Here is a 55,382-nt window from a genome sequence, read left to right as displayed (position 1 = left end):
ACGGCGCCGGCCGTCGCCGTCTTGTACTTCTGGCCGACCTTCCCCAGCCCTTCGGCCGCGCTGCCCAACGGGCCTCGCAGGCCGATGCCGAGAACCGCGAGCTGGGCCAGTTCCGGCGACAGGTCCGTCAGTCCGGCGGTCAGATCGGCGACCATGCCGACCACGCCCAGCCCGGCGCCGGCGAGCGGAGCCAGCGACTCGGTGAGAGAGACGGCCAGGTGGGAGGCCGAGCCGAGCGTGTCGCCGAGCACGTCCATTGCGGGGCCGGCCTCGGCCTCGACGAAGCGGAAGAACTGGGTCGCACGGTCACTGTTCAGGGCGGACTCGATCTTGTTCTCGAACTCGACCAGTGCCCCGGACGCGGCTTTCGTGAGCGGGGCCAGGCGCGGCATAACCCCAGCGGTCACCGCGAGCGCGTTGTTGTAGACGCGCAGCACGTCCGGCTCGACAGCCGTCGCCAGGCCCTTGTACTGGTCGACCAGCATCCGCGTGGACACCGAGGCGACCTTCTGACGGCCCGAGAGGCTGTCCCAGGTCTCGGCCATCTTCTCCTGCGACTCGACGACCTTCTTGATCGTCGGGAAGGCGAGCGCACCGAACGCGCTCACACCGGCGCCTGCGGCCACGAACGCTGGCGCGATCGCGGCCCCGCCCGCGGCTAGTGTCACCAGTTCGTTCCGCATCAGCGACGCCGATTTGGTGGCCTTCGCGCCGTCTGCGGCCTGGGCGCGGTGAGCGCGCGCGGCCTTCTCGCTCGCCTCGGCCGACGCGAGGGCGGCGGCGGCCTGGGCGAGCTCGGCGCGCTCCAGCTCCTTGACCGCTCTGGCCGCGAGCCTCGCCGCCTCGGACTCGGCGAGCATGCCCTTGGCGGCTTTCTCCGCCGCCTCGGCCGCTACCCGTCCGGCGACCGCGGCCTTCTCGCCCGCCTCCTTGGCCGCGAGGCCCATCCGGCGGGCGGACAGGGCGGCCTTCGAGGCGTCGCGGTCGAAGCGCTTGGCCTGCTCGACCGCCTTAGTTGTACCGCGGACGAAAGGGTCGGCATCGGCGATGTACTTCGCGACCGCGGGAGGCAACTCCGTCATCCCAACCCCACTTTCTCCGCGAACGCCTTGTGGGCCAGCTGCTCAAGCCGGCCGGAGGAGATGAGCCGAATGTGGGAGGGGGCGACGTACGGCCGGGGCGGCAGGTAGCTGGCGTGCCCTCGGCCGGTCCAGCCGCCGAGCTCATGGATACGGCTGTAGACGATGCTGGGCGCGGTGTGCGCCTCCCACCGGGCCGCCCCGGTCTGGCGGGGGCGGCGGGCCTTCACCGAGCGCCTGAGTGCGCCGGAGACGAGCGCGGGCGGAGACCCCGGCGGCGACGGAGTCGGCGTCCCCCGAGGGTGGCTGTAGGTCCGCAGGGCCCGCTTGATCTCCCGCTCGGAGGCCAGCGCCATCACATCCGCCGCCGCCCGCGCCCCCTCCGACGCCCGATGCCCGAACCCTTGCAGGGCGACGATCAGCGCGCCGGCGTCGACATCACCCACGGCCCCTCCTCATCTCGTCCAGCACGGCACCGATGGGCAGCAGCCACGGCTCGACCGTAGCGGGCAGGTCGTCGACCTGGGAGGGGGTCCAGCCGTACCGCTCGGCATACAGCGCGTAGCGGACGGTCTGGGTCAGCTCGTCGCCGAGGTCGACGGGCTGCCCTTCGAGCCACCAGCGGATTCGGGCGAGGATTTTGGGTCCTCCGCCTCGCCGTTGATCAGCGCGATGTACGGGCCCAGCTCGTCGAGCAGCGCCTGGTAGATCGGGATGGTCAGCCGGTCCAGGCTGCCCGCCTCCTCCTCCGTGCCGGGCAGATCACGCGGCAGGGGCAGGTCGAGCGACCAGGCGGTGATGACGCGGCGCAGCAGCACGTCACGGGCGGCGTCCCACCAGCCCATCGTCGCGATGCCGCCGGTCAGGAGCTGGTCCCGCCGCATGGCTTTCATGTCGCCCGCCCGCAGGTCGGACGGCTCCAGCAGGTCGGCCCACTGGCCGCCGGGCAGGTCTACACGCATCAGAATGTGCTCCTCGGGGATCGAGCCGGGGTCAGTAGGTGGTGACGGCGTTCTGCAAGAGCACCTTGGCCGGGGCGAGACCACCGGAGGCACCGACGTTCGTGCTGTTGGCGATGGCCTGGAACTCGACGTCGTAGGTGAAGATCGTGCCCTGGCTGATCTTCGTGGTGCGGTAGCCGACCTTCTGCAGATCGAACTGCACGCTGATCAGCGCGCCCAGAGTGAGCCCGTTGGACAGCACGAACTGCAGCTGCTGCTGAGTGTTCGCCAGCAGGTCCAGCAGTCTTTGTTCCGACTGAGCGATCTGGGTGAACTTCCCCGTCACGTCGAGCGGACCGCGGGCGATGACGAACGCTGCCTGCGTGCCGTCGGCCGTGTGGTACGGCGTCACCTCACGGCTGAGCGTGATGGAGAACTCGCTCACGTCCGTCACGAGGGTTCCGGCGGAGGCCGGGCCGCCGATGCCCACCGCGCCCCTCCATGAAGGAATTGGCGGCGCCGTCGACAGGGTGTTCGTCGGCGCCACCCCAGGAACAACAGACGGCCAGCCGACCGCCTTCGCTTCCCACGTGCACAGCTGCTCGGCGTTCCACGTCAGCGTCAGCTCCGACAGGCAGCTGTAGGGGTATTGGCGGGCGCCCGAGGTCGTCGGGACGCCGGTCACGTCCGTCAGGGTGTGCGTGACTGGCTGCCCGTCACCCGAGTTCAGCAGCGAGTAGGTGTGGCTGTACGGCGCGCTGGCTCCGGTGACCGCGTACCCGCCCAGGATGTTGTGCAGCAGGTAGCCCAGGGCGTCGCCGAACATCGGGCCGCCCAGGTCCCACGAACTCATCACGGGGCCGCTGTACTGGCCGTACTGCTTGGCCATCGACCCGCGCAGCGCCTGGTCATCCAGCTGCGTGACGTCGTCGGACGGGTCGAACTTGTCGACCGGGATCGTGAGCGCGGGGGCGACCGCCGTGCCCGGTGTGACCTCCTTGGCGATGCCGACCCATCGCCGTGCGCTGGGGAAGACTCCCATGATCGGTTACTCCTTGCCCTTGTCGCTGCTGGTGGTCTTCACGCGCTCCCACGGCCCGTCAGGACGCGGCGGAATGCCCTCGGCACCCTCGGCGCGGGCGATGTCGTAGACGCAGCCCGGCTCGGCGACCAGCGTCCGGCCGGTCACCTGGTCGATGTACGCGGGGTAGGTGGCGGGCATCTCGCCCGTGTATCGCCAGCTCACGGCGTCTCCTATGCCTGGATGTAGGTGTCGGCGTCGAAGGTGACGCTCGCGTAGGTGCGGATGTACTCCGGGGGCGGCGTGTACTCCGGCTGGCCGAGGAAGAACCGGATGCCCGACGTGGACTCTCCGGCCTGCGTGACGGTTCCGCCGAGCGTCCGATCTGCGTGGACGAGAGTGGCGATGGCCTCCAGCAGCTCGTCAAGGTCGGCCTGGGCGTCTTCGGCCTGCGGGACCTGAGCGAGGTGGTAGAGGTGCAGGGTCACCGCGTAGAACCTGTGTTTCCACCCGTCGGTGGCGCCGCCGACCGCGATCCGCCGCTCGGTGGAGTCGCCGAGGTGGACGACTGCGACCGCGCCCATGGACCGGCCGGGCGCCAGGCCCGCGGTGTACTCCTGATCACTGACTCGCTTAGCGAAGAAGCTCCGCACGGTAGCCAGGCCGTACGCCTGCAGCGGGCCGCCCTGATAGCACCGCTCCGCAGCGGTGTAGGTGCCGCCGAGCCATCGGGCGATGCCGCCGCGTACCCCCGCCCGGGTGACAGCGGTCACCGCACCCTCCGGTACCGCGCGAGCAGCCCCGTGGCCTCTGAGATCAGGTCGGCTGCCCGGGTCCGGCGCGATGGCCGCCGCGCGACCGGCCCGAACGGCGCATCGGCGTACTCCTCGCTGCCCGCGGTCGGCTCCCGCAGCAGCAGCGCCGTGGCCCGGCAGATGATCGCCTGGTGGACGTCGGCGGGCAGCGCGGACACGCCCGCGCCGGACCCGTGCGCCGCCCGTGTGACGCCCACCAGGCCGACCGTGGTGGACCCGGGCACGTAGCCGGTGGCGACCGTGACCGCCTCCTCGCTGCCTGGGTCCCAGATCCGCAGCACGTCGCCCGGGTAGATGCCGGTGGGGTCCGCCACCACGAGGGACGCCGCCGCGGCGGATACGTCGGCCGCGAGGGTCGTGCTGGTGTAGCCGGCCACGTAGCCGGCGCGCACGTAGGTCTCGTAGCTGCCGGGCCGGGGCCCGAACTCCAGCAGCCCGCCGAAGCCGCCGCCCCCGGCGAGAGCGGTCAGGATCTGCACCTGGTCCTCGACCCACACCCCGGACAGATCCGTCAGCGCAGTGAGATCGGGCGGCGTGCCGTAGGCGAGGGCCGTCACCGCGCGGACGGGGGCGTGGGAGGCATGGATGGACACCCGGCCGTCACGCCCGACGGTGACGCGCAGCTGCTCGGTGTGGGCGTGCGCACCGAGCGGCTGATCCACCTGTGAGTCCGCCCACGCGGACGCGCGCAGCAGCACGTTGGCCAGCTCGGCGTCCTGCGCGGACTCGGCGCCGCCGACCACGAGGTTCTCGGTGTCCAGCCACGTCGGTGACGCCCGGAACTCGTGATTCGTGACGTACGGCTGGGTGAGGAGCCTCACGCCGCGCCGTCGCCCTTACCGTCGCCGGGGTCCTCGGGCGTCTGCTCGCCGTCCGGGTCCGCTGGGGACTGCCCATCGCCCACGCCGCCGACGGCGTACGTCTCATCAGTGATCACCAGGTCTGCGGTACGCCACGCACCGTGCCCACAGGAGACGACGGTGGCCCCCTCCGGGGTGCCCGCGAGCCCCGCCGGGAAGCAGGCCAGACAGAGTTCGGGCGGCATCTCCTCGACGCCGGGCACGGGAGGCAGTGGCGGCGCCTTCCTCTTGGGGGGCATGATCACTCCTTTATGCAGGTCCCGCCGCAGCGGGAGCAGGTGGTGAAGAACGAGCCGAACCCGCAGGCCGCGCACCGGTAGCCGGCGCGGCGCGAGGTGGCCCCGGCCAGGGAGGGCACGGATCCGCCCAGCGCGACGAGGGCGCGGCCGTCGCGGTCGCTCATCTCGTAGATGCCGTCCTGCGCGCGGTAGCGGCGGCCGGACAGCCCGTCCACCTCGGCCACGGCCCGCGCGGGAGCGACGACTCGCATGAGACCTCCAGGGATGGGTGAGGCCCCGAGCACGGGGGCGACTCGGGGCCTCACGAACAGGGGGAAGGGGCTTACTGGAGGCCGAGCAGGGCACCCGACCAGGCCGGGGCGTAGTGGACCAGCGACCCGAACCAGTAGGTCGACTGGTCGTAGGTGAACTGCAGGATGGGCCACTCCACGCTCATGTAGTCCTGCACGGAGATCACCTTGGAGGTGGCGCCGACCTCGGACTCGGGCACTGGCAACGTCCGGGAGCGGATCATGGACGCGCCCTTGGGCATGTACGGGTGCACGCCGAGGTCCACCATCTTGCCGGTGACCTGGTTGGACAGGCCCGTGACCACGGAGCCGATGCGGGCCCCGCCGGTCGCGTCGCTTTCGGTCAGCGCGATCCGGTAGGAGTTGGTCTGCGCGTTGAGCTTGAGGAAGTCGCCGAGGGCCCTGCGCACATTGCCGTCCACCCAGACCTCGTCAGGGTCGGCCAGGAGCTTGTTGCCGCCCAGGGCGGCGGCCCCGCCGACGTTGCCCGGGGAGATGCCCGCGCCGTACAGGGCGGCGAAGGCATCCTGGAACGGCTTGTCGCCGAGGGAGTTCGCCGGGGTGGTGTAGTCGAACACCTTGCCGTTGACGCGGCGCACGTAGCCGGACTGTGCCGGGTCGGTCAGCACCGACAGGAAGCCGTCGTAGCCCTGCGCGTTGAACGTGCTGTCGGTGATGCCGACCACGGTCGCGCCGCCGGTCACGTACGACGACAGGGTGATGGTGGTGGTGCCGCTCGCGGTGATCGGGGAGAACTGGCCCTGGTAGGTCTCCGCACCGGCCGGGCCGATGTAGACGTTGTAGGCGACGGCGCCCGTGGGTTCGGTGCCGCCGGTGAAGGTGATGACGATGTTCTGGCCGAGCGTGACGGCCAGGCCGCCGGACACGGTGGCCGCGGCGGATTCCCCGCCACCCGCTGCACTGGTGATCTTTACGCCGTAGGTGGCGGCCGGGATCGTCGCCCCTGTGCCGGACGCGGCGGCGGTGCAGGTCGGGGCCGCGACGGTGCCGAGGTAGCCGTTGCCGACGGCGCCGCGCGCCCACAGCAGGGCCCGCTCCTCGGCGCCCATGTGCGCCCACAGCAGCGCCGTCTGCGAAAGGCTGCGGATGTCCTGGTAGCCCTGCCCGGCGAACTGGGCTTTCCAGGTGACCATGTCGCTGAGCGACATCTCGACGTAGGCGACGCTCTTGCTGTCCGACGCGTACGTGATCTTCGCGCCGCGCCGGTAGGAGGTCGGCCCGAACGCCGTGCTGACCGCCTCGCTGTTCATGAACGCCATCTGATCGGCCACCCCGCCGACCCCGGAGTTCGACCAGCCCGTGACCCGCCGGAACTGCCGCGCCGTACCCTGCCCGCGCTCACGCGGGGTCGAATTCCGCAGCGGCGTCATGCGCGGAATCAGGAGCTTGGCCGGCGCCTCCAGGTCGTAGGGCACCAGGCCGCCCGAGTTCGGGAAGGTCAGCGACCAGTCCTTGTTCAAGTCACCGACCACGCCCTTGAGCGCGTCCAGGTCACCCTGGACCGCGGCGAGCTGCTCGGCGCTCAGCCCCTTGGTGATGGCCTCGACCCTCTCGGTGATGGCCTGCCCCTGCGCGGCCTGGTCGATCACCAGGCCCTGGCCGGGCACGAACACCGCGGTCTTACCCTCGGCCTTCTTGTGCGACTCGGCGATCACCTGCTTGTAGGTCTCGAACCGCTGCGCCACCTCGGCGCCGGATCCGGCGTCGGAGAACATCTCCGACGGCTGAGGGGGTGCGTACCCCATGGTCATGCTCCTCTGCTGGTGGAAGGTCTACTTGCCGCGCTCGGCGTCGGCTGCCATCTGCAGGTAGCCCCTGCGTGCCTCGGGGTCCTGCACCTGGTCGGCCATCGCCCGGTAGTAGGCGCCCTTGTTCTGCTCGCCCTGCTGCGCGGTGGTGCTCGCGGTCGGCCGGATGACCGGCCCGCCCGGAATCGGCTGCGCCTTGACCTTCGCCAGCTCCGCTTCGAGCGCCTTCGCGCGCTCCTCCAGCGGACGTGTGGCCTCTGCAACGGCGGCCTTCACGAGATCGCTGATCTCGGACTTCTTCAGGTCGGGGTCGGCCGTCTTGCCGGCCTCCGGGCGGGCGGCGGAGTTGAGGGCTCCGCCGCCCTCACCCGATTCCCCAACCTCTCTGGCCTGCTCCCCAGCAGCCAGAGAGCCTTTGACGGCCGTCACCAGCTCGCCGACGACCTTCGCGAGGTCATTGAGGGTGACGGTCTGCTCGCGCTTCTCGACGTCGAGGACATGGCCCTCGGCGTCGACCGGGGCGAGCTGCCCGGATCCGGCGGCCTTCGACAGCATCAGCGTGGCCGTCGGGTTCGCCGGCCGATCGACCAGGCTGACCTCGACGATCTGACCGCCGACGATGCGGCCGTTCGGCGCCGTCGCGTCCTTGACGACCTTGGCGTCGCGGATGCCGATGGAGTAGCCCTTCAGGACGCCCTTCTCCACCTTCTGCGCGGTGCTGGCGTCCACGACCAGCGACTTCAGCCACCAGTCGTCGCCCTTCGCCTCCAGGTCCACCCCGACCCCCGCGGCGATGGCGCTGTGCTGCTCGCGCACGTTGCCCCACCGCATCCACTCGGGCATCGCGCTCTTGAGCCAGGTCGGGTCACACCGCTGCTGGTCAAGGTCGAGATCGGGTCCGGTCGCCTTGCCGAAGACCAGGAGATCGCCATCGGTGGTCTTCTCCATCTTGGTGATCTCCGCCGCGTAGGCGTGCGTGATGGTCATGGTGCTCCTCAGGTCAGCGCCAGGGGCGGGTCAAGGACAGGCTGCGGTGCGCACCGGCACCAGGGGTGCTGAGGCGGGTAGGGGATGCCGCTGGGGAAAAGCTGGCCGAGGCGCACCGCGCCTTCGTCCTCGTTGGCCTTGCAGACCGGGCAGACCCGCTCGTCGTAGGCGGTGTCCCACTCGATCCACTCGATCCCGGCGTCTCGGTAGCGCTCCAGGCTCGCGGCCGAGATGGCGCGGGCGATCTCGGTGGTCGCGATCATCTCGGCGCGGTCCGGCCGCAGCAGCATGCCGCGGATCCGGTCGGCGAGGTCACTGGCGGACCAGCCCTCGGCGACCGCGTCGGCGAGGCTCGCGGCCAGGTCGTTCATCCGTGTCGTGGCGATCGAGCGGATGGTGTCGATGCCGCTCTGGTCGAGCAGGTCCTGCAGCCCGCGGTGACCGGCGTAGAGGCGGGCGGCGGCCTCGTGGTCGCCGGGCTCCCAGACGCCCCAGTCCACGGGACTGCTGACCGCCTCGGCCCGCTGGAGCGCGGCCTGGGCGGCGACGCTGCCGACGTGCCACGCCTCGGTCCAGAGGCGGCGCAGGATGCGCCCCAGGGCCTTCACGATGCGCCCGAAGACGCTGAGCCCATCGAGCCAGTGGCGGGCGTCCCCTGAGTCGGCGGCCTTCTGCCCGCGCGCCTGGAGCCACTCGGCGGCGAGCTGCTCGGCGTCGACCGCTTCGCCGAGCGTCTGGGCGATCAGCGGGGCGTAGTGCTTGGCGAGGGCCTGGTCACGCTCCCAGCCCGCCCAGCGCGCTTTTGGGCCGGGGCCCGCCGCCTTCCACGTCACCCGGTCGTCGTCGGCCAGGTCCGGCGCCAGGGAGAGCACGGTCATGCGGTCGCTCTCGAACTCGAACGTGCGGCCCGGCTCGACCCGCTTCCGGGACCACCGGCGGAACTTCGCGACCTCTCCGCCAGCCTTGTCCGTGTCCTGCTTCTTATCCTCGCGTTCGTCCTGGTCAGGCTTCGGTTTCTGCCCGAACGGGCTGCCCGGTTGTCCAACCTCGCGGGCCATCCGTTCGGCCGCCTGCCGCCCTGCCTCCTGCGTCGCCAGAGAGCCCTCCAGGAAGACGAGCCCTGACGCGGTCATGATCGCGGGCTTGTCCGCCTCGGGGAGCGCGTAGCGGGGCAGGCCCTGGCGGTCGCGGTCCTCGTTCAGCGTCATGCGGGCGGACCGCACTCGCGCCTCGGAGATCTTGTCGGCGACCTCCTCATCTTGATCTTCGAGGCCCAAGAATTTGAACTCCAGCTCGGGCGGCATACCGAGGTGACGGCGAGAGATGCCGGTCAGCAGCGCCTCCAGCCACCGCGCGGTCGGCAGCACGGACTGACGGTGCTGGACGGCCTCTTGGCCCTCGCTCCAGCCGCTCGACCCGAGTCCTTTTGCCTCGCTGAACCCCAGCTCAGGGAGGGTCACGCCGAAGTGCGACGCGACCAGCTTGATCAGGTGAAGGTCGTAGTCGGGCTTGTACCGCTCGCCCTGGTCTCCGCCGAACATCGGCTCGACCCCAGGCGGCAGCATCCGGAACCGCGCCCTGTTCGCGGAGACGTCGTCGTTGTAGGAGCGCTCATACTCGCGGAGCTGCGTCGCGCTCCATTGGGCGTTCTCCGGGACCTTCAGGAAACTTTCGGGCTGTACGCCTGGGGTGTACTCGTCGCGCATCCAGCCCAGCCGCTTGAGGTAGACGTCCATGTCCACCAGGGCCTGCTCGACCGGGCTGTAGCCGTACGGCGTCCATGTGCGGACGTTGTACCGCCGGTAGACGAGCTGGTCGGCGGGGAACCCCGGCACCTCGCCGTCCTCGCCCCCGTCCGCGTCCGCCATCCACTCCCCACGGGGGAAGCCCTTGATGATCTGCTGGTAGGCCGGGTACGGCGGGGCGGGCCGGCCGCCGCGCTCATCGAGGAGCGGCTTGATGGTGGACCCGTCGAGCAGCTCGACGGAGTAGAGCTCGCCGCCGTAGGTGAGCCGCGGGTAGATGGCTACCGCGTCCAGCACCAGGTGCTCCTCCAGCAAGCTGCCCAGCCAGTCGGCGAGCTCGAACCCATTGCCCGGGTCGGGGCAGCTCCAGAACTTCACCAGGCGGTCGATGTCGGCGGCCAGCTTCTCGCGGAGTGTCCGCTCGGCGTCGGCCCGGCTGGTGCCGTCGGCCTGCACACCCTCGATGGCGCCCTGGCTGATGGTGATGTCCCACCCGAGGTCGGTGATCCCGCGCTTGCGGACCTGGATGCACTGGCGGATCAGCGGGGCGTCAGCCGCAGACCGCAGGGTGGCCCACGGCACCAGGCGCTGCCCGCCGGTCGTCAGGTTCCAGCTGACGGGGTAGTCGTACAGGCGCGGCTCGGGCCTGCCGCTGTCCGGGCGGGGCGCGTTGATCGGCGCCGGGGTGAGCGGCATCCCAGGCCCGAACGGGGCCTGGAACCACTCCTCGGGGCGCGGCAGAGCCGGGGCCGGCCGTCCGGTGCCCTGCTGCTGGACCAGCGCAGCGACCTGCTCGGGCGTGAACGTCACCACACGTCCCTGCAACGCCTGCCCGGGAGCAGCCCTGGTGATCTGGGCGTTCTTGCGCCGACGACGACCCACTACGCCCTCCTCATCAGGTGTTCCATGTACTCCGTCGCCGCGTCAGTCGGCACGAAGAACGCCAGCAGCAGCGCGTCAGCGTTGTCAGGGGATCGGCCGAGGCGCGAGATGATGTCTTCCTTCGGCTCGACCTTGATCCGGCCCTTCGGGTCGAGCTCCCACTGTGGTTCGAGGAGCTGGGCGATTGTGGCGTCACCGTTGTCCATCGTGGACAGGTCCCACTCGCGGGCCTCGGACAGCTCGCGGCCGATGCACCACCAGATCTCGGCCCTGAGGTTGAGGAACCGAGCCTGGTCGCGGGGGGCTTCGCTGACGTTCACGCCGTAGATCCGCGCGCTGTGCAGGCCCCTGCTCGCCATGTTGCGCAGCTCGCCGGTGACGCCGAACCCGATGCCGATCGAGTCCACCTTGACCGAGGTGGCGCCGGTCTCCCGGATCGCCTGGAGTACGAGGGGCGCGATCCGCTCGGGCCGGTCGGTGTGCTCCCGCCACTCCCGCCCTGCGACGGGGCCGCGGCGCTCTCGGATGACGGTCTCGTCCCCGCCGCCGCCGACGTCGACCCCGAGCTCGACGGGCAGCAGCTCGGAGGCGGCGTATGGCTTCTCCAGGTCGATGCGGCACGCGGCCACGTCCGAGGTTCGGACGACCTGCCACTGTGAGTCCTCCGAGAATTCCCCGAGGACCTTCGACTTGTAGAGCGGGTTGTCCTCGCCCCACTCGGCGCGTTTCTCCTCGACCCACTCGCTCGATACCAGGGCCTTCGCGACCGCCTCGGGTACCGGCTCCCCGGTCAGGTTGGGGGACTCGAATGCGCTGATGCCGATCACGTGCCAGCCGCTGCCCGGCGTACACACCCGCTTGAAGTGGCTCGCCGGGTTGTCCGGGTTGCCGATCGCGAAGATGCGGCACTCGGGGCCGGTGGCGAGGGCATCGGCGGCGATCCACAGCTGCTCGGGGATTCCGCACGCCTCATCCAAGATCACTAACACGAATTCGTCGTGGATGCCCTGGAATGCGCTCTCGTCGTGGTCGGCGGGTTTGCGCCCGTAGGCCACGATCTCGTCGTCGATGTGCCACTCGGTCTGATTCACCCGGCCGGGCAGATCGGCGGCCTTGTGGATGCGGCGGATGTAGCGCCACAGGATCGCCCGTACCTGCGCGTACGTCGGCGCCGTGGTGACCACGAACGCCGTACCGGGCGCGTGCGTGTCCAGCCACCAGGACGCCACCAGCGAGGCGGTGTGGGACTTGCCGACGCCGTGCCCGGAGCGGACCGCGACCCGGCGGTGGTCGCGTACGGCTTCGAGGATCTCCTGCTGCTTGGACCAGACGATCTGGCGGAGTCGCCGGCGGACCCACCCGACCGGGTCGCGCTGGTATTTCGCCGCGCGGACCGCGACCCGCTTCCGGTCGACGGCCGACTTGAGGAGCCGGTGGGCTGCGCGGAGTCTGCGCGTGTCCCCGGCCCGTACGAGTTCGTCGATGCTGGCCTGGATGCGCCCGACGTCAGGTGTCGTCGTCGAGCTCTTCGGGGTCTTCGTCGTCGGGGTCGTCATCGTCGTCCTCGCCCATCAGCGCCTCGATCAGGCCCTTGAGGTCCTCGCCGAGGTTCTGGGCGTCGATCGAGACTCGCTGTGGGGAGTCGAGGCCGAGGAGGCGGGCCCGTCGTTCCTGGACCTTCAGCAGGCGGTCGACGGCGGCCAGGATCGGCCCGTCATCGATGAGGGGGTCACCGTTCCACAGGACGACGGCGCCCTTGTCGACGACGTAGTGCGTGGCCTCCAGGACGGCCAGGGCGGAGCGGTGCAGCTCATCCAGCCGTATCAGCTCGATCTGCCGGACTTCTTCGGCTGGCTCCTTGACGGTGGCGGTGAGGGCGCGCTGTACGGCGTCGTAGGCGCTGCTCTTGCTGGCCATGCCGAGGTCGGTGGCGATCTGCTCGTAGGTGAGGCCGCGGGCGCGGAGGCGGCAGGCGGCGGCGTCGCGGGCGGCGGTGGAGCGGGATCGGGTGTAGCGGCCGTTGCCGCCTCGTGTGGCCACTGCTGCCCCTTTCCTGGTGGTGCGGGTGCCGTGACCGGCTTCGCACGTCACGGTCACGGCACCCGGTCGAGGGCGGCCCGGCCGGTGTCCCTCAACGCCGGGCCGGGCCGCAGGGGCTCACGCACCCGGTGGGGGTGGGTGCGGAGCGGGCGCACCCCCGCCAGGTAGGTGCGCGACTGGGGGCGGACACGCAAAAGGCCCGCTCGGTGGCGGGCCTGTCTGCGATCAGGGCATGCGTGATCGCCTGAGGGCAGGATGCCTGTGGATAGCCCCGATCGTCAAGCTCACACGGCGGCGCGGTCGAGGCGGTCGGCCAGCCATTCCCATTCCGTCCACGGCCATGCCGGCCGACCGCGGATCCATGTGCCGACGTCCTTGCTCGGTGGCTCGCATGAGCCGCCGTCGCAGACCACGGCGATCAGCGTGGGGCACTCGGGGCACCACCGCCGGTCGGCGGCGCCGTGGCCGCAGGTCTGGCGGCTGAGCAGGTTGCGGACGACCCACGTCGCCTGGCCGCCCTCGGGGTGGTCGGCGGTGACTCCCCGGCACCATGGGCAGACGGCCGTGAGGCGCTGACCGTCGTAGATGAGGCCGAGGGCGCGCGCGGTCCGTTCGACCATGCCGCGGATGGTGCCGCGCCACGTGTCGGCCGCCTGCTCGGCGTCGGCCAGGTGCCGTGCGCTGAAGTCGAGGTACGGCCAGGCGCTGGCGAATCCGCTGCTGGGGGGCGGCAGGGTTGGGCAGTGGATCTCCAGTGCCACGTCGTCGGCCAGGGCTGCCGCGTCGGCGAGCATGTCGACCAGGAGGTCGAGCACGCCGGCCGGGACGGGGGCGGGGCTGGCTCCGATCGCGTCCGGGGTGCGCTCCAGCCTCTCCAGCCATGCCGCCTGGTCGCGTTCTTCCCGCTGGTCGGCGGTGAGCATGGGGGCGCGGTAGGGCCGCCGGGTGCCGGGGGTGGCGAGTCCGGCGAGGTCGTCCCAGTGGCCGGCTACCCATGCGAGGTCGGCGGCGAGGCGGGTGATCATGGGCGGTTCCTTGTGCTGTGGTCGGGGTCAGATGAGGGCGAGCTGCTCGGCGGTCGGGAGGGCGGGGGCCGTGCGGCACCGGCAGATGCAGCGGGTCTTACAGATGCGGTCGGCCAGCCACACGGACACGTAGCAGTGGCCCAGGCGGAGGGGCCGCTCGAACCCCCATGCAGCGCGGCACCGGCCGTGCTGGCCGTGCCGGCAGCGTCCGCAGGTCCCGGCCGGGACCTGGCAGGCGCACTCGGTGCTGCGGTTGGGGGATGCGGCCGGGTGGGTGAGGACGTGCTCCCGCACCCAGGCTGCGGCGTCGGGGGTCATCGGGGGTGCTCCTATCGGGGGCGGGGTGCGCGGCCGGTGAGGTCGTAGACCTGGCGGCGGGTGGGGTCGGACAGGACGGCGTACGCCTCGGTGACGGCCTTGAAGCGGTCACCGGCGCCCGGGTTGGTGTCGGGGTGAAGCTGGCGGGCGAGGCGGCGGTAGGCGGAGCGGATCTCCATCGCGTCCGCCGTACGGCTCACTCCGAGGACGGCGTAGAAGGTGTTTGCGCGGGGCTGAGCGCGCCGTGGAGGGGTTCGCGGGGGCGGTGTGGCCCCACGTGCCGGAGGGGTGCATGTGGCCGCGTGAGGCATCATCAGGCGCTCGCCGGGGATCAGCGGCCGATCGGCTGAGACTCGGCGGGAGCGGAGGGTGCCGCGGACGTCGCGCATCACCGCGGTGGTGCCCTGCTCGTTCGGGTCCGGGTCGACGGCGAACGCCTTGCCGGCCTCGCTGGTGGTCCACCGGACCGTCCGGTGACAGCGGCGGCAGGACGTCAGGTCCGCCTTGCTGAACATGGTGGTCACCTCCGTTCGGATGGTCAGGGGTTCGGCTGGTCAGAGGACTCGGACGCGGGTCTTGCCGCAGCGGGTGCAGCGCTGGGTGGTCACCAGGCCGATGGCCTCGATGACCTCCCACCGGTGACGGAGCAGGCACCTCACGACGGGTCCTCGGCGGCCAGGGCTCGCTGGACGCGCGCCTCCTGGATCACGGGCGGCGCGAGCTTCAGCGGAGGCTTCCAACCGGGGCCGGTGAGCAGCTCGGCGACGATGCGGCGTACGAGGTCCTCGCGGACGGCGTCCTGCACGTACGGCCGGAGCGCAGCCTCCAGGCCGCAGCGGAGGGTGGTCCAGGCGGCGGTGATGTCGGGGTCGGTCGAGGTGGGGCCAAGGCGGTCGCGTCGACACTGGTCGCACATACGCGGGTCAGCGTGCCGGTGCGGGCAGGGCGGGGTCATCGGCTCCTCCGGGTGGGAGTGAGGAAGTGGTCGGCGGCGGCCTGGTCGACGTCGCGCCGTTCGGAAGCGAGTTGGTCGCGGGCCATCTCACGGGCGACGAGGGCACGCATCCACTCGTGGCCGGCCATGGCCCAGGCGGCTCGGGCCCGCTCAGTCTCGGCGCCGGTGGGGGCGTAGCGGCGGCGGCTGTCGTAGGCGTTGCGGGCGGACTCGAAGGTCCGGCGGGCCGCGGCATAGTCGGCGGCGGCCTGGTCGTAGGCGTCCTGCAGGGGGCGCAGGCGGCGGGTGAGGTCCATCAGATGGTCCCGGTGGTGTCGAGGTCGTCGGGGGTGACGCCGAGCTCGTCGAGGACCCGCTCCCATGCGGCCTGGTCCTCGTCGGTCCACGGGGCGTCGGTGTCCGGTGTCGGCTGGACGGTCGGGGCGAGGTCGCCGAGGGCGGTGTCGCGGCCGAGGCGGCGCAGGGCGTCGCGGAACTCGGGGATGTGCTGGTGCTCGGCGAAGCGGGCTTCGGTGATGACCATCTGGGCGTAGTGCGTGATGGTGTCGCGGTGGAATCCGGCGGCGAGTGCGGCGGCTGCGAGCGGGATCAGGTGGTCACGCCGGACCCAGAGCGGGGCTTTGCCGTAGCGGGCGATGCCGGTGATGACCGAACGAGCCTGGAATAGATCTCCCGGTTGCGCCGAAGGCGCCTCGGCGGCTCGCGCGGTACGGACCGTTAGCTCGCCTACGGCGAGAACCGGAGTAGAGGGAGATTCTGTTTTAGAGGGATTGTCTTTAGAGGGATCTACGGTCCATCCGTCGATGGACCTTTCCCCCTCGAAGCTCCATCCGTTAGTGGACCTTTCTTCGTGAAGGTCCATCGGTTGATGGACCTTCACGTGATCACCAGTCGGGTTATCCACAGGCTGGTCAGAGCGGTTCTCTACGGGGAAGGTCCATCCGTCGATGGACCTTTCGGGGACCTGTAGGGTCGCCGACACCGAAAATTCCGGGAGACGAAAGCGCGTCGAATGTCCGTTATTCGCAAACGTCGGCTTACCCCGCTTATCGACTCCCGTCGGGATCCGAACCTCTAGCCCCCGCTTCGCGAGGCGGCCGAAGACGTTGCCGAGAGCCCCCGCACTGACGTCGAGCGCGCCCCGGATCCGCTCGTGCAGCGACTCGGTGTCGGTCCTGTGCCGCCACATTTCGCGTGTCTCCGGGTTCGCGCGCTCGGCGACGACGAAGAGCACGACGCGCTCAGCCTGGGAGAGGCCCTCGGCGGCCGGTGTTCTCAGCCACTCGACGACCTCTCCGACCAGCTTTCCGCTCACGCTCTGCCTTTCCTGGTGATGTGCCTGGTGCTGTTACTCGGCGTTGGCCGACGTAGGGACGGCCTTCTCCAGCCACTTGGTGGCCGCGCGCCGTACGGGTGGGCTGCTGGCGCCTCCCTTGAGGCGGTGCAGCTGGGGCAGCGACACGTCCATCTCCACCGCGACCCGCCACCACGGCATCCGCGGGGAGTACTCACGGCGGCGGGCGTCCAGCGCTTCGTACAGCTCCTGCGGCGTCGCCGTCATGACGTCACCTCGCGGGGGTGCGCCGCCTCGACCCGGTCAGCCCGGTCGCGGATAAAAAGGGCCTGCTCGGCGTGGACAGTCGCGCGACCGCACAGCATGATGCGCTCGCGGTCCAGATCGTCACGCTCCCGGCACCGGTCGGCGGTGTCCTGCTGCGGATCGCCCAGGACGGCGGCCACGGACGCGGCGATGAGCCGCTCTCTCACCTCGGCCGCCGCGCCCCTGAGCTCCCGCGCCTGCTGGGCGTGGGCGTCGGCGCGCTCTCGCTGCCCGGCCAGCCATACGGCCAGCCGGACAGGGTCAGCACAGGCGACGCAATGCTGGTGGGCGCGGCTCATGACAGCCGCTCCGCCGAGCAGCGGCCGATACAGGCCGTCACACCGGGCGCCCGGCAGGTCAGGCACGGCTCACACCGCATGCAGACGCCCCGGTGCATGCGCGGCCAGTGGCCCCGCCGGAGGCACGCGAGCAGGCGCCTCACGACCGCCTCGCGTGGGTGACTACGCCGGGCGTCGACGCCATGACGTCACACATGGCGGCGTGTGCCTGCGGGGTGGCCAGCCACGACACATCCGCGGCGCCGAGCTCGGCCGCGAGCGGATCGGTGACGTGGCTGCACATCTCCCACGAGCGCGACGTCACGGTGCCGTCGGCGGCCGTCTCGTGGATCTGCAGGACGGTCGGCAGGCACGTCATCGGGTCACCTCCGGGGTGCGCATGCGGGTCAGGAGGATCGCTCCGTGGCACAGGTCCGTCCCGCCCGGCGCGGGCACGGCGCACCAGCACGCCAGGTCCCGGCCGGCCAGCTCGGCACGGGCCTGCTGGACGAGGTCCGGGGTGTGGTCGAGGTGCAGGCCGTAGAGCCAGCTCGCCTCGTTGAGGTCGTGGACCCGGCCCAGACACCTGCGGCACCCCGTGCCGCCGACCGAGTGGGGGTTGGCGTAGGGACTCGCCTTGAGGCCCGGGGCAGCGCGGCCGATGTAGACCGCGCCCGCCGGCACCCGGCCGTGGAACAGGTCGCCGACGACCTTCACGCGCTGGCCGTTCATGAGGGCTGGATTTCGACGAAGAAGGCGTCCCCGGCGTCGGGTGCGATGCCGATCAACGGCGGCTCCTGGCCGTCGATGAGCTCCGCCGACACGACTCCGTCCATGCGGCGGATCGTGCCGAGCAGGGTCTGGGCGAACTGGTCGAGGTTCACGGGATCTCCCTCGGGCTGACGGTGATGAACGGGGTGGGGGCGGGGCCGGTGCGGACGATGACCGGCGGCCCGGACGGGGTGGCCGTGCAGCCCGCGAGCAGGAGCACGGCCACCAGGGCGCGGGTCACTGCGGCGTCACCAGGTCAGCGCTCGGCGAGGCGGGCCGGCGCCCGTCCCTCTCCCAGGCGATGCGGTGCTGGGCGGCCAGCACCTGGGCCGCGCTGGCGAACGCCGCGGACTCCTCCGGGGTGGCGAACACCAGGTCGACGCTGAACAGCTCGACGCCGCACGCGCGCAGCTCGGAGGTAGGGGCGCGGTCAGGGTGGTGGCGAACACCGAGGAACTCGGCGTGCGCGGCCGAGGCGTTGAACCGGGCCTCGGCCGGGATCTTCTCGGGGTCCTTGCTGTACGGGTTCATGGGATCCTCCTTGGGGTGGCCCCGCCGGATAGGTGCCGGCGGGGCTGCTCAGATGGCGAGGTAGAGCGCCAGGACGGCGACGATGGCCAGGGCCAGCAGCACGGCGACGACGGCGGCGATGCATCCGCCGTCGTCCTGGCGGTGCCGACCGCGCTCACGACGGCCGGTGTCTCGGCGGTGCGTCATCAGAACGGGGCCTCGGTCAGCTCGGCCCAGTCCGAGGTGCTGATCGTGCGCACCCACGGCGTGTAGCCGATGCCGTCGGACCAGGCCCGCTCGGCGTGGGCGCGGGTGACCCGCACCACCGAGGAGGGCTCCTCCTCGCGGTAGGTCACCGCGTACTCGTAGCGGTGGGACCGCCCGCGCCAGTCGGCCAGCTCCGCCTCGGCCGCGCGCAACCTGGCCAGCAGGCGCGGGACCGCGTTGAGCACCTCGGCCGTGGCGGCGGGCACGTAGGGGTCGTGCTGCGCGTCGGCGAGCGTGGCGGCCAGCTCGTCGAGGTCGAGCGGCTGCTCCTCCTCGGGCTCCGGCGGCTCGGGCTCGCGGTCGTCATCCAGGTCGCGCAGGTCGATATCCCGGCCGTTCTCATCCTCGACGATCATCGGACCGTTCCCTTCGTGGTGGTGGGGCGGGCGGAGGTGTCGTGGCCGACCACCAGGGCGACCGCGGCGACGTGCGCGCAAGAGCCGGGCTCGCCCCGGCGGCAGGTGCACGCCCAGCCGTGGCCGATCACGTGGCCGACCTGGTAGGTGGACTTGTGGCCGATCACGTCGGCCTTGATGAGGTACGGCCGTCGGGGGCCGGTCTCCGGGGACAGCGCGGTGAGCACGGTCACCGCACCGGAGCGCAGATAGCCGAGTGCGGCGGAGCGCAGGTCACGAGGCATCAGCCCTCATCCCCGGACAGTTCGGCGCCCGGCGCGGGCTCCAGGGCGGGCAGCAGGTCGCCGATGAGCTCCCACAGCTCCCCGGACTGCCACGCCGCCGCGACCAGGTCGACCGCACCGTCGGCCAGGGTCACCGCCACCGTGGGGTCGCCCTCGACGACCGTGATGCCGGGGATCTCCTCACCGCCCGCGGCGACCGCATCGCCGAGCTTCTTCGCGGCGGCCAGCACCGACGCCTGGTAGGCGGGACGAACCCGCACCGAGGAGATGAACTCGATCTCGCCGGGGTGGACCCGCTCCACCCACGCCTGGAACGCCTCCGCGTCGGAGACGACCGCGCGGGTGGTGCCCTTGCGCAGCTGGGCGTGACCGGCGACCTTCCCGCCGAGCGTGGCGCCGAGGCGGTCGCCGACGGTCCACGTCTCCCGGGCGACGGCCCGGTCGGCCTCATCGGCCGTGGCGAGGATCTCCCGCAGCACGCGGGCCACGATCATGCGTACGGCCTGGTCGTTGGTACTCACGCTGCTACCTCCGTCAGCTGGGCCTTGAGCTCCTGCACCCGGGCGCGCACCTGGTCGGCCTCGGCCTGGGTGATCTCGCTCTGCCGCAGCAGCGCCGTGATGGCCGTCCAGACCAGGCCGAGCGCGGCGACGGTCGCGGCCTCTTCGGCCTCGATCAGCAGCCGCTGCGCGGCCTGGGAGATCTGGCGGGCGGCCGGAACCGGAGGCGGGGCGGCGGCCGGGGGAGCCGGCGCCGACGAGGCCGACGAGACGGCCTGACCGGCAGGCTCACCGCCGTCCATCGGGCGCTCGATCTCGTCATTGCCGAGAGACACCTGCTCGGGCACGTCGGCCTGCACGTCGGCCGCCGCGACGTCCCCCTCAGGGAGAACGAGCGTGCCGATCACCAGGGCCTTCGTCTGCCCCTTGTTGTAGAGGGAGAGCCCGAACTGGTCACCCAAGTGGATGGCTGCCCGCTTCTTGGAGAGGCTGATCGCGGACTTGTAGGCGAGGTCGTGGCCGTCGCCGCGCGTCTGGTTCTGCGCGGTCGCCGTGCTGCCGTCCTCGTAGTGGCAGATCTCGCGGCCCTCGGGGTCGCGGACCGTCAGCCGGGCCATGGCCCGGTAGCAGACGTCCCACCGGCCGGTCGGCTCGCCGTTCTTCAATCGCTCGGTCTCGAAGACGAGCTCGATGTTGCGGACGTCGATGTCCCAGTTTCCGAAGCCGAAGATCCGGGTGAGATGGGCGAGGACGTCCTGCTGGGAGACGTGGGAGTGGCCCTTGCCGTCGCGCAGGACGCGGTTGGTGTGGATGGGCTGCAGGAGCTGGTCGACCTGGGCGCGGGTGAAACCGGGCCGGCAGGTGGCGGGGGCGCTCACTGGGCCACCGCCGGAACCTGCTCCACGTCGCTGGCGAGAAGCGGGTGGCAGCGCCACTCGACGTCCTCGACAACCTGAACCCGCGCAACCTTCGGCAGGGCGGCGACCGACGCCGGGCCGGGCTCTTCGATCACGACCTCGCGGGTGCCGGTCACGACCCGCTCGCACACGTCCTTCCGGAACGCGGTGAGCTTGAAGTACAGGCCGTGCAGGGTGCCGGTCAGGTCGAAGTACTCGCCGTGGTCCCCCTTCTCCATGGGGACTCCGAGGGCGCGGCGGGCGGCGGCCATGTTGGCGCGCGGGTCTTTGCTGATCAGGAAGTCGGAGAAGGTCAGACGGGCATAGTGGGGGCTGCTGCCCTGGTAGGGCAGCGGTAGTCCGGGGTGGGCCTCCAGGATGTCGGCCAGGGCGCGCAGGCCCTTGATGTACTCGGCTCGGTCAGTCATGGGTGTCCTTTCGTCGGGATCGGGTGGGGGTCAGGGGGTGGAAGCCGGCGAGCGGTTCGGCCGCGGCGCGCTCCTGGTCTGGCGCCGTACATAGGCGTGCAAGGACTCGCGCGGCACGCGGCTCTTGGACTTGCTGCTGCCAGGGGTGGCGACGTCGGTCGTGTCGAGCTCGCCGGCGGCGATGAGTCGGTAGACGTGGGTCTCGCCGCACCGGAGGGCGTCGGCGACCTCGCCGATCTTTAGGAGCAGGGGCTCCGTAGTAGATGGTGATGAATCATCACCATGCCAGGGTCGGAAGAGGGCGGCGGTGGGGACACCAAGGGCGCGGGCGAGGGCGTCGGCCGATCTGCGGCTCGTGGAGCTGCGATGACCACCACGCAGCCAGCCAATGGTTTGCCTGTTGACGCCGCTGGTAGCAGCCAAGTCGACAGCCGAAGTAAAGCGGGCGTCGATCAGGCGAATCAGCTCGGCGCGGTCCGTCAGCACCATCTGTGGGCGGCCGGGCATGCTGGTACCTCCCGGGGTCTCGTGGGAACTTCTCGGTGGTGATGCATCATCACCATACGGTGGCAGCGCACAGATGTCCACGGATTCGGCGCGCCTGGTCGCATCAATAGGGGCATTGATTTAGTGTCAGCATCTTGTTGCATGCGCTTGTAGCGTGTAGACACGGACAGGTTGCAACAAATCGGTGGTGGGTCATCACCGCATACGTGAGGGGACGCGGACTGTGGGTGAGCACCGGACTGGGACCGGCGCCCGGCTCAGCAGGTACGTCAAGGACTACATGGAGCGCGCTGGAGTCTCGAATCTCTCGTTGGCCAGGCGGTCCCGGGATCCTGAAACGGGCGAAGAACTCCTGCCGCAGTGGATCAAGCATCTAGTGGAGAACCGAGTTCCTCGGTCGCCAGAACCCTGGCGATACCGTGCTCTAGCTGCGGGAATGGGCGTTGACGTCGAGCTCATCAGGCGACTGGCCGCCGCGCAGTGGATCGGCGTCGAGTTGATCGACGTCGACAAGGGGGAGTGGGTCACAGTCGAGATCCCCCCCGGCCTGAGCGACTCCGATCGGCAGATCGTGATCGAGACCGCACGGAGTCTCGCGCATCGACTCGCGGGCGAGAGTGACGGTAACGAGTCACTGTAAAGTTACGCTTTGCTAACTGGGGTGATGTGTCATCACCCCCGGAGGCATACTCGGACGCCTGTGCGAATACGTACTAGATGCCTCGGATGGGCAACATGCACACAGTCCAGTACAGGCCGATGGCAGCAGTCGCAGCCGACCCTGTGATGATCCATGCAGTACCTGCTCAGGGCCTTATTTACGCCTACGTCGACCCTGCCCTGATCGACCCGATGCTCATCCCCACGCTGGAGAGCATCGGAGACGACACCACATCCCTGTACGACTGGCGTCCGGATGGCCCCGCAGCCGATCCGGTCGTCGAACTACGGATGCATCGTGTCCGCCAGGTGTCAGGATCTCGCCTGGCGGTCGCTGAGATTGAGCCCGGTGTGATCCATCTCAGCGTGGATCGGTCCCTCATTGCGCTCGATCTCGCCCAGCGGATCGCCGTGCACGCCACGCAGCTCATGCGTCTCATGCAGTAGCTTCACCCGATCCCATTCCCCAACCCCTGGAGGGCTGATGGCGCGCTATCGCAGGCTCCCGTCCGGTCTCTGGCAGGCCACCGTGGACCTGCCGGGCGGGAGGCGTATCACTGAGTCCGACAAGCTGAAATCCGTCGTCCAGTCTTGGGCGAAGGAGCAGGAGGCGAAAATCGCTCAGGGTCACAAGGTCAATCCGCGTGCCGGGCGGATCACGGCAGGGGAGTGGTACGCCACCTGGTGGCCAGCCCGCGTCGTCGAGGACGAGACCCGCCGCGGGGACGAAGCCCAGTTCCGGTTGCGGATCCTGCCCTACTGGAGGGAGTGGCGTCTGGGTGATATCGGCCGTATCAACGTCCAGGAGTGGGTGCGGCGGATGGAGAAGCAGGGTGTCGGCCGGTACGCGATCCGCCGATCGTACAACCTTCTGGCCAGCATGCTCGGCGACGCCGCCCTGGAGGGGGTCATCCAGGCATCGCCGTGCCAGAAGGTTGCCCTGCCCGCGACCGTGGCGAAGCTCCCGTCATGGTTCACCCCGGATCAGGTCGCCGCGATCGTCGCCGAGCTGCCCGAGGGGCATGGCGTGATGACCGACCTCATGTGCTACGCCGGGCCTCGGTGGGGCGAGGCCGCCGGCGTCTGCGGCGCCGAGCGCGACGACGAGACGGGCAACCCGATCGACTGGTTGCGCGGGAAGGTCTCGATCTGCGGAGTCGTCTCCCAGCGCGGGAAGTGGAAGGAGTACCCGAAGAACTCCTCTTCCCGGCGTGAGGTGCCGGTGCCCCGCTGGGTGCTGGAGCGGATGGCCCCGCTCATTGCCGAGCGAGGCCGGGACGCCTTCGTGTTCGTGACGCGGCGCCGGTCACCGAAGGCCGAGGAGCGGGCACTGCTGTCAGGGGCGAACTGGCGAGTCGTCTGGTATGAGGCGATCGACGCGGCGAACGAGAAGATCCGCGAGAACCGAGGGCTCCCTGCCGCCCAGCGGGTCGAGCCGGTGCCGAGGTATGACCCGCACGACTGTCGGCACACAGCGGCGAGCTGGCTCGTGCAGGCCGGGGTCGATCTCTACAGGGTCAAGGACCTCCTGGGCCATGCTTCGTACCAGACGACTCTTCGGTATGCGCACCTTGCTCCCGGCGCGCACGGAGAGATTGAGGCGGCGTGGTCGAAGATCAATGCGCATCAGATGCGCACGGCGCTTGATCGTGAGTCACTGTCCTCTATCTGAGCTGGGAAAACGGAAATTTGATGTGTTCCCGATGACCCACCACGTGGAGTGCGTGACCCTGCTGGTCAGGGACGCGGTCTAGCCTTTGGCCGCGGGATGCGCTGCCATCTCTAGCGGGCGATGTCGGCGAGGAGACGTGTCACGCCGGTGGTGGGGGTGGCGCCCCGGGTGGAGAGCCAGGCCAGTCCGTTACGGCTGGTGAAGGCGGCGAGTCTGCGGGCGTCGGCCATGTCGAGGTCGCGGGGGCCGGTCAGGACGGGGGTGAGGGCGACCCGGCGCCAGGAGGTGGAGCCGCCCAGGGATCGGGCGATCTGAGGGTGGGCGGTGCGGACGGCCGAGGCGACCGAACGCAGGCGGGGCCGTCCGGCGGCCCCGTCCTGGATCGGGACCAGGAGGTTGACCGTGGTGATCTCGGCGCCGCCCTCCCTGGTGGTGCGGAGCATCTCCTGGTCGCCGCGGGTCAGCCCGGCGCCGGTCACCGGCAGGGTGAAGCTCACCGTGAGGGGACGGCCCCCGGCGGCTGCCTCCCGCTGGAGGGCCGCGATCGCACTCGCGCGGCGCAGTACGGTCTCCCCGTCGGCCGGACCCCGGATCTCGAAGTCGATGTAGCCGGCGCCGAAGGTGTCGACCGCCTGCCGGTAGGCGTTGAGAAGACGGCCGGGGTCGGTGCAGGCGGCGGCCAGTTCGCGCCCGACGGGGCCGCCGAAGACCAGCCCGGCGTCGCCGCCCGCCGCGCGCAGGCGGCCCAGCCGGGCGGGGCCGGGGACGCCCCCTCGCCTCCCCGGCCCCGCCCAGCCGGGGGTACAGCCGCCCGGTCCGGCGGTGAGGTGTCCGAGGGTGAACCAGCGGACACGGCCCCGCCTGGCGGGCCTGGGCAGCGGAGGGAGCGGGGCACGGGCCGCGTTCACGAAGGTCACGAACCCCGACGGGCGGGCGATCCGTCCGGACGGCCTGTCGGCGGGCCGGCTGGCGGGCCGGGTGGCCGGTGAGGGGGGCGCCGTGGCGGCCGCGGGGGGCGCGGGGCGGGCCAGGTGCTCGTCCGGCTTGGCGGGCAGCAGCCAGATCGCGACGCCGGTCCCGGTGACGAGCGCGACCCACGCGAGAGCGATGACGGACCGGGGCGGGGTGCCGGGTTCGCGGGCGCGGCGGGCGATGGGACGGTCCGTCGTCGTCGGCATGGGGCCACCTCCTCGGCTGCACCGGGCGATCGCGGGGAGTGCTCGACCCGTCACGTGGCGCACCGGAGGTCCGAACGCTAGCAAGTGTCCCCGCCACGCCGTTGGCTTTCTACGGATGCCGTCCGTAGTGCCCGGATAATGACGTTCATCTCCGTCAAGTCATCAATAACCCATGGCCGGGTAGATCGGACATCAGGCAGACTGAGCCAGGTGTTGCTCACGATCTCCACGACCCTGCGGCCGGCCACGGATCTCGGATTCCTGCTGCACAAGCATCCGGACCGGATTCAGGAGTTCGCCCAGTCGTACGGCGTGGCCAGGGTCTTCTACCCGGAGGCGGGCGAGGAGCGCTGCACCGCGGCGCTGCTGCTCGACGTCGACCCGATCGGCCTGGCGCGCTCTCGCGGCCGGTCCACGCCCGACCACGCGCTGGGGCAGTACGTCAACGACCGGCCCTACGCCGCGTCGTCGCTGCTGGCGGTCGCGCTGGCGGAGGTGTTCCGCACGGCGCGCGCCGGGCACTGCCGCAGCCGTCCCGAGCTGGCCGCCGGGCCGATCCCACTGGAGATCACACTGCCCGTACTGCCGTGCGGGGGCGGCCCGGACCTGGCGCACCGGCTGTTCGAACCGCTCGGCTGGGCGGTCGGGGCGGATGCCGTACCGCTGGACGAGGGGTTTCCGGAATGGGGTGACTCGCGCTACGTCCGGCTGTCGCTGCGCGGTGAGGTCCGGCTGGCCGACGCGCTCAACCACCTGTACGTGCTGCTCCCGGTGCTCGACGACTCCAAGCACTACTGGGTCGCGTCCGACGAGGTGGACAAGCTGATCAGGGCGGGTGAGTCCTGGCTGGCGGGCCACCCGGAGAGGAGCCTGATCACCCGCCGCTACCTGGGCCGCAGCCGGGCACTCACCCGCGCCGCCTTCGCCCGCCTGGCCGAGCTGGGCGACGATGTGGAGGAGGACCTCGACCCCCCGGTCGAGGAGGACTCCCCGATGCCCGCCGCCGGCTCCGAGGCCGTCTCGGCGTCCCGGATCGCTTCCGGCCCCGAGTCCACCGCCGAGCCCGTCCCCGGCTCTGTTCCCGAACCGGCGCCCGTCCCCGAACCCGTCTCCGGGCTTGAGCCCGGCTCCGGCGCCGTTTCCGGCTCCGGGCAGGCGGGGGAGGTGCCCAGGCGGCCCCTGAACGTCCTGCGGCGCGAGGCGGTGCTCGGCGCGCTGGAGGAGCTGGGCGCGCGCACGGTCATCGACCTGGGGTGCGGGTCGGGGCAGCTGGTCGGGGAACTGCTGGGCAGGCCGGGGCTGACGAAGGTGGCGGGCGCGGACGTGTCGGCGCGGGCGCTGGCCCTCGCGGCCAGGCGGCTGAGGCTCGACCGGATGCCCGACCGGCGGCGGGAGCGGCTGGAGCTGTTCCAGGGCGCGCTGACCTACACCGACGAGCGGTTCGCCGGATATGACGCAGCCGTGCTCATGGAGGTGGTCGAGCACGTCGATCCGCCTCGGCTGGGCGCGCTGGAGCGGGTCGTCTTCGGCGCCGCCCGGCCGGGAAACGTGATCGTGACGACCCCCAACGCCGAGTACAACGTGCGTTACGAGTTTCTGGACGGCATGCGTCACCCCGACCACCGTTTCGAGTGGACCCGGGCCGAGTTCCGGGCGTGGGCGGCGAGGGTCTGCGACGAGTACGGCTACCGTGTCGCGTTTCGCCCGGTCGGCGACGACGACCCGCGGGTGGGGCCACCCACCCAGATGGCCCTGTTCGCCGTCGGGGACGGCGGGGACACCGGAGGCGGCGGGGAGGAGACCCGGGGCGCCGCAGGAGAGGGAGGCGGAAATGGTTGACATCGCGGTGCCGGAGATGTCGCTGGTCGTGCTCGTGGGGGTGTCGGGCAGCGGGAAGTCGACCTTCGCCCGCAGGCACTTCACACCGACCCAGGTGATCTCCTCCGACTTCTGCCGGGGCCTGATCGCCGACGACGAGAACGATCAGTCCGCCACCCCCGACGCCTTCGACGTGCTCAACTACATCGTCGCCACCCGCCTGCGACGGGGACTGCTGACCGTGGTGGACGCCACCAACGTCCAGTGGGAGGCGCGGAAGAGGCTGATCGACCTGGCCAGGTCACACGACGTGCTGGTCGACGCGATCGTCCTGGACGTGCCCGAGCGGGTGGCGATCGACCGCAACGCGGACAGACCCGACCGGGCCTTCGGGCCGCACGTGGTCCGGCGGCAGTGCAAGGAGCTGAGGCGGTCCATGGGAAAGATCTCCCGGGACGGCTTCCGGCGGGTCCACGTGCTGCGCGGGGTCGAGGAGATCGAGGCCGCCGTGGTCGCCCGGGAGCGGGCCTGGACCGACCGGCGCGAGCTTGCGGGGCCGTTCGACATCGTCGGCGACGTGCACGGCTGCCGCGCCGAACTGGAGACGCTGCTGCGCGGCCTGGGCTGGGAGGTCGATCCCGGCGGCGCCGGCGCGGCCCACCCCGAGGGCCGGACGGCGGTCTTCGTCGGTGACCTCGTGGACCGGGGGCCGGACTCGCCGGGCGTGCTCCGCCTGGTCATGGGGATGGTCGAGGCCGGGACGGCCCTGTGCGTCTCGGGTAACCACGAGCAGAGGCTGGCCCGCGCGCTCAACGGGCGCAAGGTCAAGGTCGCCCACGGGCTGCGGGAGTCCCTGGACCAGTTCGACGCCTGCCCCGAGGAGTTCCGCAAGGCCGCGCTGATCTTCATGGACGGCCTGATCAGTCACTACCAGCTCGACGGGGGCGGGCTTGTCGTGGCGCACGCCGGGCTGAAGGAGGCGTACCACGGCCGCGCCTCCGGCCGGGTGCGCTCCTTCGCGCTGTACGGCGACACCACCGGCGAGACCGACGAGTACGGTCTGCCGGTGCGTTACCCCTGGGCGGGGGAGTATCGCGGCCGGGCCATGGTCGTCTACGGTCACACCCCGGTCCCCGAGCCCGAGTGGATCAACAACACGATCTGCCTCGACACCGGGGTGGTGTTCGGCGGGCGGCTGACCGCGCTGCGCTATCCGGAGCGGGAGATCGTCTCGGTGCCCGCGGAGCGGGTCTGGTACGAGCCGGCCAGGCCGCTCACCGCCCCCGGCCACCGCGAACCCGGTGTGCTCTCCATCGAGGACGTCCGGGGCACCAGGCACATCGAGGTGCGGTACGGCGGTGGACGCATCAAGGTCCGGGAGGAGAACTCGGCCGCCGCGTTGGAGATCATGAGCCGGTTCGCGGTCGATCCGCGCTGGCTGGTCTACCTGCCGCCCACGATGGCGCCGCCGGAGACCTCCGGGCTCGACGGCTACCTGGAGCACCCGGCCGAGGCGTTCGCCGAGTTCGCGGCCGCCGGGGTCGGCCGGGTCGTGTGCGAGGAGAAGCACATGGGGTCGCGGGCGGTGGCCGTACTGGCAAGGGACCCGAGGGTCGCGGCGGCGCGGTTCGGGGTCACCGACGGGACCGCCGGGGTGGTCCACACCCGGACGGGCAGGCCCTTCTTCGACGACACCACCGAGCTGGTGGACCGGCTCAGGCGGGCGTGCGCGCCGCTCATGGACGAGCTGGGATCGGACTGGCTCGTCCTGGACTGCGAGTTGCTGCCCTGGTCGGCCAAGGCGGAGGGGCTGATTCGCAGCCAGTACGCGGCGGTGGGCGCCGCGGCCCGCACCGCGCTGCCCGAGGCCGTCGCCCTGCTGGAGGCGGCGGCCGGGCGCGGAGTGGATGTGGGCGATCTGTTGGGCCGCACCCGCCGCCGCCATGTCAACGCTGCCCGGTTCAGGGACGCCTATGCGCGTTACTGCTGGCCGGTCTCCGGCCTGGACGGGGTACGGCTGGCGCCGTTCCAGATCCTGGCCTGTGAGGGGCGGGCGACCGCCGTGCACGAGCCGCACTCCTGGCATCTGGAGATGCTCTCCCGGCTTGACGACCCGCTTGTCGCGCCCACCCGGCACGTGTTCGTGGACCTGGCCGTACCGGAGTCCAGGGACGCGGCGACGGCCTGGTGGTCGGCGCTCACCGCCGCCGGTGGGGAGGGCATGGTGGTCAAGCCGCTGGACCGGCCGGCCTGGACGGGGGAGGGCGGCGCCGATCCCACGGAGGCGGCGGAGGCGCGGGTGACGGAGGCGCGGCCGGGTGAGGCCGGCCGCGGGACCCGGGTGCAGCCGGGGATCAAGGTGCGCGGGCAGGAGTATCTGCGGATCATCTACGGCCCCGACTACACCGAGAGCCTGGAGATCCTGCGCCGCCGCTCGCTGGGCCGCAAGCGCTCGCTCGCCCTGCGCGAGCACGCCCTGGGGTTGGAGGCGTTGTCGAGGCTGACCGAGGGCGAGCCGCTCTGGCGGGTGCACGAGGCCGTCTTCGCGATTCTGGCGCTGGAGTCCGAGCCGGTGGACCCGCGTCTGTGATTCCCGGGTAAAGACCGGTGAAGAAGGAGGGCATATTACCGATTGCGACGATGGTCCCCTCCGTCCCGCTCCCTAGTGTGGAGATTCGAACCACCAGGGGGGACGTCGTGGAATTCCGGCATTTCGATCGTGCGGCGCTGCGAGAGGTCGTCTCCATGAGCGACGCGCTGGGGGTGCTGTCGTTCTACGTGACCGCCTCCCCACGGGAGGAGTCGTCGGTCCGGCCCGCATGGCGGATCCGCTTCGGCAACGAGTTGTCCGCCCTGCGGGAGCGGGTGGCGGCGGATCCGGACCGCGCGCGGCGGATGGCCGTGCTCAAGCGGCTGGAGGAGCTGGAACCCGACTTCCGGCAGCTGCTCGACCCGTCGGAGTCGGGGCTGGGCCGGGTGATGTTCGTCCCGGCCGGTGACGGCGAGGTCCGGGCCTTCTCCTTCCAGCTGCCGGTCGCCGACCAGATCGTGATGGAGTCGACGGCCTACGTGCGCCCGCTGGTCAACATGGTCGAGGCCGCGCCGCCCGCCGGGCTCGTCGTCCTGTCCCGCGACGGGCTACGCATGATCGACTATCGGTACGGCCTGGCCGAGGACATCGGCAGGACCCCCTTCGAGATCGTCTCGGAGGACTGGAAGCAGATGCGCGGTCCCGCGTCCTCGGAGCTGGCCCGGCAGGCCGCGACGCACCGGGACAAGTTCGAGCGGCGCGTCGGGGAGAACCTCGCCAGGCACCTGCGCGCCGCCGGGTCCCGGGTGACCGAGGAGGCCGGCGGCCGGGGCTGGCAGACGATCGTGCTGCTCGGGGACGTCCAGCTGACCGAGATGGCGGCGCCGGCGGTGAGCGGCGACGTCATCCAGGTCGACGCGGTGGTGGACTCGCTGCCTCCGTCGAAGCTCGCTGAGTACGTGGAGCCTCAGCTGCTGGCCGCCAGGACCCGGCACGGTGTGGGGCTGGTGAACCGGGTCAAGGACGCCGCGCTGTCCGGCGGGCAGGGCGCCCTGGGCCTGGGACCGGTGCTCGCCGCGCTGAACGAGAGCAGGGTGTCGCAGCTGTTGCTGGACGAGTCCCGCGAGTGGAGCGGCACCCGCGCGGCCGACGGGCGCCTCTACCCGCCGGAGGTGGTCGCGGAGGGGGAGTCGCCGCGGACGCTCGTGCGGGAGCCCACGATGGGGGAGCGGATGATCGAGCGGGCCCTGGACATCGACGCCGAGGTGATCGTCCTGGACGGTGAGGCCGCGGAGACGCTCGCCGAGTTCGACGGGGTCGCCGCGATTCTGCGCTGGTAAGGCCGGTGAGGGGGCTTTCGCCCGTGGTCCGCCGGCCGGGTCATCCGGCCAGGCCGCCGTCTCCCGTCCCTCCGGTTCTCCCGCCCGCGGTCTCTACGTCTCCGGCTCGCCGGTCCGGTCTCCGGCGTGGGCGTGCATGCACTGCCCGGTTCCCATGCACATCCGGCACTCCTCGGTCACCCGGACGAAGACGATCTCTCCGTTCTCCTGGACGCGGGGTTTCTCCGGAGCCCAGGTTCCGTCGCCGTCGCACCATCGGCACGGCAGCTCGCAGTGGTGCGCGCCTTCGGCTACGTACACTTCCCGCTCCCGCCGCATATGTGGCAATTCTCTGGGGACTTCACCCATATAACCGATCCGTCTTCCTGTTTTCTGGGTCGTTCATAGGTGATCTTGCCTGTTCCAGTGCACTGTCCGCAGTCCGGAACGGGCTTTCCCATGAGGTTCTCCTGAGGTTCTCCCGCGGGTGACGGAGCGGGTCGCCGGGTGCCGCTCCTCCCGAGAGCCAGGCCGCCGGGCCGTGGTCGCGACCCAACGGTAGCCGGGTGTCCCGCCGGCCACGACCGGTTCCGGCGCTCCACCTTCCCGAGGGTGGTGGCCGGATGACCACACCGAGTCCTCATTCGACCACCATGAGACACTCACCCTAGGGGAGAAACTGAGTTTCCGCAGTTCAGAGCAGAGGCGACACCATGATCGGGAACGGGGCGACCTCGTGGAAGCGGCCCTGTTACGCATGTGTGTTTCGGGGAAAGGACTGTCATGGCCGGTACCACCCCATCGGGCACCTCCAGTGAGAACCTGGGGCACGTCGTCTTCATCACGGCCGCGGCTGCGATCGGCGGTTTCCTCTTCGGCTATGACAGCGCCGTCATCAACGGCGCCGTCACCGGTATTCAGCGGCACTTCGGCGTCGGCCCGGTCCAGATCGGGTTCGTCGTCGCGATCGCGCTGCTGGGGTCGGCGATCGGTGCGTGGATCGCCGGGCGCATAGCCGACCGCTGGGGACGTACCAGGACGATGCAGGTGGCCGCGCTGCTCTTCGCGGTCAGCTCCATCGGCCAGGCCCTGCCGTTCGCGATCTGGGACCTGGCCTTCTGGCGCGTGCTGGCCGGCGTCGGAATCGGCATGGCCTCGGTGATCGGCCCCGCCTACATCGCCGAGGTCGCACCGCCCGCCTACCGGGGACGGCTGGGCTCCTTCCAGCAGCTCGCGATCGTGCTGGGCATCGCGGTCTCCCAGCTCGTCAACTACGCGATCGCGCAACTCGCCGGGGGCAACGTCAACAACAGACTGCTCGGCCTGGAGGCCTGGCAGTGGATGCTCGGCGCCTGTCTCGTACCGGCTCTGCTCTATCTGCTTTTCTCGACCATCATCCCCGAGTCGCCGAGGTTCCTCGTCGCGGTGGGGAGGACGGAGACGGCGCGCCTGGTGCTCAGGGAGGTCGAAGGCGAGGGCGTCGACCTGGACGAGCGGCTGAGGGAGATCGAGAACTCGCTGCGCAGCGAGCGCCGGCCGACGCTGCGCGATCTGCGCGGCCCGTCGTTCGGGCTGCTGCCGATCGTCTGGATCGGCATCCTGCTCTCGGTCTTCCAGCAGCTTTCCGGCATCAACGTCATCTTCTACTACTCGGCGTCGCTGTGGCAGTCGGTCGGCATCAACCAGAGCGACTCGCTGCTGATCAGCTTCTCCACCTCGATCATCAACATCGTCGGCACCTTCATCGCCATCGCGCTGGTCGACCGGATCGGCCGCAGGCCGCTGTTGCTGATCGGCTCGGCCGGCATGACGGTCGCGCTCGGCGTGGCCGCGTGGGCGTTCAGCGCGGGCATCCCCAGCGGGGACACGGTCAGGCTGCCCTCGACGCAGGGGGCCGTCGCCCTGGTCGCCGCGCACGTCTTCGTGCTGTTCTTCGCGCTGTCGTGGGGTGTCGTGGTCTGGGTGCTGCTCGGCGAGATGTTCCCCAACCGGATCAGGGCCGCCGCGCTCTCGGTGGCCGCCGCGGCCCAGTGGGTGGCCAACTGGCTGATCACCGTCTCGTTCCCGTCCCTGGCCAAGTGGAGCCTGGCCGGAGCCTATGTGGGCTACGCCTTCTTCGCCGCGCTGTCGCTGGTCTTCGTGTGGTTCAAGGTGCGGGAGACCAAGGGGCGCAAACTGGAGGAGATGGGTTAGGTTTCCCCCATGCCTCCGGCTAACCCCGTACCTCCGGCGGACCCCGTACCTCCGGCGCGGACCGCGCCGCCGACCAGGGCCGAGCTCGACGCGGCCGCGGACCGGACGATCGACGACGTGCTCGGGCCGTCCCTGGACGTGCTGTTCTGCGGCATCAACCCGGGCCTCTACTCGGCGGCCACCGGGCACCACTTCGCCCGCCCCGGCAACCGCTTCTGGCCCGCGCTGTACCGCTCGGGTTTCACCCCCCGGCTGTTCGCTCCGGCGGAACAGTGGGAGCTGCCCTCCTACGGGCTGGGGATCACCAACGTGGCCGCGCGGGCCACCGCGCAGGCGGCGGAACTGTCCCCCGAGGAGTTCCGCGAGGGAGGCGCACGGCTGGCGCGGCTGGTCGCCGAGGTTCGGCCCCGGGTGCTGGCGGTGGCGGGGGTGACCGCCTACCGGACGGCGTTCGGGCGGCCCAGGGCGGCCATCGGACCTCAGGAGACCGGGATCGGCGACGCGGCGGTCTGGGTGCTCCCCAACCCCAGCGGGCTGAACGCCCACTGGACGCTGGATCGGATCGCGGGGGAGATGCGGCGGCTCAGGGAGTCTCTCCCCCGGCCGGCCACCTGACGCGGCGGCCGAGCCGCCGGGCGTGCGCCTCGGCGAGGTGGTGCCGGCGCCCGCGCGCTCCACGCCACTCCCCGGGTCCGGCACGACCGGCCCAGGGCGGCCACACGCTCTCCCCGTCGCCCATGGCCCCGCCGGGGCCCTCCGGCCGGCCGGGGTGGGAGCCGTACAGGTCGGGGAGGTCGGCGCCCGCCAGGGCCAGGTCGCGTCCGGTCCGCGCGGACAGGACCAGTTCGAGGCGTTCGCCGAGCTCCTCGTGGGTCAGCCGGCCCTGCGCGTAGTGCTCACGCAGGGCCGTCATGGCCGCGTCGCGCTCGGCGTCTCCGATGCGGAGATCGTCTGGGGACGTCATCGTGGGGTCACTCCTCGCCGGGGTCGCCGTCGGCCAGGATCCGGTAGAGACCGCGGCGCGTCTCGATCATGATCTGCCTGGCCTGCCGGATCTGCGCCTCGCTCCCGGTCTGCAGAACCTGGAGCATGGCGAACCCCGACTGGCGGGCCAGGTCCATCAGCTCCCAGGTGCTGTCGCCGATGTCGGGCGTCATCTCCTCCCAGGGGGCACGCACCTCGTCGGGGTGCTCGGCCACGTAGACCAGGCCCGCCTCGGTGAGCCGGAAGGACTTGCGGCCGTCGCTCTCCTCGGACAGGACCAGGCCCTCGTCGGTGAGCTGCTGGAGCGCCGGGTAGACCGCGCCCGGGCTGGGCTTCCACCCGCCCTGGCTGCGCTGGGCGATCTCCTGGATGATCTGGTAACCGTTCCGCGGCTCCTCGGAGAGCAGGGCGAGGATCGCGGCGCGGACGTCGCCCCGCTTGGCCTTGCGCCCCCGCCCGAACGGGCCTCCCCCGCCGAAGGGACCGCCGCCGCCGAACGGGCCACCCCTGCCGAACGGGCCGCCGCGGCCGAAGTCCCAGGGGAAGGCGCCGCCGGGGAAGGACCCGCCGCGCCGCTCCCTGTGCCGGTGCTCGTGTGGACCGAAACCGTGCGGGCCGTGGTCGTGGGGGCCGTGCTCGTGCGGCCCCGGGGCCCCGTGCCGCCAGTCGGCGGCCATGCCTCTGAGGGTCTCCCGCGCGGCCCGCTTCAACCGGCGCCGGATCTCGTGGGGGTTGGCGTGGGCCCAGGGGCCGCCCATCGCTTCTGCGGAAGTCACGGTGCCTCCCTCATGGCGATCGTCCTTCGATCGCTCTCGATGCTTCAAAGATATATCGAGAACATTCTAACGACAACCCTCATGCGACGACTCCGTCCCGCCTTTCGGCGGTCGCGGAGAGTGGTCATTCCATGACTCGACAAAAAAGTGACGTAGATCACGTAATTCTCGGCCGAATCTGGAACAAGTACCGAGACCTGCACGTTACAAAGGACATAGACGGGATTCGTTCCGTGCCGGAAGGGCTGGGGGGTGCTTTCGGTGCGGAACGGTCCCGTCTGTTATTTCTAAGGCGCGAGACGGGATTGGCCGGAGATTTTTCGGTGAACCTCTCGCACGGCGGGCGTTGGCGGACGCCCTCCCGTCGGAGGTTCCCGCAGGTCGGCCAGGTGCGCCGCGCCGATGTCCCATCGCCGGCACCCGGCCCGTCCTGGGTGTCGGCCTCTGCGACCGCCCGTCCGGTGCTCTCGCGGTACGGGAACGTTCCAGCTGCCGGATCCCCGCGTACCGCCGGCCGTACCTCCCGGCGGTCACCTCGCCCGGCGCATGGCCCCGAAGATCCGGGGTGTGGTCTCAGGCTCCGCCGGAGCGGTCTGGCGTCGGCGCGTACGGCGGGTGCCCGGCGCGTGCGGGTAATCCCGGAATCCAGCAAAAACGAATGGCTCTCATGTGTCAGATTGATCTCGCCGGAACGACGCGCCGGTGGTGCAGAATGGCACGGTCCTCTGCTTAAGTCGGGCTTTGCCGTACAGTCGCCCAGCGTGATCATGATGGGAGTGTTTGGCCAATGATGGGGCACACGCACGCGCTGACGGGGGCGGTGGCCTGGCTCGGGGTGGCGCCGACGCTGGCCGCCCTGCCGCTGCTCACGGAGTCCTCCAGGTTCATAGAGACCGGCGTCATGGTGCACGCGCTCACCCCCGCCGAGTTCATCGCCGGAGCGCTGATCTGCGCGGGTGCCGCGATGCTGCCGGACCTGGACCACCCCAGCGCGACGATCGCCCAGACCTTCGGCCCGATCACCTGGGGGCTGAGCAAGGCCGTCGCGTGGCTGAGCGGAGGTCACCGCCACGCCACCCACTCGCTGCTGTTCGCGATCGGGGCCGGGTTCGGCGCCCACTATCTCGCGAGCACCTATCCGATCGGCCGGGACGTCATGGTCCTGCTCCTCATCGGCCTGGCGCTGCGGGCCGTCGGCGTCGGCGTCCCGGGCAAGAAGTTCGCCTCGGCGATGGTCAACATCGGCCTGACGATCGGGCTGTTCGCGGTGTTCCGCAATGACCACGTGGGCTATGCCTGGCTGGGGGTGGCCGTCGCGGTCGGCTGCCTGGTGCACGTCGTGGGGGACTGCTGCACGGAACAGGGGTGCCCGGTGCTGTGGCCGATGAGGCAGCGCTGGCTGCTGCCGTGGAAGATCGGCATCAAGACGGGCCGCGCCTTCGAGCAGAAGTTTCTGGCCCCGGTCCTCTCCGTCGTCGTCGTCGGGTTGCTGTACTTCCGGCTTGTGCAGGCCTGAGCGTTCTGTGCGGTCCTGAATTTACTGAAGAGTAACTTGATGTCGAGATATATTCCGCGATATCTTGATGTCGAGACATCCGCTGCAGCCTGTGGAAGACCCGTCGGTTAGGCATACCTCATCGACGTGGGCGCTCCGGTGGTGCGGCAGGATTCAGATGTGCCTTTTATGTGGGTGCGCCAGACAACCGGGTGATAAGGGAGGCGAATCGTGTCCGCGAACAGCTTCGGCAGCCGTGACACGCTCCGCGTCGGTGACGCGGAATATGAGATCTACCGGCTGGACGCCGTCGAGGGGTCGGGACGTCTCCCATACAGCCTGAAGATCCTCTTGGAGAACCTGCTCCGTACCGAGGACGGCGCGAACATCACCGCCGACCACATCCGCGCCCTCGGCCAGTGGGACCCGGCGGCCGCGCCCAGCGTGGAGATCCAGTTCACCCCGGCCCGCGTGATCATGCAGGACTTCACCGGGGTGCCCTGCGTCGTGGACCTGGCCACCATGCGCGAGGCCGTACGCGACCTCGGCGGCGACCCCGCCAAGATCAACCCGCTCGCGCCGGCCGAGATGGTCATCGACCACTCGGTGATCGTCGACTTCTTCGGCGGGGCGGACTCCTTCCAGCGCAACGTCGACCGGGAGTACGAGCGCAACCGCGAGCGCTACCAGTTCCTGCGCTGGGGCCAGACCGCCTTCGACGAGTTCAAGGTCGTCCCCCCGGGCACCGGCATCGTGCACCAGGTGAACATCGAGCACCTGGCCCGCGTGGTGATGATCCGCGACGGCAAGGCCTACCCCGACACCTGCGTCGGCACCGACTCCCACACCACCATGGAGAACGGCATCGGCGTCCTCGGCTGGGGCGTCGGCGGCATCGAGGCCGAGGCCGCGATGCTCGGCCAGCCGATCTCCATGCTGATCCCGCGCGTGGTCGGCTTCAAGCTGACCGGCAAGCTCCCCGCCGGGGCCACCGCCACCGACCTGGTGCTCACGATCACCGAGATGCTGCGCAAGCACGGCGTCGTCGGCAAGTTCGTGGAGTTCTACGGCGAGGGCGTGTCCAGCGTGCCGCTGGCCAACCGGGCCACGATCGGCAACATGAGCCCCGAGTTCGGCTCGACCTGCGCGATCTTCCCGATCGACGGCGAGACCATCGGCTACCTCCGGCTCACCGGCCGCTCCGAGGAGCAGGTCGCGCTGGTGGAGTCCTACGCCAGGGCCCAGGGCCTCTGGCTGGACCCGGCGGCCGAGGAGCCGGTCTTCTCCGAGTACATCGAGCTGGACCTGTCCACGGTCGTCCCGTCCATCGCCGGCCCCAAGCGCCCGCAGGACCGCATCGCGCTCTCCGACGCCAAGCGGGCCTGGCGCGCCGCCGTCAAGGACTACACCCCGAGCATCCAGGGCCCGACCGACGAGTCGTCCGACGAGTCGTTCCCGGCCTCCGACTCCCCGGCGATCTCCCACGGCGGCAACGCCGACCGGCCGCACGCCGCCGACCTCAACGGCGATCGCCCGTACCGGCCGGTCCAGGTCACGCTCTCCGACGGCACCGGCTTTGAGATCGACCACGGTGTGGTGACCATCGCGGCCATCACCAGTTGCACCAACACCTCCAACCCGTACGTCATGATGGGCGCCGCGCTGCTGGCCAAGAACGCGGTGGACAAGGGCCTGACCCGCAAGCCATGGGTGAAGACCTCGCTGGCCCCGGGTTCGCAGGTCGTCACCGGCTACTTCGACCGAGCCGGCCTCCAGCCGTACCTCGACAAGATCGGCTTCAACCTGGTCGGCTACGGCTGCACCACCTGCATCGGCAACTCAGGCCCGCTGCAGGAGGAGATCTCCGCCGCCATCCAGGCCAACGACCTCGCGGTCACCGCGGTGCTGTCCGGCAACCGCAACTTCGAGGGCCGGATCAGCCCCGACGTCAAGATGAACTACCTCGCCTCGCCGCCGCTGGTCGTCGCCTACGCCCTCGCGGGCACCATGGACATCGACCTGAGCACCGAGCCGCTGGGCATCGGGGCCGACGGCGAGCCGGTGTTCCTCGCCGACATCTGGCCCTCGCCCGAGGAGGTCTCGGCGGTCGTCGCCTCCTCGATCGACCAGGACATGTTCCTGCGCGACTACGCCGACGTGTTCGAGGGCGACGAGACCTGGCGGTCGCTGCCGATCCCCACAGGCAACACCTTCGACTGGGACCCGGCCTCGACCTACGTCCGCAAGGCCCCCTACTTCGACGGCATGCCCCCGCAGCCGCAGCCGGTCACCGACATCACCGGCGCGCGGGTGCTGGCCAAGCTGGGCGACTCGGTCACCACCGACCACATCTCCCCGGCCGGGGCCATCAAGGTCGGCACCCCCGCCGCCGACTACCTCCGGCAGCACGGCGTCAAGGTCGGGGACTTCAACTCCTACGGCTCCCGCCGAGGCAACCACGAGGTGATGATCCGCGGCACCTTCGCCAACATCCGGCTGAGGAACCTGCTCCTCGACGGGGTGGAGGGCGGTTACACCCGTGACTTCACCCTCGACGGAGGCCCGCAGTCCTTCATCTACGACGCCTCCGCCAACTACCAGGCCGCGGGCGTCCCGCTCGTCATCCTGGCCGGCAAGGAGTACGGCTCGGGCTCCTCCCGTGACTGGGCGGCCAAGGGCACCGCGCTGCTCGGCGTCCGCGCCGTGATCGCCGAGTCCTACGAGCGCATCCACCGCTCCAACCTCATCGGCATGGGGGTGCTGCCGCTGCAGTTCCCCGAGGGCGAGACGGCTGAGTCACTGGGCCTGACCGGCGAGGAGACCTTCGACATCACCGGGGTGGAGCGGCTCAACGAGGGCGTCGTGCCGCGGACCGTCACGGTCAGGGCCGGCGACAGGGAGTTCCAGGCGGTCGTACGCATCGACACCCCCGGAGAGGCGGACTACTACCGCCACGGAGGCATCATGCAGTACGTCCTGCGCTCCCTGCTGGCCAAGAGCTGAACGAGGGCGGGCGGGGTCCACGGGGGCCCCGCCCACATCGGGGGAGACCCCGGACGACGACCGCCCGGCGGGAACATCATCCCGCCGGGCGGCTCCGTGCTCCCGGAAGACGTCACCCTCTCCGCCGGGCCTCCTTCGCCGGTTCGGCGGGCCGCGCGCCCGCCCGCCTCCGCCTGGTGGCAGGCGGCCGGTCGCCCGGCTCGGCGGCGCAGGCCGTACGGTCACACTCATGAACCATGAGGTGTTCCTGCTCTGCGCGGTGGGACTGGCGGTGTTCGTCGGGGCGATCGTGCAGGGGGCGGTCGGCTTCGGAGTGGGGATCGTGGCGGCGCCGGTGGTCATGCTGCTCAACCCCGGGGTCGTGCCGGGGGCCGTCCAGGTGGTGAGCGCGGTGATGCCGATGTTCACGCTGGCCACCGAGTGGCGCAAGGTGGACTGGCGGGGGCTGGGCTTCGCGCTCCTGGGCAGGGTGCCGGGCAGCCTCCTCGGCGGCCTGGTCGTCGTCCAGGTCTCCACCCGGGCGCTGGGCCTGCTCGTCGGGATGATGGTGCTGGTCGCGGTCGGTCTCACCGCCTGGGTGGTGAGCGTGCCGCGCACCGGGCGGACCGTCACGGGGGCGGGCTTCATCTCCGGGATCGCCGGCACCGCGACCGGAATCGGCGGGCCGCCGATGGCCCTGGTCTACCAGAACGCCAAGGGGCCGCAGATCAGGGCCACCCTGGGGATGTTCTTCATGCTCGGCGCCGTCCAGTCGCTGATCGTCCTGGCGGTGCTGGACAGGCTCCCACTCCGGGCGCTGACCTTCGGGGCACTGCTGATCCCCTTCCTGATCGCGGGTTTCCTGGTCTCCGGACCGCTACGGCGCTTCCTCGACGGGGGCCGGGTCAGAATCGCCGTCCTCATCCTCGCGGGCGCCTCGGCCCTCGCCCTCATCGCCCAGAACACCATCGGCTGAACCTCCGTCCCTGAATCGTTACCGGCCACAATGGAATGTCGCGGCCAAGAGCCTGGTGTTTCCGTCGGAACAGAAATACATTGCCCCCGGCAACTTTCGTCCGCTGCCGAAATGTGATCTGGGTCCGCTGTCGTGTGGATTTTTTCGGAGACACGAGGAAATCCACCGACGTGTTCCTTGCCGCATGCTGCCCCATGTCAGCTTCACTGACTGTCACTGTCGGTGATCGCACATGTGAGAATGTTGCATTCCCGACTTTCGGCCCCTGATTTGTTTATTTATTTCTTATGTAGATCTTGTGTATTGGAACGATCGATGTATACATTTCGATCGTTTGTGCTGTGTTTGACCCCAACTGCCACTCCTTGGCCTTCGGCTTGAGTTTCCCGTGGGGTGGGGCGGCGTGGTGGCTTGGTCTTCGGGCTGAGTGGTTCGGAAGGTGACAGCTTTGCGCCGTAATTCGTCATGGCCGAATTCAGCCCGATGGGTGCTTCTTGTCGTCCTTGGGATTCTTCCGGGCCTGGTGCAGATCAACGCCCTGCCCGCTGCGGCGGCCGCGCAGGCTGCTCTTTTGACGCAACCCCCCGGCACCCCGGACCAGTTGTCCGGCTCGGCGGCGAATCTGCCCTCGCTTGTTTCCGAGAAGGCCACGGCCACCTCGGTCAAAGTCTCGGCGTCCGCCGCGAAGAAGTCCTCGCGGACGAAGGGGGCACTGCCGGTTGAGGTGCGCACTCTGACGTTCACCGACCACTGCTCGGCGTACCCGTACTACAACTCCATGACCCTGTACTCGGCGGGGACGGTGGTCGCCTACAGCGGGCATGTGTGGACGGCGCGGATCGAGTCGGTCGGCCAGGCACCCGGGAGCGGATGGGGCGGTTACTGGATCGATGGTGGGGTCTGCCCGCCGCCGCTGGATCCCGAGCCGACCGCGCAGCCGCCGTCGTTGTCGCAGATGTTCCCCGCCGACCAGCAACTGGTCGACTCCCGCACCCCACTGCTGGTGGCCGACGGCCGTAGCAACGACGGCAACTACCCGGTCCGGCTCACCTTCAAGGTCTGCGACGACGAGAACATGACCGGCAGCGGATGCCTGTCGTCCGGGGAACTGGCCGAGGACGTGATCGCCTGGCGGATCCCGGCGGCCAACAAGCGCGCCTGGAGTAAGCAGTACTGGTGGACGGCGAAGATCAAGGACTCCCACAGCGGGCTGACCACCACCAGCGGTGCTTGGACCTTCACCACCGGGGTGCGCCAGCCGGCCATCACCTCGCAGTTGGCCACGCGTGGCGTCAACGGGCAGGAGTTCCAGCAGTTGGCCGGCAACTACACCACGACGGCCACCGACGCGTCTGTGGCCGGTGCCGGGCCATCTTTGTCGATCGTGCGGTCCTACAACAGCATGGACCCGCGGAAGGACGGGCTGTTCGGGGCGGGTTGGTCGACCCGATTCGACATGAAGGTCCAGGCAGAGACAGGCGGAGCGGTGGACACGCTGCTGGTGACCTACCCCGACGGCCGCCAGGTGCGCTTCGCCGCCAACGGGGACGGGACCTTCCAGCCGCCGCCGGGCATGTACGCCACGCTGGCCGAGGTAAGCGGGGGCGGATGGCGGTTGATGGACAAGTCCTCCACCTCCTACCTGTTCGACGCGCAGGGGCGGCTGACGAAGATCACTGACGCCTACAGCCGGGGACTGGAGCTGGAGCGGGCGACCGACGGCAAGCTCACCAAGGTCACCGCGTCCGGAGGGCGGTTCCTGACCTTCGCCTGGAACGGCACGCACGTGGCGTCGGTGTCCACCCCGCCGGTCAACGGCACGGCCCTGACATGGACCTACACCTACCAGAACGATCAACTCACTGTTGAAGTCACAGAAGAACGCCAAGAACGACGAGACGACCTACCGCTACACGGCGGCCGGGGATTTGGCCGAGCAGACCAGTCCATCCGGTCTGAAGACCGCGTTCACCTACGACGCGCTGGGCCGGGTGCTCTCGCGTAAGGAGATCTCGCAGGCCAACCCGGGCGGGGTCACCTCGACACTCACCTATGACGGAGTGGGCCGGCTGCTCACCCAGACCGGCGCCGGGGTGAAGAACGAGGTCACGAACGTCACGCACACCGCCAAGGCGAGCTACACCTACGACGCGGACGGCAACCGGCTCACCGAGACCCTCACCGACCTGACCGGTGGCGACCCGGCGCGCACCGTCACCTACACCTACGACGGTGGTGGCCGCGTCGCATCGGTCACCGACCCCGAGGGCGGTGTGACCCACTCCACCTGGGACACCGTCGGTGCCCGCGTCTCGGCGACCGACCCGCTGGGTACGGTCTCCACCTTCGCCTACACCAAGCGCGGCGAGCCGGCCACCAGGACGCTCAAAAACTGGACGGGCAGCCCGGTCAGCCCGCAGACCGCCCAGGACGTGGTGCTGGAGTCGTACGCCTACGATCCCGGCGGCCGGTTGGCCGGCAAGGTCGACGCGATGGGACGCAAGACCTCCTACACCTACTTCGCCGACAACCGTCTGTCGCAGGTCATCGCCGACGGCGCTCGGCTGAACGGGTCCACCACCCCTGCGAACGTGGTGCTGGAGGACAACGTCTACGACGCGGCGGGCAACCTCACCACGCAGGTCACCGGGGGCGGCAAGGCCACCGTCGACCACGTCTACGACGCCGCCGGCCGTAGGACCTCCACCACGTTCGACCCGGCCACGCTCAAGCGCAAGACCGCCTACACCTATGACGCGCTCGGCAACGTCATCGGTAAGGCGCTCACCGGCGCGGGCAGCACCCGGGTTGAGTCCACCGACTACGTCTACAACGCGCTGGGGCAGGTGACCCGGCAGACCGTGGAGAACGGGACCGTCGATCTGGTCTCCACCTGGACCTACGACGACCGTGGCCTGCTGACCGCGCAGACCGACCCGCGTGGCAACGCCTCCGGCGCCACCTCCTCCGACTTCACCACCACGCTCCGTCACGACCTCGCCGGTCAACTGGTCGAGTCGACGTCACCTCAGGTGAAAATCGAGAAGAACGGTTCCGCCGTCGACGGACGGCCCACCGTGAAGTACGGCTACAACAGTGTCGGCCTGCTCACCCAGGCCGTCGACGGCGAAGGGCGGACCATCACCTCGGCCTTCGACAAGACCGGCCGTCTGACCTCCGTCACCTCACCCGCCTATACTCCGCCGGGCGGGAACGCGGTCACTCCCCAAGTCGGCTTCGGTTACGACGCGGCGGGCCGTAGGACCACGGTCACGGATGAACGCGGTTACGCCACCACGGAGTACGACGCGCTGGGCAACCCCGTGAGAGTGACCGATCCGGGTCCCTCGGGGCCGGGCGGCCAATGGGTGTCGGAGTACGACCTGAGGGGAGAGAGACTCGCCACGGTCGATCCGACCGGCGCCCGCGCCGAGGCCACCTATGATGACCTGGGCCGCAGGATCACCCAGACGCAGATCGAGCGCAAGCCCACCACCGCGACGCTCACCACCACCCTGACCTACGACACCGCCGGCAACCTCACCAAGAGTGTCGCGCCGGGCAACAAGACCACCACCTACGTGGTCAACGCCGCCGGGCAGATCACCGCCACCACCGATCCGCTCACCCACACCGCCACAGTCGGTTACGACTCCCTGGGGCGCGAAGCCAAAGTCACCGACCCGCTGGGCAACGCCACCGAGGCCGAATACGACCTTGCCGGGCGGAAGACCACGGTCAAGGACCTCGACGGCACCGGGGCCACCGTCCGCACGCTCGGCTTCGGCTACGACCCCGCTGGAAACCAGACCGGTCGCACCTCCGGTGAGGGCCATGTCACCCGGCGGGAATTCGACGCCCTGAGCCGGATGACCTCGATCATCGAGCCGGCATCCGCCGGCAGGTCGATCACCACCACGTTCGGCTACGACGCGACCGGCGCTCGCACCCGCACCACCGACGGCCGGGGCGACCCGACCTGGACCACCTACAACGCCCTTAGCCTGGCCGAATCGGTCACCGAGCCGTCAACCGTCGCTCACCCGGCTGCCGCCGATCGGACCTGGACCACCGTCTATGACGCCGTCGGCAATCCGGTCGCCACCCTCCAGCCGGGTGGGGTCCGCGTCGACCGGCAGTTCGACCCCCTTGGCCGGCTGGTCAACGAAGTCGGTACCGGCGCCTCGGTCACCACAGCCGGACGTACCTACACCTATGACCAGGCGGGTCGCAGGACGGCGATTGGTGACTACACCCTGGAGTACAACGACCGTAGCCTGCTGACCAAGGTGTCCAAGGCGACCAGCCAGGTCGCCACCTATGCCTACGACGCTCTGGGTAATCCCGTTCAGCGCGTCGACCCCACCGGCATCGCCACCTACACCTGGGACGACGCGGGCCGCCTGGCCACCGCCGTCGACCCGGTGACAGGCCGTACCCTCACCTACGGTTATGACAGCGCCGACCGTGTCACCAGCCAGACCTCCGCCAATCCGGTCAACACCCAGACCTTCACCTACGACACCGTCAACCGGCCTGCCTCCCACATGCTCAAAAGCAGTGCGGGCACCGAACTGGCGAAGATCGTCTACGGGTGGGACAAGGACGACAACCTCACCGCCAAGACGACTTCCGGCACCGCGGGCGCCGGAACCGACTCCTATGGCTACGACCACTCAGGACGTCTGACCTCCTGGACCGCCCCCGGCGGCGCGACCACCGACTACACCTGGGACGACTCGGGTAACCGCACCAAGGCCGGTACCAAGACCTTTACCTACGACGAACGCAACCGCCTGACCAACGGCGACGGCACCGACTACACCTATACCTCCCGCGGCACCCTTGCCACGGAGACCAAGACGGGCGTCACCCGCAACCTGACCTTCGACGCCCTCGATCGTCTCATCTCCGATGGAGACACCACCTACGGCTACGACGCCCTTGGCCGGATGACCTCCCGTACGAAGGGGGTCGATCAGCAGCGCTTCGTCTACTCCGGCCTGGAAAATGACATCGCCACCGTCACCGACGGAGCCGGAGCAATCCAGGCCAAGTACGGCCGCGCCCCCTCCGGTGGCCTGCTCAGCCTGCAAGAAGGGGGGACCGCGGCCCTCGGCACGATGACAGACCTGCACGGCGACCTCGTCGGAACCTTCTCCGGCACCGCCTGGCGCTACGTCGGTGAGACCGTCGCTCCGCTCGCCCGGTGTTCTCCCCGCCTGGAGCAGGTGTCGCGCGCGGCCAAGCGCGCCGGGTACGCCTTCGTGATCCTGGACGGCACGCTCATCCCGATCGACCGGGTGGCCGCCGACCGGCCGCACCACTCCGGCAAACACCAGCGGCACGGCATGAACATTCAGGTCGTCGCCGCCCCGGACGGCACGCTTCTGTGGATGTCGGGCTCGCCGCCGGGATCGGTGTCTGTGTCCTGCAGATGCGCGAGGCAGGATGAAAAAGGCTCAGTGTGTAGCTTGTATAGTGCGGGCTAAGAAGTTTATGGATGGACGATCTGTGCAGGTGGCCGTCCTGGATCGACGATCTGTCTCCACCTACGAAATAGAGATTGCCTACATTTAGTTATTAAACTACACCGCTTCGCGGCATCTTTGGCGAATGGGTGTTGTCATTGTGTTCGCATTGATTGTCTTGGGGTGCGTATCGGCAATGGAAGCGTTTCTCCTCCGGTTTTGGCTTGACGATGTCGGGCGGCCGAAAATCCGGGTCGTGTACGGTGACGTTATATGGCTGGCGGGATATTTCAAGGAGTGTCGACAGTATTTTGGAGATCAGCGAAAACCAGTTCCTTGAACTGGTCGCCGTCCTCGATCAGCATGTGAAAAATGGTCGGTGATTGACCGAACACACATGCGGATCCCAAAGGCGAACTGCTGAAACCGAGGTACCCCAGAGCATTTCGGCCAGGTTGAGTTGGTCGTTGACTTCATGGAGGAAAGAGAAAACCACCCGTCGCGCGGCTGTGGGGCGGCGACGGGTGGTTGGTGGTGGGGCCGTATGGCGGTTACCACCGAGGTGGGCGGTGGCCGTCAGGCGGCCGACCGCCGCGAGATCGGGGCAGAGGCCGGGCGCCGGTTGGGGGCGGGGACGAGGGGTTAGGAGACCTTGGACTTGGGGGCGGAGAAGGTGTTGCAGGCGTTCGGGCTCTCGGTGTCGAAGCCTCGCTTGACCCAGTAGGCGATGTTCTTGGACTTGCCGTGGCTGGCGGTGTCGTAGGCGGCCTCCACGACGTAGGTGAAGTCGGACTCCACCCGGTCCAGGGAGCGCCAGACGCTACCGATGAAGGCGCCGCTCAGGCACTCGGCCTGGAGTTCGATCTTGCGGACCTCGGCGAGGTATGCCTTCTGGCTCCTGTACTTCCTGGTGTTGAAGGAGCTCATGATCCCGGAGAGCTGCTGCACGTGGTGGCCGTACTCGTGGGCGATCACCTCGAACAGGAACAGCTCGGTCGCCTGGGAGAGGATTCCCGGGTCGAGCAGGAAGGTGATCTTCTTGTTGAGCGGGCAGTAGACCGCCTGGGCGCCCTTGGGGAACCTGCCGCAGCCGGTGGGGACGCCGGTGCGCGAGGTCGTGACGAACGCGGGCTTGGAGAAGGGCAGCTTGGCCTTGGACATCTGGTCCCGCCAGCTCGTGTTGAGGCAGTCCACCACGAATTCGAGATAGACCCGGGCGGCGTCCAGATCGTCGGGCTTGACGGGCTGCTCCTCGCACGTCTTGATCTCGAACTGCCCGCTCCGGTAGATCGGGTTGTTGGTCTGGGCGCTCTTGCCCGTCGGCACCGGCCCGTTCTGCTCCAGGGCGCCCGCGCCGGCCGTGCCGGTGAGCAGCAGGCTCGCGAGCACGCCGGAAACCAAGGGGATGAGGGGGATACGCATGATCCCGCACCTTAATGGAGGTAAAAGAGCGGGTAAAGCGAAATGCGGCCGTACCCCGAGGGGTACGGCCGCATTGGTACGGGCGCGGCGACGGTGCTCGCGCCGGACCGGAGGAGGTCAGGCGACGGTACGGCTTGGCGCGGTCCAGGTGTTGCATCCGGACGGGGAGCCGGCGCCGAAGCCGTGCTCCATCCAGTAGGCCTGGCTGCGGCCTCTGCCGTGGTCGTTGGAGGCCCAGGTCTTGGCGCCGTTCTCGGAGACCCACCGGACCATCGAGTCCCACTGGTCCTGCTCGACGGGCAGGTCGTCGGAGACCTGCCGCAGGAAGGCGGAGCCCAGGCAGTCGGCCTGTAGTTCGAGACGGCGGGAGAAGGCGAGCTTGGTGGACGGCCTGGCGCGCCAGACGCTCTGACTGTAGTAGTTCATGATTCCCGCGAGCTGCTGCACGTGGTGGCCGTACTCATGGGCCATGAACTGGGCGTGGTTGGGGCCGAACGGGTTCTTCAGCACCTCTCGGGTGACGCCGATGTAGATGGTGCGGTTGGTGGAGCAGTAGTAGCCGCCCGCGCCTTTGGGCCAGCGGCCGCAGGGGCTGCTCACCCTGGAGCCGACGAAGCGCAGTGTGGGCTGGGCGAAGGGTAGCCCGACCTTCCTGAACTGGGTTTTCCAGGCCAGGTTCAGGCAGCGGTTGACGCGGGTCATGAAGTACCGGTAGGAGGCCGCGCTCCCCGCGCGGATCTGTCCGGCCCCGCAGCGCATCGTGGGAAGGGTGCCTGTGCGGTAGAGGGGGTTGGCCGTCGCGGCGACGCGGCCGCGGGGCACCGTCAGCCGCTTGGTGACGGAGACATCGGTGGTGGAGGTCTTCACGGCGGAGGCCGCGGAGACCGGGGCCTTGGCGGCCGAAGAGGTCAGGGGGGCCGAGGGTGCTTCGGCGTCAGCCGGGCCGACCCCCGTGACCAGAGAAAACGCCAAGGATGCGACGGTAAGTGATGATAGTTGGCTAAAGGGGAGAGTGCTCATGGTGAGCCAAAGGCTATTGCAAGTGGGGAGAAAACGTGCAGAATCTTCCTCCCCGCAGGAGGTGCTCCCCGCGCGACTAGACTCGGTCTGATGCTGACTGACAGAGGGGATGATTCCGTGAGCGAGCGGACCGGACGGCCTGGCAGTCTTCTGGAGTCGGTCAAGGGGCCACGGGATCTCAAGGCGCTGGAGGCGGACCGGCTTCCCCGGCTCGCGGCGGAGATCCGGGATCTGCTGATCAGCTCGACGGCGCGGACCGGCGGCCATCTGGGTCCCAACCTCGGCGTGGTCGAGCTGACGATCGCGCTGCACCGGGTCTTCGACTCGCCACGTGACCGCATTCTCTGGGACACCGGGCACCAGGCCTACGTCCACAAGATGCTCACCGGCCGCGCCGGGCGCTTCGACACCCTCCGTCAGGAGGGCGGCCTGTCGGGCTATCCGAGCCAGGCGGAGTCCGAGCACGACGTCATCGAGAACTCCCACGCCTCCACCGCGCTGTCGTACGCCGACGGCCTGGCCAAGGCGTACAAGCTGCGCCGTGAGGGCGACCGCACGGTGGTGGCGGTGATCGGCGACGGAGCGCTCACCGGCGGCATGGCCTGGGAGGCGCTCAACAACATCGCGGCGCACAGGGACCTGCCGCTGATCATCGTGGTGAACGACAACGGCCGCTCCTACTCGCCGACCATCGGCGGGCTCGCCTCACATCTGGCCTCGCTCCGCGCCACCCAGCGCTACGAGGACGTGCTGGAGTTCGTCAAGGACAACCTGGCGAAGGTCCCGGTGGTGGGCGCCCCGGTCTACGACGCGCTACACGGCGTGAAGAAGGGCATCAAGGACGTCCTGGCCCCCCAGGTCATGTTCGAGGACCTCGGCCTGAAGTACATCGGGCTGGTCGACGGCCACGACGAGCAGGCCGTGGAGGCCGCGCTGCGCAAGGCCCGGGGGTTCCGCCGCCCGGTCATCGTGCACGTGCTCACCAAGAAGGGCTACGGCTACTCCTTCGCCGAGAACCACGACGAGGACTGCTTCCACTCGCCCAGTGCCTTCGACCCGCTGACCGGTGAGGAGAAGCCCAAGCCGCACGGCTGGACCAACGTCTTCGGCCAGGAGATCGTACGGCTCGGCGCCGAGCGCAAGGACATCGTGGCGATCACCGCCGCGATGCTCGGCCCGACCGGCCTGATCCCGTTCTCCGAGGCCTACCCCGACCGCCTCTACGACGTCGGCATCGCCGAACAGCACGCCCTGACCAGCGCGGCGGGCCTGGCCCTCGGCGGTCTCCACCCGGTCGTGGCCGTCTACGCCACGTTCCTCAACCGGGCCTTCGACCAGCTCCTCATGGACGTCGCCCTGCACCGGCTGCCGGTCACGGTCGTGCTGGATCGGGCGGGTGTCACCGGTGACGACGGCGCCAGCCACAACGGCATGTGGGACCTGTCGATCCTGCAGGTCGTCCCGGGCCTGGCCGTCGCCGTCCCGCGTGACGAGCCGCGCCTGCGCGAGCTGCTCTCGGAGGCGGTGGAGGTCGACGACGGCCCCACCGTGATCCGCTACCCCAAGGGGCCGGTGGGCGCCGAGATCGAGGCGGTCGGCCGGCTCGGCGGGATGGACGTGCTGCGCGAGGGCGACACCCCCGACGTGCTGCTGGTCTCCGCGGGGCCGATGGCCGAGCTGTGCGTGGAGGCGGCTGCCCTGCTCGACGCCCAGGGGATCTCGGCCACCGTGGTGGACCCGCGCTGGGTCAAGCCGCTGGACGAGGCGTTGGCGCCGGCCGCGGCCAGGCACAAGCTGGTCGCGGTGGTCGAGGACAACGGCAAGGTGGGCGGGGTGGGCGACGCGGTCGCCCGGACGCTGCGGGACGCGGACGTGGACGTCCCGGTCCGTACCTACGGCGTCCCGCAGCGCTTCCTGGACCACGCCAAGCGGGCGAAGATCCTCAGCGAGATCGGCCTGACCGCGCAGGGCATCGCCCGGGAGATCACCGAGGCGGTGGCGAAGCGGTCTCCGGCGCTGGAGAACCAGCCGTCCCGCTGATCCCCGCGGCCCTGCCCGCGCGGGCCCGCAGGCTGATCACGGCGAGGCCCGCGACGAGGACGGCGACGCATCCGGCGACCGGCACCATCAGGTGCTGGTTGTGCCGGACGAACTCGCCCGCGACGGAGCCCAGCGTCAGGTAGGTGGTCACCCAGGCCGCGCTGCCGGCCGGCGCCCAGCGGATGAAGCGGCGGTACGGCAGCCCGAGGCTCCCGGCGAGGACCGGGGTCAGCGCGTTGACCACGGGCAGGAAGTAGGCGGCGGCGAGGGCGGGGCCGCCGCCCTCGCCCGTGGCGATCCGCTCGGCTCGCGCCCAGCGGTGCTCGCCGATCCACCGTCCGGCGCGGCTGTGACGGACGCGTGGGCCGCATCGGCGGCCGATCAGCCAGCCGCCGGTGGCGCCCAGGAGGGATCCGGCCGTCCCGGCGACCGTCACCACCGCGACCTCGGCGGGTCCGGTCAGCGCGATTCCCGCCGCGACGATCGCCATGTCTCCGGGGAGCACGGCTCCGATCAGCAGTGAGCCGTCCAGCGCCAGCAGCGCCAGCAGCACCGCGCCGACCAGGCAGGGGTCCAGCCGGCCCAGGGTGTCCAGAAGCATGTCTCCCATGCTGCGACCGGGGAGGCCGCCCCGGCATCGGGACTTTCCCCTAAAGAACCCCGAGTTCACCGTTCAGCCACTGATCGGGTGGGCATGACTCGATCTATAGGAGAGGGCGACTGCAGATGGTCAAGGGGGGTTCCATGGGGGCTTTACGCGTTAAATCGGTGGAGCAGTCGATCAAGGACACCGAGGCTCCCGAGCACCGGCTGCGCAAGGATCTCTCCGCACTGGACCTGACCGTCTTCGGTATCGGCGTCATCATCGGCACCGGAATCTTCGTGCTCACCGGCCGGGTCGCCAGGGACCTGGCGGGGCCGGCGGTGGCGCTGTCGTTCGTGGCCGCCGGGATCGTCTGCGCGCTGGCCGCGCTCTGCTACGCAGAGTTCGCCTCCACCGTGCCGGTGGCCGGCTCCGCCTACACCTTCGCCTTCGCCACGCTCGGAGAGTTCCCCGCCTGGATCATCGGCTGGGACCTGATGCTGGAGATGGCGCTCGCCGCCGCGGTCGTCGCGGTCGGCTGGTCGGGTTACCTGACCTCGCTGCTGGAATCCCTCGGCATACCCCTGCCCAGTGCCATAGCCGGGGAGGAGGCGTTCTTCAACGTGCCCGCCTCGTTGATCGTGCTGATCCTCACCGCCGTCCTGATCGCCGGGATCAAGCTGTCCTCCCGGGTCAACCTGATCATCGTCACGATCAAGGTCGCGGTGGTCCTGCTGGTGATCGTGGCCGGGGCGTTCTTCATCAACGCGGCGAACTACCGGCCGTTCATCCCGCCCGCGAAGCCGACCGCCGCGGTGGAGGGGCTGACCGCGCCGCTGATCCAGGTGCTGTTCGGGATCACCCCCGTCGCGTTCGGCGTGCTGGGTGTCTTCAGTGCCGCGGCGATCGTGTTCTTCGCCTACATCGGCTTCGACGTGGTCGCCACCGCCGCGGAGGAGACCCGCAACCCCCGGCGCGACCTGCCGATCGGCATCATCGCCTCGCTCGTCATCTGCACCCTGCTGTACGTCGCGGTCTCCCTGGTCGTCGTCGGCATGCAGCCCTACTCGCAGCTCAGCGAGTCGGCGCCGCTGGCGGACGCGTTCAAGGCGGTCGGTCAGACGTGGGCGGCGACACTCATCAGCATCGGCGCGCTGGCCGGCCTCACCACCGTCGTGATGATCCTCATGATGGGCCAGTCGCGGGTGCTGTTCGCGATGTCCCGGGACAACCTGCTCCCGCGCGGGCTGGCCACGGTCCACCCGAGGTTTGGCACGCCGTACCGGATCACGATCCTGATGGGCGTCATCGTCGCCGTGCTGGCCGGGCTGGTTCCGCTGTCCACCATCGCCGAACTGGTCAACATCGGCACGCTCTTCGCGTTCGTCATCGTCTCGGTCGCGGTGATCATCCTGCGCCGCACCCGCCCCGACCTGCCGCGCTCGTTCCGCACCCCGCTGGTGCCGCTGGTGCCGGTCCTGTCGGTGCTGGCCTGCCTGTACCTCATGGTCAACCTGCCGGTGGAGACCTGGCTCAGGTTCGTCATCTGGATGCTGATCGGAGTCGTCGTCTACGCCGGGTACGGCTACCGCCACAGCCGGCTGGCGGAGCCGTCCCCGGACGGCAGGCAGGGCGTCGGCCCGCGCTGACCCCGTCCTCGGCGTCCCCGGCGGCCGCCCCGGCCACAGCGGGCACCAAGCCGCGTGCCCGGGGTTCCCCGGTCGTGCGCCGGGGTTTCCTCAGAAGAAGAACAGGGGGCCGGTGAGCGCGGTCATCTCGCACCGGTTGTCGTAGGTCCTGTCGAACCGCACGGGCCTGCCCTCCCAGGTCCCGAGGGCGCTCACGGTGTGCGGGACGTACTCCTCGCCGCAGATCATGTCGATGTCGTAGGTGAGCCGGGACAGGTCCCCGCCGACCCTGCGGATCATGCCGCAGGCGGTGACGGGGGAGGGGTGGACGCCGTCGTCCCGGTCGCACCGGAGGGAGATGGTCTTGGCCGGTCCGCCGGCGACCGAGAGGCTGAGCGTCAGGGACGACCTGCCGCCCGAGGCGGACTCCCGTGCGGGGGAGGGAGGCTGCTCCGAGGCGGGCGACGAGGTCGTGGGCAGCGCGGTCGCGCAGGCGAACGCCGCGGCGGCGGACACGATCTTGACGGTTCTCATGTCAGGGGGTATTCCCACGCGGGACAAGGGTTCGATCCGGATCGGGTCAAAGATCCGCCTGCTCCCTGAATCCGCCCCACCGCCCGCGCTCCCCACCGCCCGCGCTCCCCACCGCGGACGGCGGGGGGACGGCGAGACGGACGGCGGGGCGGAGGCTCACGGCGCCGGTGAGACGCGGTGAGGAGGTGAGCGCGAGACGGCGACCCGAGACGGCGACCCGAGACGGCGACCCGAGACGGTGAACTGAGAGAGCGGTCGCGGGGCCGCGGGAGCCTACCCGGGGACGGAGGCGGTGCCCGGCGGCAGGAAACGCGGTTCGGCGATCCCGGTCCGATCCAGGTATGGCGTGACGCCACCCAGGTGGAACGGCCAGCCGGCTCCCAGGATCATGCAGAGGTCGATGTCCTGGGCGGCGGCCACCACGCCCTCGTCGAGCATGATCCGGATCTCCTCCGCCAGAGCCCGCAGCGCGCGCAGCCGTACCTCCTCGGCGGTCGACGGGGAGGCGCCGCCGGAGAAGAGGGCCACCGCCTCGGCGTCCAGGGAGAAGTCCGGCGCGTAGACGCCCGGCTTTCCGGCGGCGACCAGCCGGGCGAGGTTCTCCGACACGCGGTAGCGGGACGGGAAGGCCGCGCGCATGGTCTCGGCGACGTGCAGCGCGACGGCCGGGCCGACGAGCTGGAGCAGCGTGAAGGGGGTCATCGGCAGGCCGAGCCCGTCCAGCGCGTGGTCGGCGACCTCCAGCGGGGTGCCCTCGTCGACGGCGCCGATGACCTCGCCCATGAAGCGGGTCAGCAGCCGGTTGACCACGAACGCGGGCGCGTCCTTGACCAGCACGGACGACTTCTTCAGTGATGCGCCGACCGCGAAGGCCGTGGCCAGCGTCGTGTCGTCGGTGCGGGCGCCCTTGACGATCTCCAGCAGCGGCATCACGGCGACCGGGTTGAAGAAGTGGAAGCCGACGACCCGCCCGGGGTGCCGCAGCCCGGAGGCCATCTCGGTGAGCGAGAGCGAGGAGGTGTTGCTGGCCAGCACGCACTCGGCGGAGACGACGGCCTCCACCTCGGCGAACACCTTCCGCTTGACCTCCAGGTCCTCGAACACCGCCTCGATGACGAAGTCGGCGTCGGCGAAGGCGTCCTTGGTCAGCGAGCCGGTCACCAGGGCCTTGAGCCGGTTGGCCTGGTCGCCGGAGACGCGGCCCCTGCCGAGCAGTTTGTCGACCTCGGAGTGGATGTGGCCGACGCCCTTGTCCAGCCGGGTCTGGTCCAGATCGGTCAGCACGACCGGGACCTCCAGGCGGCGGGCGAATAGCAGCGCCATCTGCGAGGCCATCAGGCCCGCGCCGACGACGCCGACCTTGGTGACCTTGCGGGCCGACGCGGGGTCCGGGGCTCCGGCGGGCCTCTTGGCCCGGCGCTGCACCAGGTCGAAGGAGTAGAGGCCGGCGCGGAGCTCGTCGCCCATGAGGAGGTCGGCCAGCGCCTGGTCCTCGGCGTCGAAACCCTCGTCGCGGGAGGCCGTGCGGGCCAGCTCGATCAGGTCCAGCGCCCGGTAGGGGGCGGGGGAGGCGCCGCGCAGCTTCAGGTCGACCAGGAAGCGGGCGTCGGCGACGGCCTTGGACCAGTCCTCGGCGGTGTGGTCGGTGCGGGAGACGGTCACCTCGCCGCGCAGCACCCGGGCGGTCCAGCGCAGCGACTCCTCCAGGAAGTCGGCGGGATCGAACATCGCGTCGGCGACGCCGGCGGCGAAGGCGTCCCCGCCCTTGATCATACGGTTCTGCGAGAGCGGGTTCTCGATGATCAGCTTGATGGCCGCAGCCGGGCCGATCAGGCGGGGGAGCAACTGGGTGCCGCCCCAGCCGGGCACCAGGCCGAGGAAGCACTCGGGCAGCGCCACCGCCGGCACACCCGAGGAGACGGTCCGGTAGGTGCAGTGCAGCGCCACCTCCAGGCCACCGCCCATGGCCGCGCCGTTCACGAACGCGAACGACGGCACGTCCAGCTCGCCCAGGCGGCGGAAGACGTCGTGGCCCAGCCGTCCGATCCGCAGCGCCTGGTCCCGCTCGGTGACCAGGGCGGCGCCCTTGAGGTCGGCTCCCACCGCGAAGACGAACGGCTTGCCGACGACACCCACCGCCGCCAGGTCGCCGCGGTCCGCCACCGCGTCGAGGGCCTCGTTCAGCGAGGTGAGCCCGGCGGGGCCGAAGGTCGACGGTTTGGTGTGGTCGAAGCCGTTGTCCAGCGTGATCAGTGCCATGGTGCCCGCGCCGTAGGGCAGTTCCACGTCGCGGACGACCGCCTTGGTGACGATCTCGTCGGCGAACAGTTCCCTGATGTCGGTCACTTCTTACCTTCCCAGCCCAGGTTCTCCCAGATGACCGTCCCGCCCATGCCCATGCCGACGCACATCGTGGTCACGCCGTATCGGACGTCGGGACGCTCGCCGAACTCGCGGGCCAGCTGGGTCATCAGCCGCACCCCCGAGGAGGCCAGCGGATGACCGAAGGCGATCGCGCCGCCGTAGGGGTTCACCCGGGGGTCGTCGTCGGCGATGCCGAAGTGCTCCAGGAACGCCAGCACCTGTACGGCGAAGGCCTCGTTGATCTCGAACAGCCCGATGTCGGAGATCGACAACCCGGCCAGGCGGAGCGCCCGCTCGGTGGACGGAATCGGCCCGACGCCCATGACCTCGGGGTCCACGCCCGCGAAGGCGTAGGAGACCAGGCGCATCCGGGC

At 70.1% G+C, this 55,382-nt stretch carries 59 protein-coding genes and 2 pseudogenes (2 of these 61 only partly in view); 16 read left to right on the top strand and 45 right to left on the bottom strand.

Annotated features, from left to right (window positions below; genetic code table 11):
• The 35 genes from ABZ194_RS02515 to ABZ194_RS02345 all read right to left on the bottom strand — a co-directional run.
• Positions 1–1,073, bottom strand: partial view of a hypothetical protein gene (locus ABZ194_RS02515; RefSeq protein WP_355591206.1) — the 5' end (the start) only. Its footprint begins 2,446 nt before the window's first position; 1,073 of the gene's 3,519 nt are visible here — the first part of the coding sequence; it begins with the start codon at positions 1,071–1,073; the stop codon falls past the left edge of the window.
• Positions 1,074–1,078: 5 nt separating this feature from the next.
• Complete coding sequence (locus ABZ194_RS02510; protein WP_355591203.1) at positions 1,079–1,525, bottom strand: hypothetical protein; 447 nt, start codon at positions 1,523–1,525, stop codon at positions 1,079–1,081.
• Between the two features lie 132 nt (positions 1,526–1,657).
• Positions 1,658–2,041 carry a hypothetical protein gene (locus ABZ194_RS02505; RefSeq protein WP_355591200.1) on the bottom strand — a complete coding sequence of 128 codons (384 nt, stop codon included), beginning with the start codon at positions 2,039–2,041 and terminating at the stop codon, positions 1,658–1,660.
• A gap of 31 nt (positions 2,042–2,072) precedes the next feature.
• Positions 2,073–3,062, bottom strand: coding sequence for a phage tail tube protein (locus ABZ194_RS02500; RefSeq protein WP_355591197.1), 990 nt, complete (start codon positions 3,060–3,062; stop codon positions 2,073–2,075).
• A 6-nt stretch (positions 3,063–3,068) separates the two neighbouring features.
• Positions 3,069–3,266 carry a hypothetical protein gene (locus tag ABZ194_RS02495; protein ID WP_355591194.1) on the bottom strand — a complete coding sequence of 66 codons (198 nt, stop codon included), beginning with the start codon at positions 3,264–3,266 and terminating at the stop codon, positions 3,069–3,071.
• Between the two features lie 8 nt (positions 3,267–3,274).
• On the bottom strand, positions 3,275–3,814 hold the full coding sequence (locus ABZ194_RS02490; RefSeq protein ID WP_355591191.1) for a hypothetical protein: 540 nt from the start codon (positions 3,812–3,814) through the stop codon (positions 3,275–3,277).
• On the bottom strand, positions 3,811–4,677 hold the full coding sequence (locus ABZ194_RS02485) for a hypothetical protein (RefSeq protein ID WP_355591188.1): 867 nt from the start codon (positions 4,675–4,677) through the stop codon (positions 3,811–3,813). Before ABZ194_RS02485 ends, ABZ194_RS02490 begins: the two co-directional genes overlap by 4 nt.
• Positions 4,674–4,955, bottom strand: a complete 282-nt coding sequence (locus ABZ194_RS02480; RefSeq protein ID WP_355591185.1) for a hypothetical protein — start codon at positions 4,953–4,955, stop codon at positions 4,674–4,676. The genes ABZ194_RS02485 and ABZ194_RS02480 overlap by 4 nt, the downstream gene beginning before the upstream one ends.
• Positions 4,956–4,957: 2 nt before the next feature.
• Positions 4,958–5,206, bottom strand: a complete 249-nt coding sequence (locus tag ABZ194_RS02475; RefSeq protein ID WP_355591182.1) for a hypothetical protein — start codon at positions 5,204–5,206, stop codon at positions 4,958–4,960.
• 71 nt (positions 5,207–5,277) lie between these two features.
• Positions 5,278–7,011, bottom strand: a complete 1,734-nt coding sequence (locus tag ABZ194_RS02470) for a hypothetical protein (protein WP_355591179.1) — start codon at positions 7,009–7,011, stop codon at positions 5,278–5,280.
• 27 nt (positions 7,012–7,038) lie between these two features.
• Positions 7,039–8,001, bottom strand: a complete 963-nt coding sequence (locus tag ABZ194_RS02465; RefSeq protein ID WP_355591174.1) for a hypothetical protein — start codon at positions 7,999–8,001, stop codon at positions 7,039–7,041.
• 8 nt (positions 8,002–8,009) lie between these two features.
• Complete coding sequence (locus ABZ194_RS02460; protein ID WP_355591171.1) at positions 8,010–10,628, bottom strand: phage minor head protein; 2,619 nt, start codon at positions 10,626–10,628, stop codon at positions 8,010–8,012.
• Positions 10,628–12,184 carry a hypothetical protein gene (locus ABZ194_RS02455; protein ID WP_355591168.1) on the bottom strand — a complete coding sequence of 519 codons (1,557 nt, stop codon included), beginning with the start codon at positions 12,182–12,184 and terminating at the stop codon, positions 10,628–10,630. The genes ABZ194_RS02460 and ABZ194_RS02455 overlap by 1 nt, the downstream gene beginning before the upstream one ends.
• The gene (locus ABZ194_RS02450; protein WP_355591165.1) at positions 12,135–12,668 is read right to left on the bottom strand and encodes a hypothetical protein; all 534 of its coding nucleotides are present in this window, start codon (positions 12,666–12,668) and stop codon (positions 12,135–12,137) included. The genes ABZ194_RS02455 and ABZ194_RS02450 overlap by 50 nt, the downstream gene beginning before the upstream one ends.
• 53 nt (positions 12,669–12,721) lie before the next feature.
• Positions 12,722–12,862 (bottom strand): hypothetical protein, encoded by a 141-nt coding sequence (locus tag ABZ194_RS02445; protein ID WP_355591162.1) that lies wholly within the window; start codon positions 12,860–12,862, stop codon positions 12,722–12,724.
• 90 nt (positions 12,863–12,952) lie between these two features.
• A complete protein-coding gene (locus ABZ194_RS02440) occupies positions 12,953–13,693 on the bottom strand; it encodes a hypothetical protein (protein ID WP_355591159.1) in 741 nt (246 codons plus the stop codon).
• Positions 13,694–13,720: 27 nt separating this feature from the next.
• The gene (locus tag ABZ194_RS02435) at positions 13,721–14,011 is read right to left on the bottom strand and encodes a hypothetical protein (RefSeq protein WP_355591156.1); all 291 of its coding nucleotides are present in this window, start codon (positions 14,009–14,011) and stop codon (positions 13,721–13,723) included.
• Positions 14,012–14,022: 11 nt separating this feature from the next.
• The gene (locus ABZ194_RS02430) at positions 14,023–14,526 is read right to left on the bottom strand and encodes a J domain-containing protein (RefSeq protein WP_355591153.1); all 504 of its coding nucleotides are present in this window, start codon (positions 14,524–14,526) and stop codon (positions 14,023–14,025) included.
• 140 nt (positions 14,527–14,666) lie between these two features.
• Positions 14,667–14,966, bottom strand: coding sequence for a hypothetical protein (locus ABZ194_RS02425; RefSeq protein WP_355591150.1), 300 nt, complete (start codon positions 14,964–14,966; stop codon positions 14,667–14,669).
• The gene (locus ABZ194_RS02420) at positions 14,963–15,262 is read right to left on the bottom strand and encodes a hypothetical protein (protein ID WP_355591147.1); all 300 of its coding nucleotides are present in this window, start codon (positions 15,260–15,262) and stop codon (positions 14,963–14,965) included. The genes ABZ194_RS02425 and ABZ194_RS02420 overlap by 4 nt, the downstream gene beginning before the upstream one ends.
• Entirely contained in the window at positions 15,262–16,281 is a 1,020-nt protein-coding gene (locus ABZ194_RS02415) for a hypothetical protein (RefSeq protein WP_355591144.1), read from the bottom strand. The genes ABZ194_RS02420 and ABZ194_RS02415 overlap by 1 nt, the downstream gene beginning before the upstream one ends.
• A 33-nt stretch (positions 16,282–16,314) precedes the next feature.
• On the bottom strand, positions 16,315–16,527 hold the full coding sequence (locus ABZ194_RS02410; RefSeq protein WP_355591141.1) for a hypothetical protein: 213 nt from the start codon (positions 16,525–16,527) through the stop codon (positions 16,315–16,317).
• Positions 16,524–16,931 (bottom strand): hypothetical protein, encoded by a 408-nt coding sequence (locus ABZ194_RS02405; protein WP_355591138.1) that lies wholly within the window; start codon positions 16,929–16,931, stop codon positions 16,524–16,526. The genes ABZ194_RS02410 and ABZ194_RS02405 overlap by 4 nt, the downstream gene beginning before the upstream one ends.
• A gap of 73 nt (positions 16,932–17,004) precedes the next feature.
• Complete coding sequence (locus ABZ194_RS02400; RefSeq protein WP_355591135.1) at positions 17,005–17,223, bottom strand: hypothetical protein; 219 nt, start codon at positions 17,221–17,223, stop codon at positions 17,005–17,007.
• Positions 17,220–17,576 (bottom strand): DUF4326 domain-containing protein, encoded by a 357-nt coding sequence (locus ABZ194_RS02395; RefSeq protein ID WP_355591132.1) that lies wholly within the window; start codon positions 17,574–17,576, stop codon positions 17,220–17,222. The genes ABZ194_RS02400 and ABZ194_RS02395 overlap by 4 nt, the downstream gene beginning before the upstream one ends.
• Entirely contained in the window at positions 17,573–17,728 is a 156-nt protein-coding gene (locus tag ABZ194_RS02390) for a hypothetical protein (protein WP_355591129.1), read from the bottom strand. Before ABZ194_RS02390 ends, ABZ194_RS02395 begins: the two co-directional genes overlap by 4 nt.
• Positions 17,725–17,856, bottom strand: coding sequence for a hypothetical protein (locus ABZ194_RS02385; protein ID WP_355591126.1), 132 nt, complete (start codon positions 17,854–17,856; stop codon positions 17,725–17,727). The genes ABZ194_RS02390 and ABZ194_RS02385 overlap by 4 nt, the downstream gene beginning before the upstream one ends.
• The gene (locus tag ABZ194_RS02380; RefSeq protein ID WP_355591123.1) at positions 17,853–18,146 is read right to left on the bottom strand and encodes a hypothetical protein; all 294 of its coding nucleotides are present in this window, start codon (positions 18,144–18,146) and stop codon (positions 17,853–17,855) included. The genes ABZ194_RS02385 and ABZ194_RS02380 overlap by 4 nt, the downstream gene beginning before the upstream one ends.
• A 48-nt stretch (positions 18,147–18,194) precedes the next feature.
• Positions 18,195–18,332, bottom strand: a complete 138-nt coding sequence (locus ABZ194_RS02375; protein ID WP_355591120.1) for a hypothetical protein — start codon at positions 18,330–18,332, stop codon at positions 18,195–18,197.
• The gene (locus ABZ194_RS02370; RefSeq protein ID WP_355591117.1) at positions 18,332–18,748 is read right to left on the bottom strand and encodes a hypothetical protein; all 417 of its coding nucleotides are present in this window, start codon (positions 18,746–18,748) and stop codon (positions 18,332–18,334) included. The genes ABZ194_RS02375 and ABZ194_RS02370 overlap by 1 nt, the downstream gene beginning before the upstream one ends.
• On the bottom strand, positions 18,745–19,032 hold the full coding sequence (locus ABZ194_RS02365) for a hypothetical protein (RefSeq protein ID WP_355591114.1): 288 nt from the start codon (positions 19,030–19,032) through the stop codon (positions 18,745–18,747). Before ABZ194_RS02365 ends, ABZ194_RS02370 begins: the two co-directional genes overlap by 4 nt.
• A complete protein-coding gene (locus ABZ194_RS02360) occupies positions 19,032–19,553 on the bottom strand; it encodes a hypothetical protein (protein ID WP_355591111.1) in 522 nt (173 codons plus the stop codon). Before ABZ194_RS02360 ends, ABZ194_RS02365 begins: the two co-directional genes overlap by 1 nt.
• Positions 19,550–20,410 (bottom strand): Rad52/Rad22 family DNA repair protein, encoded by an 861-nt coding sequence (locus ABZ194_RS02355; RefSeq protein ID WP_355591108.1) that lies wholly within the window; start codon positions 20,408–20,410, stop codon positions 19,550–19,552. The genes ABZ194_RS02360 and ABZ194_RS02355 overlap by 4 nt, the downstream gene beginning before the upstream one ends.
• The gene (locus ABZ194_RS02350; protein ID WP_355591105.1) at positions 20,407–20,856 is read right to left on the bottom strand and encodes a hypothetical protein; all 450 of its coding nucleotides are present in this window, start codon (positions 20,854–20,856) and stop codon (positions 20,407–20,409) included. Before ABZ194_RS02350 ends, ABZ194_RS02355 begins: the two co-directional genes overlap by 4 nt.
• Before the next feature lie 30 nt (positions 20,857–20,886).
• Positions 20,887–21,363, bottom strand: coding sequence for a helix-turn-helix domain-containing protein (locus ABZ194_RS02345; protein ID WP_355591102.1), 477 nt, complete (start codon positions 21,361–21,363; stop codon positions 20,887–20,889).
• A gap of 436 nt (positions 21,364–21,799) precedes the next feature.
• Between ABZ194_RS02345 and ABZ194_RS02340 the strand changes: the two genes are divergently transcribed.
• The 3 genes from ABZ194_RS02340 to ABZ194_RS02330 all read left to right on the top strand — a co-directional run bounded on the left by ABZ194_RS02340 (position 21,800) and on the right by ABZ194_RS02330 (position 23,695).
• Positions 21,800–22,003 carry a hypothetical protein gene (locus tag ABZ194_RS02340; RefSeq protein ID WP_355591099.1) on the top strand — a complete coding sequence of 68 codons (204 nt, stop codon included), beginning with the start codon at positions 21,800–21,802 and terminating at the stop codon, positions 22,001–22,003.
• Positions 22,004–22,149: 146 nt separating this feature from the next.
• Entirely contained in the window at positions 22,150–22,470 is a 321-nt protein-coding gene (locus tag ABZ194_RS02335) for a hypothetical protein (protein ID WP_355591096.1), read from the top strand.
• 37 nt (positions 22,471–22,507) lie between these two features.
• Positions 22,508–23,695 (top strand): tyrosine-type recombinase/integrase, encoded by a 1,188-nt coding sequence (locus ABZ194_RS02330; protein WP_355591093.1) that lies wholly within the window; start codon positions 22,508–22,510, stop codon positions 23,693–23,695.
• Positions 23,696–23,805: 110 nt separating this feature from the next.
• Here ABZ194_RS02330 and ABZ194_RS02325 read toward each other — a convergent pair whose 3' ends face one another.
• A complete protein-coding gene (locus tag ABZ194_RS02325) occupies positions 23,806–24,873 on the bottom strand; it encodes a hypothetical protein (protein ID WP_355591090.1) in 1,068 nt (355 codons plus the stop codon).
• 210 nt (positions 24,874–25,083) lie between these two features.
• Here ABZ194_RS02325 and ABZ194_RS02320 point away from each other — a divergent pair, with 210 nt between their 5' ends.
• The 3 genes from ABZ194_RS02320 (at position 25,084) to ABZ194_RS02310 (ending at position 30,561) form a co-directional block, all read left to right on the top strand.
• Positions 25,084–26,712: a 3' terminal RNA ribose 2'-O-methyltransferase Hen1 gene (locus ABZ194_RS02320; protein WP_355591087.1), complete on the top strand. Its 1,629-nt coding sequence runs from the start codon at positions 25,084–25,086 to the stop codon at positions 26,710–26,712.
• Positions 26,705–29,281: a polynucleotide kinase-phosphatase gene (locus ABZ194_RS02315; RefSeq protein ID WP_355591084.1), complete on the top strand. Its 2,577-nt coding sequence runs from the start codon at positions 26,705–26,707 to the stop codon at positions 29,279–29,281. Before ABZ194_RS02320 ends, ABZ194_RS02315 begins: the two co-directional genes overlap by 8 nt.
• A 107-nt stretch (positions 29,282–29,388) precedes the next feature.
• Positions 29,389–30,561, top strand: a complete 1,173-nt coding sequence (locus ABZ194_RS02310; RefSeq protein WP_355591081.1) for a VLRF1 family aeRF1-type release factor — start codon at positions 29,389–29,391, stop codon at positions 30,559–30,561.
• 93 nt (positions 30,562–30,654) lie between these two features.
• On the opposite strand, the gene ABZ194_RS02305 is transcribed toward ABZ194_RS02310, so the two are convergent.
• A complete protein-coding gene (locus tag ABZ194_RS02305; protein WP_355591078.1) occupies positions 30,655–30,861 on the bottom strand; it encodes a hypothetical protein in 207 nt (68 codons plus the stop codon).
• Positions 30,862–31,323: 462 nt separating this feature from the next.
• Here ABZ194_RS02305 and ABZ194_RS02300 point away from each other — a divergent pair, with 462 nt between their 5' ends.
• Positions 31,324–32,733 (top strand): sugar porter family MFS transporter, encoded by a 1,410-nt coding sequence (locus tag ABZ194_RS02300; RefSeq protein ID WP_355591075.1) that lies wholly within the window; start codon positions 31,324–31,326, stop codon positions 32,731–32,733.
• A 9-nt stretch (positions 32,734–32,742) separates the two neighbouring features.
• Entirely contained in the window at positions 32,743–33,348 is a 606-nt protein-coding gene (mug, locus tag ABZ194_RS02295; RefSeq protein WP_355591072.1) for a G/U mismatch-specific DNA glycosylase, read from the top strand.
• On the opposite strand, the gene ABZ194_RS02290 is transcribed toward mug, so the two are convergent.
• A complete protein-coding gene (locus ABZ194_RS02290) occupies positions 33,317–33,697 on the bottom strand; it encodes a DUF1707 domain-containing protein (RefSeq protein ID WP_355591068.1) in 381 nt (126 codons plus the stop codon). The two genes, mug and ABZ194_RS02290, sit on opposite strands and share 32 nt — an antisense overlap.
• A gap of 7 nt (positions 33,698–33,704) precedes the next feature.
• Positions 33,705–34,493, bottom strand: coding sequence for a PadR family transcriptional regulator (locus ABZ194_RS02285; protein ID WP_355591062.1), 789 nt, complete (start codon positions 34,491–34,493; stop codon positions 33,705–33,707).
• Positions 34,494–35,280: 787 nt separating this feature from the next.
• Between ABZ194_RS02285 and ABZ194_RS02280 the strand changes: the two genes are divergently transcribed.
• From ABZ194_RS02280 to ABZ194_RS02255, 6 genes and pseudogenes are all read left to right on the top strand, one after another.
• Entirely contained in the window at positions 35,281–36,009 is a 729-nt protein-coding gene (locus tag ABZ194_RS02280; protein ID WP_355591058.1) for a metal-dependent hydrolase, read from the top strand.
• 210 nt (positions 36,010–36,219) lie between these two features.
• Entirely contained in the window at positions 36,220–38,991 is a 2,772-nt protein-coding gene (gene acnA, locus ABZ194_RS02275) for an aconitate hydratase AcnA (RefSeq protein WP_355591057.1), read from the top strand.
• Positions 38,992–39,220: 229 nt separating this feature from the next.
• Positions 39,221–39,946: a sulfite exporter TauE/SafE family protein gene (locus ABZ194_RS02270; protein ID WP_355591054.1), complete on the top strand. Its 726-nt coding sequence runs from the start codon at positions 39,221–39,223 to the stop codon at positions 39,944–39,946.
• Between the two features lie 487 nt (positions 39,947–40,433).
• Entirely contained in the window at positions 40,434–41,951 is a 1,518-nt protein-coding gene (locus tag ABZ194_RS02265; protein WP_355591051.1) for a DUF6531 domain-containing protein, read from the top strand.
• A pseudogene (locus tag ABZ194_RS02260) lies at positions 41,875–44,694 on the top strand (hypothetical protein); the annotation flags it as partial. The gene ABZ194_RS02265 and the pseudogene ABZ194_RS02260, both read left to right, overlap by 77 nt.
• Positions 44,695–45,213: 519 nt before the next feature.
• Positions 45,214–45,363 (top strand): annotated as a pseudogene (locus tag ABZ194_RS02255) (transposase family protein); the annotation flags it as partial.
• Between the two features lie 696 nt (positions 45,364–46,059).
• On the opposite strand, the gene ABZ194_RS02250 reads toward ABZ194_RS02255, so the two are convergent.
• A complete protein-coding gene (locus tag ABZ194_RS02250; RefSeq protein WP_355591048.1) occupies positions 46,060–46,839 on the bottom strand; it encodes a neutral zinc metallopeptidase in 780 nt (259 codons plus the stop codon).
• Between the two features lie 117 nt (positions 46,840–46,956).
• Positions 46,957–47,811 (bottom strand): neutral zinc metallopeptidase, encoded by an 855-nt coding sequence (locus tag ABZ194_RS02245; protein ID WP_355591045.1) that lies wholly within the window; start codon positions 47,809–47,811, stop codon positions 46,957–46,959.
• Positions 47,812–47,949: 138 nt separating this feature from the next.
• Between ABZ194_RS02245 and dxs the strand changes: the two genes are divergently transcribed.
• On the top strand, positions 47,950–49,899 hold the full coding sequence (gene dxs, locus ABZ194_RS02240; RefSeq protein WP_355591042.1) for a 1-deoxy-D-xylulose-5-phosphate synthase: 1,950 nt from the start codon (positions 47,950–47,952) through the stop codon (positions 49,897–49,899).
• Here the strand turns inward: dxs and ABZ194_RS02235 are convergent.
• Positions 49,844–50,500, bottom strand: a complete 657-nt coding sequence (locus ABZ194_RS02235; RefSeq protein WP_355591039.1) for a DedA family protein — start codon at positions 50,498–50,500, stop codon at positions 49,844–49,846. The two genes, dxs and ABZ194_RS02235, sit on opposite strands and share 56 nt — an antisense overlap.
• 143 nt (positions 50,501–50,643) lie before the next feature.
• On the opposite strand from ABZ194_RS02235, the gene ABZ194_RS02230 reads away from it, so the two are divergent.
• Entirely contained in the window at positions 50,644–52,131 is a 1,488-nt protein-coding gene (locus tag ABZ194_RS02230; protein WP_355591036.1) for an amino acid permease, read from the top strand.
• Positions 52,132–52,221: 90 nt separating this feature from the next.
• Here ABZ194_RS02230 and ABZ194_RS02225 read toward each other — a convergent pair whose 3' ends face one another.
• The 3 genes from ABZ194_RS02225 to ABZ194_RS02215 form a co-directional block, all read right to left on the bottom strand.
• Positions 52,222–52,644 (bottom strand): SSI family serine proteinase inhibitor, encoded by a 423-nt coding sequence (locus ABZ194_RS02225; protein ID WP_355591033.1) that lies wholly within the window; start codon positions 52,642–52,644, stop codon positions 52,222–52,224.
• A 273-nt stretch (positions 52,645–52,917) separates the two neighbouring features.
• Positions 52,918–54,990: a 3-hydroxyacyl-CoA dehydrogenase NAD-binding domain-containing protein gene (locus ABZ194_RS02220; protein ID WP_355591030.1), complete on the bottom strand. Its 2,073-nt coding sequence runs from the start codon at positions 54,988–54,990 to the stop codon at positions 52,918–52,920.
• Positions 54,987–55,382, bottom strand: partial view of a thiolase family protein gene (locus ABZ194_RS02215; protein ID WP_355591027.1) — the end only. Its footprint extends 804 nt past the window's final position; only the last 396 of its 1,200 coding nucleotides appear in the window; its start codon lies off the right edge, out of view; it ends in the stop codon at positions 54,987–54,989. The genes ABZ194_RS02220 and ABZ194_RS02215 overlap by 4 nt, the downstream gene beginning before the upstream one ends.

This window comes from Streptosporangium sp. NPDC006007 (assembly GCF_040614315.1).
Classification (GTDB): Bacteria; Actinomycetota; Actinomycetes; order Streptosporangiales; family Streptosporangiaceae; genus Streptosporangium.
Note: the sequence above shows the minus strand (reverse complement) of the source record. Positions and strands in the feature narration are given on the sequence as shown.

Excerpts from the sequence above, each read along its gene's own strand:
- ABZ194_RS02505 (WP_355591200.1), bottom strand. The coding sequence starts at position 2,041 with ATGCGTGTAGACCTGCCCGGCGGCCAGTGGGCCGACCTGCTGGAGCCG.
- ABZ194_RS02500 (WP_355591197.1), bottom strand. The coding sequence starts at position 3,062 with ATGGGAGTCTTCCCCAGCGCACGGCGATGGGTCGGCATCGCCAAGGAG.
- ABZ194_RS02480 (WP_355591185.1), bottom strand. The coding sequence starts at position 4,955 with ATGCCCCCCAAGAGGAAGGCGCCGCCACTGCCTCCCGTGCCCGGCGTC.
- ABZ194_RS02475 (WP_355591182.1), bottom strand. The coding sequence starts at position 5,206 with ATGCGAGTCGTCGCTCCCGCGCGGGCCGTGGCCGAGGTGGACGGGCTG.
- ABZ194_RS02470 (WP_355591179.1), bottom strand. The coding sequence starts at position 7,011 with ATGGGGTACGCACCCCCTCAGCCGTCGGAGATGTTCTCCGACGCCGGA.
- ABZ194_RS02465 (WP_355591174.1), bottom strand. The coding sequence starts at position 8,001 with ATGACCATCACGCACGCCTACGCGGCGGAGATCACCAAGATGGAGAAG.
- ABZ194_RS02455 (WP_355591168.1), bottom strand. The coding sequence starts at position 12,184 with ATGACGACCCCGACGACGAAGACCCCGAAGAGCTCGACGACGACACCT.
- ABZ194_RS02440 (WP_355591159.1), bottom strand. The coding sequence starts at position 13,693 with ATGATCACCCGCCTCGCCGCCGACCTCGCATGGGTAGCCGGCCACTGG.
- ABZ194_RS02435 (WP_355591156.1), bottom strand. The coding sequence starts at position 14,011 with ATGACCCCCGACGCCGCAGCCTGGGTGCGGGAGCACGTCCTCACCCAC.
- ABZ194_RS02430 (WP_355591153.1), bottom strand. The coding sequence starts at position 14,526 with ATGTTCAGCAAGGCGGACCTGACGTCCTGCCGCCGCTGTCACCGGACG.
- ABZ194_RS02425 (WP_355591150.1), bottom strand. The coding sequence starts at position 14,966 with ATGACCCCGCCCTGCCCGCACCGGCACGCTGACCCGCGTATGTGCGAC.
- ABZ194_RS02420 (WP_355591147.1), bottom strand. The coding sequence starts at position 15,262 with ATGGACCTCACCCGCCGCCTGCGCCCCCTGCAGGACGCCTACGACCAG.
- ABZ194_RS02410 (WP_355591141.1), bottom strand. The coding sequence starts at position 16,527 with ATGACGGCGACGCCGCAGGAGCTGTACGAAGCGCTGGACGCCCGCCGC.
- ABZ194_RS02400 (WP_355591135.1), bottom strand. The coding sequence starts at position 17,223 with ATGACGTGCCTGCCGACCGTCCTGCAGATCCACGAGACGGCCGCCGAC.
- ABZ194_RS02395 (WP_355591132.1), bottom strand. The coding sequence starts at position 17,576 with ATGAACGGCCAGCGCGTGAAGGTCGTCGGCGACCTGTTCCACGGCCGG.
- ABZ194_RS02380 (WP_355591123.1), bottom strand. The coding sequence starts at position 18,146 with ATGAACCCGTACAGCAAGGACCCCGAGAAGATCCCGGCCGAGGCCCGG.
- ABZ194_RS02375 (WP_355591120.1), bottom strand. The coding sequence starts at position 18,332 with ATGACGCACCGCCGAGACACCGGCCGTCGTGAGCGCGGTCGGCACCGC.
- ABZ194_RS02370 (WP_355591117.1), bottom strand. The coding sequence starts at position 18,748 with ATGATCGTCGAGGATGAGAACGGCCGGGATATCGACCTGCGCGACCTG.
- ABZ194_RS02365 (WP_355591114.1), bottom strand. The coding sequence starts at position 19,032 with ATGCCTCGTGACCTGCGCTCCGCCGCACTCGGCTATCTGCGCTCCGGT.
- ABZ194_RS02350 (WP_355591105.1), bottom strand. The coding sequence starts at position 20,856 with ATGACTGACCGAGCCGAGTACATCAAGGGCCTGCGCGCCCTGGCCGAC.
- ABZ194_RS02345 (WP_355591102.1), bottom strand. The coding sequence starts at position 21,363 with ATGCCCGGCCGCCCACAGATGGTGCTGACGGACCGCGCCGAGCTGATT.
- ABZ194_RS02340 (WP_355591099.1), top strand. The coding sequence starts at position 21,800 with ATGGGCGTTGACGTCGAGCTCATCAGGCGACTGGCCGCCGCGCAGTGG.
- ABZ194_RS02335 (WP_355591096.1), top strand. The coding sequence starts at position 22,150 with ATGATCCATGCAGTACCTGCTCAGGGCCTTATTTACGCCTACGTCGAC.
- ABZ194_RS02330 (WP_355591093.1), top strand. The coding sequence starts at position 22,508 with ATGGCGCGCTATCGCAGGCTCCCGTCCGGTCTCTGGCAGGCCACCGTG.
- ABZ194_RS02325 (WP_355591090.1), bottom strand. The coding sequence starts at position 24,873 with ATGCCGACGACGACGGACCGTCCCATCGCCCGCCGCGCCCGCGAACCC.
- ABZ194_RS02315 (WP_355591084.1), top strand. The coding sequence starts at position 26,705 with ATGGTTGACATCGCGGTGCCGGAGATGTCGCTGGTCGTGCTCGTGGGG.
- ABZ194_RS02300 (WP_355591075.1), top strand. The coding sequence starts at position 31,324 with ATGGCCGGTACCACCCCATCGGGCACCTCCAGTGAGAACCTGGGGCAC.
- mug (WP_355591072.1), top strand. The coding sequence starts at position 32,743 with ATGCCTCCGGCTAACCCCGTACCTCCGGCGGACCCCGTACCTCCGGCG.
- ABZ194_RS02290 (WP_355591068.1), bottom strand. The coding sequence starts at position 33,697 with ATGACGTCCCCAGACGATCTCCGCATCGGAGACGCCGAGCGCGACGCG.
- ABZ194_RS02280 (WP_355591058.1), top strand. The coding sequence starts at position 35,281 with ATGATGGGGCACACGCACGCGCTGACGGGGGCGGTGGCCTGGCTCGGG.
- ABZ194_RS02270 (WP_355591054.1), top strand. The coding sequence starts at position 39,221 with ATGAACCATGAGGTGTTCCTGCTCTGCGCGGTGGGACTGGCGGTGTTC.
- ABZ194_RS02250 (WP_355591048.1), bottom strand. The coding sequence starts at position 46,839 with ATGCGTATCCCCCTCATCCCCTTGGTTTCCGGCGTGCTCGCGAGCCTG.
- dxs (WP_355591042.1), top strand. The coding sequence starts at position 47,950 with ATGCTGACTGACAGAGGGGATGATTCCGTGAGCGAGCGGACCGGACGG.
- ABZ194_RS02235 (WP_355591039.1), bottom strand. The coding sequence starts at position 50,500 with ATGCTTCTGGACACCCTGGGCCGGCTGGACCCCTGCCTGGTCGGCGCG.
- ABZ194_RS02230 (WP_355591036.1), top strand. The coding sequence starts at position 50,644 with ATGGGGGCTTTACGCGTTAAATCGGTGGAGCAGTCGATCAAGGACACC.
- ABZ194_RS02225 (WP_355591033.1), bottom strand. The coding sequence starts at position 52,644 with ATGAGAACCGTCAAGATCGTGTCCGCCGCCGCGGCGTTCGCCTGCGCG.